The sequence below is a fragment of the Streptomyces coerulescens genome, from assembly GCF_042657965.1.
Lineage (GTDB): Bacteria > Actinomycetota > Actinomycetes > Streptomycetales > Streptomycetaceae > Streptomyces > Streptomyces coerulescens.
Genome location: NZ_JBHSKM010000011.1, coordinates 168,482 through 225,183, shown reverse-complemented (window position 1 = coordinate 225,183; position 56,702 = coordinate 168,482). Strand labels below are relative to the sequence as shown.

The window sequence follows — 56,702 nt, the reverse complement described above, 5'->3', positions numbered from 1 at the left end:
GGGACTCCTGCACCTCGACCCCGTCGTACGCCGCCAGTGCCTCGCGGGCCGCCCGCCGGGCGCTGTCGGCCAGCTCCGGCGGCGACACGATGCGGCCGTCGCGGCCCAGCCGGAGTGCCAGGCGCCGCAGCGACGCCGGGTCGGGGGTGCGCAAAGTGATACGCAGTCCGCCGTCCGCAAGCTCATCGGCGCTGTCGTGCGGGTAGTACTCGGCGACCCAGCGCCCGCCGGGGCCGACCTCGACGACGACCTCCGGGTCCTCCGCCGCGGGCTGCACCAGCCCCTCGGACAGGTCCCGCAGCTCCACCTCGGGCGGCGCGGACGGCTCGTCGAGGATCTTGATCTCGGCGACCCGGTCGAGGCGGAAGGTACGGCGGGCCTCGGAGCGCCGGCACCAGGCCTCGACATAGGTGTGGCCGACGCTGACCAGGCGGATGGGGTCGATCTCGCGCTCGGTGACCTCGTCGCGGGCCGGTGAGTAGTAGCGGATCCACAGCCTGCGCCGCTCGGAGATCGCCCGGTCGACGTCCGCGAAGACACCGCCCTCGGACTCGAAGGTCACCGACAGCCGGGCACTGGCGCCGGCCGCCTCACCCGAGGCGGTCTCCACCTTGGCGGTCGCCCGCAGCAGCGCCTGCCGGTCGCTCTCCCGCAGACCGGGCAGCGTGGCCACGGCGCGGGCGGCCACCAGCAGCGCGGTCGCCTCGTCGGCTGCGATCCGCAGCGGCTCGGCCACGTCGTCGGGGTTGTGCCACCAGATGCGCTCGCCGTCGGTGTCGATGTCGAGCAGATCGCCGCCCCGGAAGCTGGTGCCACACATGGGCAGCACGTCCAGGTCGGAGACCAGCTCGTCCTCGGAGATCCCGAAGGCGCGCGCGACGTCCTCGACCCGGGCGCCGGGACGCTCCTTCAGATACGTCACCAGCGAGAGCATCCGCCGGGTCTGGTCGATGGCGCTCGCGGGCCTGACCGGTTTGCCTGCCACTGCTCGCTCCGCTCCCCCTCAGCCCTTGGCCACGGCACGCAGCCTGTCCACCACGTCGGCCCGCAGCTCCGCGGGCTCCAGGACCACCACATCCGGCCCGAACTCCACCAGCCAGGCATCCAGCCCGTGGCCGTACGGAATCTCCAACTCGTCCCAGCCTTCGCCGAGTTCCCGCACCGCCGTGGCCTTCGCCCGAAGGGGGTACCCGGCGTCCGTGCGCAGCCGGATCAGCGCGGAGCGGTCGGCGATCTCCCCCGCCCAGCCCGCGACGGTCTCCCGGACGGTGACGACATCGGGGATCTCCGCGGTGAAGCGGCCGCTGCGGCTGCGCACCTTGCCGGTGATCCTCGACAGCCGGAACACCCGCTCCGCACCACGGTCCCGGTCCCAGCCCGCCAGATACCAGTGGCCGCGCCAGCACTCCAGCGCCCACGGCTCGACATGGCGCTGCTCGGGGCGGGCGGCGGTGGCCTTGCGGTAGTCGAAGACGACCGGTCGGCGGTCCCGGCAGGCCAGCATCAGCGGCTCGAACGCCGCCTCGTGCACGGGGATTCGGGGCTCCAGCGCGCCGTGCGCCTCGTACGGGTCGACGTCCTCCGGCAGCCCCGCCGCGCGCAGCTTCTGCAGTGCGCCGCTGGCCGCGCCCGCGAGCCGGGCCTGCTGCCACACCTTGGCAGCCAGGCCCAGCGCGGCGGCCTCCTCGGCGTCCAGGGTGATCGGCGGGAGGCGGTTGCTGTCGCGGCGGGCCAGATAGCCGACCTCGCCGTCGAGGTTCTCCACGGTCTCGATGACCAGACCGAGTTCGCGCAGATCGTCCTTGTCGCGCTCGAACATCCGGTTGAAGGAGTCGTCGCTGCCCGCTTCGAGATAGGCCTCGAGGGACTCACGAAGCTCGCGCTTGCTCAGTGGCCGCCGCGTCCCGAGCAGACACAGCGCCAGATTCATGAGCCGCTCGGCCTTGGCAATGGCCATCGACGCCCTTCGCCTTCCCTATGGTGCTTACGAGCGATGACCGTACCGCTCCGCAGTGGCGTGGCAAAAGCCGAGGCCCATGCCCGCACAGGCATGGGCCCCAGGTAGTCGGCTCCGGTCGCCCGCCGATCACAGGCGGCGATCGGATGCGACGATCAGACTCCGAGCAGGTCGACCACGAAGATCAGCGTCTCACCGGGCTTGATCGCCGGGGTGGGGCTCTGGTTGCCGTAGGCGAGGTGCGCCGGGATGGTCAGCTGACGACGGCCGCCGACCTTCATGCCCTGCACGCCCTGGTCCCAGCCCTTGATGACGCGGCCGCCGCCGAGCGGGAAACGGAACGGCGTCCCGCGGTTCCAGCTCGCGTCGAACTCCTCACCGGTGCTGAAGGACACGCCCACGTAGTGGACGGTGACGGTCTGGCCGGCCTGCGCGACCGGGCCGTCACCCTCCCAGATGTCCTTGATCTCGAGGTCCGCCGGGGGCTCGCCGCCCGGGAAGTCGATCTCGGGCTTGTCGATGCTCACTTCATCACTCCTTGTTGCGTGACCTGAGTCGCGGAACGCTCTCAGAGACACCTCGGTCAGACGACTCCGAGGATATCCACCACGAAGACCAGTGTGTTCTTGGCCAGCTCACTGCTGGGGTTCGCGCCGTAGCCGAGCGAGGGCGGGATCACCAGCAGCACGCGGTCGCCCACGTTCTTGCCGACGAGGCCCTTGTCCCAGCCCTGCACCACGGAACCCGTGCCGATCTGGAAGGCGGTCGCGCCACCGTGGTCCCAGGAGGAGTCGAACTTCTTGCCGTCCTCCCACTTCACGCCGGTGTACTGGGCCACCAGGCCCTGGCCGGCCTCGACCTTCTTGCCGTCACCCTTGATCAGCACCTGCTGCTTCAGGTCCTTGGGCGCCTTGGTGTTCGCGGGAATGGTGATGGTCGCCGCCTTCTGCGACGGAGCCTTCACCTCCGGCATACCCGCCTCGGGGGCCGCCTGCTCGCCCTTGACCTCGGCCTTCGCGTCGACGGTGGCGGCACCGTCCACATCCAGCACCCAGATCAGCACGTCCTTCTCGGTGAGACCCGAGGACGGGTTCAGCCCCTCGCCGATCAGGTCACCCGCGGTGCCCTGCACAAGGATCCGGCTCCCCGGCTTCTTGCCCTTGACGGCGTCGAGAACCTTCGCCGGCAACTGCTGACTCTGCTTGCCGATCTGCTCCACGGACTGCGGCCGGGGCGTGCCGGAACCGGTCGCCGTGGCCTGCCAGGTACCACCCAGCTCCTTGTCCTCGCCCCACTTCTGGACCGTCCAGTCCAGCCGGACGAAGTCGGAGCCCTTGATCGCGGTTCCGTCGCCCTCCGAGACCGTCTCGACGACGGTCTTCGTCGACGGCTCGCCGTCCTTGGGGGTGGAGATCTCGGGCTTCGCCCCGGCCTTTCCGTCGACCTCGGCGACCGCTCCCGCCTGCGCCCCGTCGCTGTCACCGTCCGATCCGCACGCGGCGGCGAACAACAGGGCGGGCACGGCCAGCAGCGCCGCGACACGGCGTTTGGTGTTGTAGTTCATCAGTCCCACTGGGATAGGGGGTGGCGGGCAATGGCCGCCACTTTACGACGTACGCACTTCCGAAACCGGCCGCCGCACGACACGCCGCCACCCGGAACCGTGACGTCCCTCACGGCAGAACCACAGAAAACGCCCGGTGTCCGGAGGTGACCACACCTCCGGACACCGGACGTCCTGAACGGCACTACGCCGAGGCGACCACGGACCCGGTCACATTCCGGCGATCAACTTCTCCACCCGGTCGTCCACCGAACGGAACGGGTCCTTGCACAACACCGTGCGCTGCGCCTGGTCGTTGAGCTTGAGATGGACCCAGTCGACCGTGAAATCGCGGCGCTGCTCCTGGGCCCTGCGGATGAAATCGCCGCGCAGCCGGGCCCGAGTGGTCTGCGGCGGAACGGACTTGCCTTCGAAGATCTTCAAGTCGTTGCAGATACGCGCCGCTTGACCCTTCTTCTCCAGCAGGTAGTACAGGCCACGACGCCGGTGGATGTCGTGGTACGCGAGGTCTATCTGCGCGACCCGCGGATGCGACATGGTCATGTTGTGCTTGGCCCGGTACCGCTCGATGAGCTTGTACTTCATCACCCAGTCGATCTCGGTACCGATGCGGTCGAGGTCCTCGGACTCGATCGAGTCCAGCGTGCGGCCCCACAGCTCCAGAACCTGCTCGACCGTGCCCGTGCGGATGCCGCGGCGCTCGCAGAAGTCCACGGCCTTCTCGTAGTACTCGCGCTGCACCTCCAGGGCGGAGGCCTCCCGGCCACTGGCCAGGCGCACCTTGCGCCGGCCCGTGATGTCGTGGCTGACCTCGCGGATCGCCCGAATGGGGTTCTCCAGGGTCAGGTCGCGCATCACGGTACCCGCCTCGATCATGCGCAGCACCAGGTCGGTGGCACCGACCTTGAGCAGCATGGTCGTCTCGGACATGTTCGAGTCGCCCACGATGACATGCAGACGCCGGTAACGCTCCGCGTCCGCATGCGGCTCGTCGCGCGTGTTGATGATCGGCCGGGAACGGGTCGTCGCCGAGGAGACACCCTCCCAGATGTGCTCGGCCCGCTGACTGACGCAGTACACCGCGCCCCGCGGGGTCTGCAGCACCTTGCCGGCGCCACACAGAAGCTGCCTGGTCACCAGGAACGGAATGAGGATGTCCGCGAGCCGGGAGAACTCCCCGTGCCGTGCCACGAGATAGTTCTCGTGGCAACCGTAGGAGTTGCCCGCCGAGTCGGTGTTGTTCTTGAAGAGGTAGACGTCGCCCGCGATTCCCTCCTCGTGCAGGCGTCGTTCGGCGTCCACCAGGAGTCCTTCGAGAATGCGCTCGCCCGCTTTGTCGTGGGTGACCAGTTCGGTCACATTGTCACATTCCGGTGTGGCGTATTCCGGATGCGAACCCACGTCGAGATAGAGGCGGGCGCCGTTTCGCAGAAAGACATTGCTGCTGCGGCCCCATGACACGACACGGCGGAAGAGGTACCGCGCCACCTCGTCGGGAGACAGGCGGCGCTGTCCCCTGAACGTACATGTGACGCCGTACTCGTTCTCCAGCCCGAAAATGCGGCGGTCCATGACTGAACATTACGCCCGATCCCCTGAGCTGAAACGGGGTTCGACGGCACGGTTTGGATCATTTTCCGATGAAGCCGCAACCACCGCACCCCGGCCGGGAGCTGCGAGGACCCGCCCGGTGGCCAGCAGGACCAGCAACGACACCGCCCCCGCGCCACCCGGCACGGCGAACCCCCAGAAGGCCCCGCCCGCCTCGACCACCGGCCCCGCGAGGCCCGTTCCGACCGACGCGCCCACGGTGAACGTCGTCACCAGCCAGGAGAACGCCTCGGTGACCGTGCCCCGCGGCGCATGATGGTCGACGAGCACGAAGGCACACGCGATACACGGCGCCAGGAACACCCCGGCGAGCACCGCCAGGAGCGTCATCGCGACCGCGCCCGGCATCAGCATCAGCGGCAGGTAACACACCGCCAGCAGGGCCACCAGCAGCCGCAGTCGCCGCGCCGGATCGCCACCCCACTGCCGCGCCCCGTACACCGTGCCGCCGATCAGGGCACCGAGCCCCAACCCCGCCATCAGCCAGCCGTACACCACATCACCGCCGTGGTCGTCCGCGTACGACACCGCCGCCACCGCGATCGACCCCATCGCCACGCCCACGAACAGGAAGGACGCGAGCAGCGCCAGCAGACCCGCCGAGCGCAGCGCCCCCAGCCAGTGCGCCTCACGCGGCGCCGAACGCCACGCGCGCGAGGGCGGCGACACGACCACCGACAGAGCACCCAGCACCCCGATGACGTTCAGCACCAGCAGCGCCGCCTGCGCCGACCACAGCGACGCACACAGCGTCAGCAGCAACGGCCCCACCGTGAACATGACTTCCTGCGCCACCGCGTCCATGGCATACGCGGTGTGCACCTGACCCTCCTTGTGCAGCACCGACCCCCACAGCGCCCGCAGACCGCCCTCCAGAGGCGGCGTGAACAGCCCGGCGGCGGCCACGGCCGCGTAGGCGAGTGGCAGCGGGCCGAGGCCCACGAAAGCGAACGCGGCCATCGCCAGCGCCGAGACCACCGCGGCCGGCAGCTGCACCCGCGGCTGCCCGTGCAGGTCCACCAGACGCCCCAGCACCGGCTGACCGACCGCGTTCGCGACGCCATACACGGCCGCCAGCGCACCCGCCAGGCTGTACGAGCCGCCCTCCGCGCGCACGAACAGCAGGATCGCGAGCGCCGCGACAGCGTTCGGCAGCCGCCCTATCAGGGTGCCGGCGAGCAGCCGGGCGGCATGCCTCACCCTGAGGATCTCCACGTATGCGCCGGTCATCGGCCGCGCCGCCCTCCGCTGAAGTTTTACGTATAACGCCCTTCGTCATACGTACCATGTGCGCTGTTCACGAGTCCAGATGAAGGAGCAGACGGAAGGTGGCACACGGCAGCACGCGCCCCACCAGCCGGGACGTCGCCCAGGCCGCAGGCGTCTCCCAGGCCGCGGTCTCCCTCGTCCTCGGCGACAAATGGCGCGGCCGCGTCTCCGCGGCCACAGCCGAACGCGTACGGGAAGCAGCCCGCGAACTCGGCTACCGACCCAACCTCGCGGCCCGCAACCTGCGCCTCGGCCACACCCGCACCGTACTCCTCGTGGTCCCCGCCCTCACCACCGAATTCTTCGCCGGCGTCTACACCGGCGCCGCCCGCGTCGCCGCCCGGCACGGCTTCGGCGTCGTCCTCTACCCCTCCCCCGAAGGCATCGGCCCCGCCCGCAACCCCTTCGCCTCCGCCCAGGCCGCCCTCGACGGCGTCATCGCCTCCTCCATGGCCGCCGACGCCCTCACCGCCATCCGCGGCGACCAACTACCCCTCGTCATGCTCGACAGCGACCCCGCGGGCAGCCTCGGCGCCGCGACCGTGAACCTGGACATCGCCGACGGCGTCCGCCAGGTCACCGAACACCTGCTCCACCTCGGCCACCGCCGCTTCCTGCACCTCGCGGCCGACATCGCCTCCTGGACCTTCGAGGTACGCGCGCACGAGCTGGCCACCCGGCTCGCGGGGGTACCCCGCACCTCACTGCGGACCGCGCGCGCCCCCATCTCCATCGACGGCGCCCGCACCGCCGCCGAAACCGCACTCGCCGCCCACGACCCCCGCCCCACCGCGATCATCTGCGACGACGACAAACTCGCCGCCGGCGCCTACAAAGCCGTACGACGCCTCGGCCTGCGCATCCCCGACGACATCTCCGTCACCGGCCTCGACGACCTCGCCCTCGCCACCGCCATCGACCCCGAACTCACCACCGTCCGACTCGACGCGGAACTCTTCGGCGAACGCGGCATGCAAGCCCTCCTGGCCGTCCTGGAAGGCCGCGAGCCGGAAGAGGGCGACATCCCCGTCCAACTCGTCGTACGAGGCTCCACAGCCCCGCCCAGCACCCTCTGACACCCCTCCCGAACGTCCTGTGCCCCGGCCGAGAGTCGGCCGGGGCACAGCACGGGCGGGGTGGAACGGAGGTTGACTACTCCTCGGAAGCGCCGGACTCCTCGGAGGACTCGTCACCGTCGGCGCTCTCGGCCTCGCTGGCCGCGCCACCCGCCTCCAGCAGCCGGGCCAGCTGACGGCCGACGATCCGCTTGAACTTGCGCGACTGCGGACGCGTACGGTCCAGCACCGCGACCTCCAGACGCTCCGCGGGAATCTCCCGCTGAGTGCCGTTCGACTCACGCGACAACGCCTGCACGGCCAGCTTCAGCGCCTCGGCCAGCGTCATGCCGTCCTGATGACGCTGATCCAGATAGTTGCTGATCAGCTCCGCATTGCCACCGACCGCGACCGAACCGTGCTCGTCCACGATCGACCCGTCGTGCGGCAGCCGGTAGATCTGGTCACCCTCCGGCGTCACCCCCACCTCGGCGACGACCAGCTCCACCTCGTACGGCTTCTCGGCCGCGGAGGAGAAGATCGTGCCCAGCGTCTGGGCGTACACGTTCGCCAGACCACGAGCGGTCACGTCATCACGGTCATAGGTGTAACCACGAAGATCGGCATACCGCACACCGCCGATCCGCAGATTCTCGTACTCGTTGTACTTGCCGGCCGCCGCGAAGCCGATCCGGTCATAGATCTCGCTGAACTTGTGCAGCGCACGGGACGGGTTCTCGCCGACGAACACGATGCCGTCGGCGTACTGGAGCACGACCAGGCTGCGCCCACGCGCGATGCCCTTACGGGCGTACTCCGCCCGGTCGGCCATGGCCTGCTGGGGTGAGACATAGAACGGCGTCGACACCGGTTATCCGTCCCTTTCTGTCGAAGTCACAGGATCACCTTGATAAGACGGAACCCGCGCCTACAGCAGCGCGGCCCGCGGACCGTCGGGCTGCTCCAGACGCCGCTCCAGGATCGAACGGGCGATCTCGGAGGACTCGTCATCGCCCAGCCGACGGAAACCGTCCTCGGTGATCACGGTGACGATCGGGTAGATCCGGCGGGCGACATCGGGACCACCGGTCGCCGAGTCGTCGTCGGCCGCGTCATACAGGGCCTGCACCACGAGCGTCGTGGCGTCGGCCTCGCTCAGATCATCACGGAAAAGCTTCTTCATGGCGCCACGCGCGAAGATCGAACCGGAGCCGGTGGCAGCGAAGCCATGCTCCTCCGAACGGCCACCGGTGACGTCGTAGGAGAAGATCCGCCCCCGCTCCCGGTCCACGTCGTACCCGGCGAAGAGCGGCACCACGGCCAGTCCCTGCATGGCCATGCCCAGATTGGACCGGATCATGGTCGACAACCGGTTCGCCTTGCCCTCCAGCGACAGCTGAGCACCCTCGACCTTCTCGAAGTGCTCCAGCTCCAGCTGGAAGAGCTTGACCATCTCGACGGCCAGACCGGCCGTGCCGGCGATACCGACGGCCGAGTACTCGTCGGCGGGGAACACCTTCTCGATGTCACGCTGGGCGATCACATTCCCCATCGTGGCGCGACGGTCACCGGCGAGAACGACGCCACCGGGGAACGTCACCGCCACGATCGTCGTGCCGTGCGGGGCCTCGATCACACCCTGCGTGGGCGGCAGTTGACGCTTGCCGGGCAGCAGCTCCGGCTGGTGGTCGGAGAGAAAGTCCATGAAGGAGGACGACCCAGGCGTCAGGAAGGCAGCTGGTAGACGCCCGGTGCTACGAGTGTTGGCTTCCACGCGATTCCTTCCACGTAAGCAGCAGCCCGCCTTATGACGTCGGGCCGATCCTTGAATTGCCCCAGTGCGGCGTTGCAGCTGAAGCACAGTACGCCACGGACCCTACCCGTCTCGTGGCAGTGATCCACATGCTCTGCCGGAGCGGCAAGGCATATACAGCAGATGCCTCGCTGTGCGGCGAGTATCGCGTCCAACTCGACTTGCGTGAGGCCGTACTTGCGCTTGAAGTAGCTGACTCTGTTCCGCTGAGCCCGACACGCACGGCAATAGCTGGCCCAGCCGTCCGACGAGGACTTGTTGCGCTCCCATTCAGAGTGCGGCTTGACCTCCTCGCACTGCGGACACCGCTTGTGCCCCGGCGGGACCTGAACCTTCGCCCGGACTTTCTTTCCTTTGGCCTCCTGGCGCTGCCGGTAGTACTCGGCGGCGCACTCCCGGCAGTACGCCTGGAGGCCATCGGGCATGGACTTGTTGCTTGCGAACGCCGTCCGCGGCAGGTGCTGCTTGCACCGCGAACAGCGTCGCGATCCCAACTCTTCGTTCACTCCAAGCTTCCCCCGACTTCACCTTCGATTCGAAGGCAAAAGTCACTCTCCACCCTTCTGAACGAAGGACCTCACGAAATCCTCGGCGTTCTCTTCGAGCACATCATCGATTTCGTCGAGGACGGAGTCCACGTCGTCGCTCAGCTTCTCCTGCCGCTCCTTGAGGTCCTCCGAAGCCTGCGTTTCCGCTGCCTGCTCCTCGACCTCCTCGGTGGAGCGTGTGGCCTTCTGCTGTCCGCCGCCGGTGTCCTTGGTTGCCATATCCCTCACCCCGCTCGTCTCGCCCGACATGTTCGACAGGTCGGCTTTCCTGCCGATCGGTGATGATCAGACCCTACAAGCGGGGTCTGACATCGGCCCCGCAGTTTCTCCAACGTACGGGGACCACCTCGATGATTCCCGGACGCCGGGTTTTCCACCCTGCCCGGCCGACGTCCGGCCGACACCCCCCAGAGGCCGATCAGCCGCCTGACAGGACCCTGACCAGGTCTTCCGCGGTCCGACAGCGGTCCAGGAGCTCCTTGACGTGATTTCGCGTTCCGCGAAGCGGTTCGAGGGTTGGAACGCGCTGGAGGGAGTCGCGGCCGGGGAGATCGAAGATGACCGAGTCCCAGGAGGCCGCGGCGACGTCGTCGGCGTATTGCTCCAGGCAGCGGCCCCGGAAGTACGCCCGGGTGTCCTCCGGCGGCTTCACCTGGGCCCGTTCCACGGATGCCTCGTCCAGGAGGCGTTTGATGCGGCCGCGGGCCACCAGACGGTTGTAGAGGCCCTTTTCGGGGCGTACGTCGGCGTACTGGAGGTCGAGGAGGTGGAGCTTGGCGGCGTCCCAGTCGAGGTCGTCGCGGCGGCGGTAGCCCTCCATGAGTTCGCGCTTGGCGACCCAGTCGAGTTCGCCGGAGAGGCTCATCGGGTCGCGTTCGAGCCGGTTCAGGGTGTCTTCCCAGCGGGACAGGACGTCCTTGGTCTGTTCGTCGGCGTCGGCGCCGAAGCGTTCCTCGACGTATTTGCGGGAGAGCTCGTAGTACTCCATCTGGAGTTGTACGGCGGTGAGTGTGCGGCCGCTGCGGAGGGTGACCAGGCGCTTGAGGGACGGGTCGTGCGAGACCTGGTGGAGGGTGCGTACGGGCTGGTCGACGGCCAGGTCCACGGCGATGAAGCCGTCTTCGATCATGGACAGGACCAGGGCGGTGGTGCCCAGCTTGAGGTAGGTCGAGATCTCGGAGAGGTTGGCGTCGCCGATGATCACGTGGAGCCGGCGGTACTTCTCGGCGTCGGCGTGGGGTTCGTCGCGGGTGTTGATGATGGGGCGCTTGAGGGTGGTTTCGAGGCCGACCTCGACCTCGAAGTAGTCCGCGCGCTGGCTGAGCTGGAAGCCGTGTTCGTGGCCGTCCTGGCCGATGCCGACGCGGCCTGCTCCGGCGAAGACCTGGCGGGAGACGAAGAAGGGCGTGAGGTGGCGCACGATGTCGGAGAAGGCGGTTTCCCGCTTCATCAGGTAGTTCTCGTGTGTGCCGTAGGAGGCGCCCTTGTTGTCGGTGTTGTTCTTGTAGAGGTGGATGGGCTGGGCGCCGGGGAGCTGGGCGGCTCGTTCGGCGGCTTCGGCCATGATGCGTTCGCCGGCCTTGTCCCACAGGACGGCGTCGCGGGGGTTGGTGACCTCGGGCGCGCTGTATTCGGGGTGTGCGTGGTCGACGTAGAGCCGTGCTCCGTTGGTGAGGATGACGTTGGCCAGGCCGATGTCCTCGTCGGTGAGCTGGCTGGCGTCGGCGGCCTCGCGGGCGAGGTCGAAGCCTCGCGCGTCCCGTAGCGGGTTCTCCTCCTCGAAGTCCCAGCGGGCGCGGCGGGCCCGGTGCATCGCGGCCGCGTAGGCGTTGACGATCTGGGATGAGGTGAGCATGGCATTGGCGTTGGGGTGGCCGGGGACGGAGATCCCGTACTCCGTCTCGATGCCCATTACTCGCCGTACGGTCATGCGGCCCTCCTTGCCCGGCGGCACCCTCGGTCGTGGGCGCCGCACAAGTACCGCTGGCGCTCGGTTGCGTGTGCGGTGCCCGTCCCCGCACTGCGCGACTTGGCGGTACGGAAGAGCCTAGAGCGCCTTTGCCCTGGTGGGGAGATCATTTGCGTCATTGCCTTGCACGCCTTGTGGTCCGGTTGTGGCCGGAAAAACAGTGGGCTGCGGGTACCCCGTGAGGGCACCCGCAGCCGCCCTGGGTTTTACAGGTACTGTCCGGTGTTGGCCACCGTGTCGATGGAGCGTCCGGTGTCGGCGCCCTGCTTTCCGGTGATGAGGGTGCGGATGTAGACGATCCGTTCGCCCTTCTTTCCGGAGATTCGGGCCCAGTCGTCCGGGTTGGTGGTGTTGGGCAGGTCCTCGTTCTCCTTGAACTCGTCCACGCATGCCTGGAGCAGGTGGGAGACGCGGAGGCCCTTCTGGTTGTGTTCGAGGAAGTCCTTGATCGCCATCTTCTTGGCGCGGCCCACGATGTTTTCGATCATGGCGCCGGAGTTGAAGTCCTTGAAGTAGAGGACTTCCTTGTCGCCGTTGGCGTAGGTGACTTCCAGGAAGCGGTTCTCCTCGGATTCGGCGTACATCTGCTCGACGGCGGTCTGGATCATGCTCTGGACCGTCATCGACTTGTCGCCGCTGTGTTCGCCGAGGTCCTCCGAGTGGAGCGGGAGGCGTTCGGTGAGGTATTTGCCGAAGATGTCCTTGGCGGCTTCGGCGTCGGGACGCTCGATCTTGATCTTCACGTCCAGGCGGCCGGGGCGCAGGATGGCGGGGTCGATCATGTCCTCGCGGTTGGAGGCGCCGATGACGACCACGTTCTGCAGGCCCTCGACGCCGTCGATCTCGGCGAGGAGCTGGGGGACGATGGTGTTCTCCACGTCGGAGCTGACGCCGGAGCCGCGGGTGCGGAAGAGGGATTCCATCTCGTCGAAGAAGACGATGACGGGTGTGCCTTCGGATGCTTTTTCACGTGCACGCTGGAAGACGAGGCGGATTTGCCGCTCGGTCTCGCCGACGTACTTGTTCAGCAGCTCGGGGCCCTTGATGTTGAGGAAGAAACTCTTGCCGGCGGCCACGCCGGTGACTTCGGCGACCTTCTTGGCCAGTGAGTTGGCGACGGCCTTGGCGATGAGTGTCTTTCCGCATCCGGGGGGTCCGTAGAGGAGGACGCCCTTGGGCGGGCGCAGTTCGTGCTCTTTGAAAAGGTCCGGGTAGAGGTACGGCAGCTCGACGGCGTCGCGGATGGCCTCGATCTGGCCGCCCAGGCCACCGATCTGCTCGTAGCCGATGTCGGGAACTTCTTCGAGGACGAGTTCCTCGACCTCGCTCTTCGGAACGATCTCGTAAACATAACCGGAGCGGGGTTCGAGCAGCAGTGCGTCGCCGGGGCGGATGTTCACGCCGCGCAGCGGCTCGGCGAGCCGTACCACGCGTTCCTCGTCGGTGTGCCCGAGCACCAGGGCGCGTTCGCCGTCCTCGAGGATCTCCTTGAGGGTGACGATGTCCCCGACGCTCTCGAATTCCATGGCCTCGACCACGTTGAGGGCTTCGTTGAGCATCAGTTCCTGGCCGCGCCGGAGCTCGTCGAGTTCGACGCTGGGGCTGACGTTCACGCGGAGTTTGCGTCCTCCGGTGAAGATGTCGGCGGTGCCGTCCTCGTTGGCTTGCAGGAAGACACCGAAGCCGGCCGGTGGCTGTGCGAGCCGGTCGACTTCTTCCTTGAGGGCCACGATCTGGTCGCGGGCCTCACGGAGCGTGTTCGCGAGTCGTTCGTTCTGTGCGGACACGCCGGCCAGGTTCGTCTGCAACTCGACGATCCGCTCTTCGAGAATCCTCGTGTGTCGCGGAGAGTCGGCGAGCTTGCGTCGCAGGACGGCGATCTCCTGCTCAAGGTAGGCGATCTGCCCGGCCGGGTCGTCGGACCCTCGTCCCGGGCGGATGCCGCGGTTCATGTCGTCGTCGTGGGCTGCCACGGTCCTCACCTCCTCCAAGGGGAGCTGGACGCTTCCAGACCCTACCTGGGTGGGTGTCGATTGAAACCCCTAGATCACAAAGACGGTCGGGGTGTGTCCGATCTTCACCCTTGCGCTCTCCCTCACGCCAGGGGAATACCCACCGCACATGATTGGAACCCAGTCGAAGGTAGGGTCGAAGCGTTCAACACCCGTCAGAGCTGGCCGGATTCCCGTTCGGCTCGGCGTAGCTAGCGGTAGGAGAGATGAGCGTGGAGCGGACGGCCGGGGTCGAGGGTGAGGCGCTGGAGGTCTGGATCGATCAGGATCTCTGTACCGGCGATGGGATCTGTGCCCAGTATGCGCCTGAGGTGTTCGAGCTGGACATCGACGGCCTGGCCTATGTGAAGAGTCCCGAGGACGAGCTGTTGCAGGCCAAGGGGGCCACAACGCCCGTGCCGCTGCCGCTTCTCACGGATGTGGTGGACTCGGCGAAGGAGTGTCCGGGCGACTGCATTCATGTACGTCGGGTTTCGGACAGGGTCGAGGTGTTCGGTCCGGACGCCGAGTGACCTTGCGTTCACGGGGTGTTATGACTGTCTGATTTCTCACAACGGTCGGTGGCGGGGGTCAGACGCTGTGGGCACCGGCGGGTGTCGAGCGGGCGAACGAGCCGTTCTGCCACTGCCATTTCGCGCTGTCTTTGACGTCCGGGCAGCAACGCGGCACATCGGTGGAGGAGTAGCCGAGCAGCTGGGCCTCGATGGCTCCGTCACGGACCGCGATGTCACTGACGGTGATGCTGTCCTTGGGGGCGACGAGGGTGGCGACGACGCGGGGAGCGGCTGTCTCCTTGGTGTGTGTGAGGACGTAGACGCCGTCGGGCGGGGTGCCCATCGGGGAGTCGCAGTGCACGACGGCCACGGTTTCGGGGCTGCCGTCGCCGTCGAGGTCGCCGGTGGCCTTCTTCACCACGACCGCTTTCACGGGGCCGCATTCGATCGGGAAGTCGATGCGTGCGGGGTCGGGGGGTGTGGCCGCCGTGGCGGTGTGCTTCGTCTCCGGGCCGGCCGCCTGGGCCGCCGTCGCCGCGCCGGGCTGGAGGACCGAGGAGAACGCCACGACACCGGCGACCGCTGTGGCGGTGGCGAGCCAGTGGATGGGCCGGGTGTGGGTGTGTGCCAGTTCCGGGACGGCGGATTGCTGCACTAGGAGTGTCTCCCGTGAGGGCTGTGCCGGTGGGGGTGGGTGGCCAGCATCGTGCCACACGTCACAGTGTGGTGGAACGGCGGGGGTGTGGAGTTCCGGTGCCGGATGTCGGGCGATCGGGGGTGTGGACGGGGCGCGCGGCGCTCGGGGAGGTTGTCGGTTCCGGGCGTGGCGTCAACGGAAAGGCGCTGTGGTCGAGTTCCCGGGGTGTTGCGGGAACTCGACCACAGCGCCTGTGCGTTGGATACGGTGTGGCGCCGGTTCAGCGGCCGGCGCCGCCGTCGGCGTTGGGGCCTTCGTAGTCCTCGCCGTAGGCGCCCTTGGCGGGGCGTCGGCGGCGCATGGGCGGCTCCACTCCGTCGGCGAGTCGGCGGGCGGTGAGCAGGAAGCCGGTGTGTCCGATCATCCGGTGGTCGGGGCGGACGGCGAGGCCTTCGATGTGCCAGTTGCGGATCATCGTTTCCCAGGCGGTCGGCTCGTTGAAGCAGCCGATCTCGCGGATGGACTCGACGGTCCGGGCGAGCTGGGTGGTGGTGGCGACGTAGCAGCACAGGATGCCGCCGGGGACGAGGGCCTTGGAGACGGCCTCCAGGCATTCCCAGGGGGCGAGCATGTCGAGGATGACGCGGTCGACCTCGGTGTCGGACAGGTTGTCCTGGAGGTCGCCGACGGTGAGCTGCCAGGCCGGGTGGGGGCCGCCGAAGTAGCGCTCGACGTTCTGCCGGGCGATGTCGGCGAAGTCCTCGCGGCGCTCGTAGGAGTGCAGCATGCCCTGGTCGCCGATGGCGCGCAGCAGGAAGCTGCTGAGCGAGCCGGAGCCGACGCCGGCCTCGACGACGCGGGCGCCGGGGAAGATGTCGGCGAAGGCGAGGATCTGTCCCGCGTCCTTGGGGTAGACGACGGCTGCCCCGCGGGGCATGGACAGGACGTAGTCGGGGAGCAGGGGGCGCAGCGCGAGGTAGGCGACGTTCCCGGTGGTGCGGACAACGCTGCCCTCGGGAGCACCGATCAGTTCGTCGTGCGGGAAGGAACCCTTGTGGGTGTGGAAGTTCTTCCCGGCTTCGAGCGTGAACGTGTAGTGGCGGCCCTTGGGGTCGGTCAGCTGTACCTGGTCCCCGACCTTGAAGGGCCCGCGACGGCGGGCGGCACCGGTCGGTTCGGACATGTGAACAGCCTACCGGCGTTTCCGGGGGCCGCCGACCACGGGCGGGCGGCCCCGGGAGGGGCCCGCGTCAGTTCGGGCGGGCCATCGCCTTCACGAAGGCACGCTCGACGTCGGCCGCCGAGAGGACGCCGTAGATCTCGCCGGTCTCTTCGACGACCAGGTATTCGGTGGCGGGGGCGGCGCGCAGGGCGTCGAGGAGTTCCTCGCCGGACAGTTCGGCGGAGACGCGCATGCCGTCGGTCAGGTCCTGGGCGACGCCGCTGACGGGTACCCAGGGGCGGCGGTGTTCGGGTACGCCGACGATGGCGGCCTCGCGGACGAGGGAGAGGGGGTTGCCGTCGGCGTCGACGACGACGAGGGCGCGGGCGCCGGCGGCGTTTGCCCGGCGCAGGGCCTCGGACAGAGGGGTGTCGGTCTCGACGGGGACCGCGCGGCGGGTCAGGTTGCGGGCGCGCAGTTCGGGGAGGTGCTCGCGCAGTCGGGCCATGCGCAGGCTGTTGCCGGCGCCGGTCCAGATGATCGCGGCGAGGATGGCGGCGAGCAGGGCGTCCATGACGGTGTCCATGCCGACGTTGTCGACGGCGTCGGAGCCGAGGGCGCCGGACTGGGTGAGCCAGGGAAGGCCGACGAGGACGGAGACGGCGAGGGCGCGGCCGACCCAGGCGGCGGCGACGGTGCCGCTCATCGGTCTGCCGGTGATCTTCCAGACGACCGCGCGGAGCATGCGGCCGCCGTCGAGGGGCAGGCCGGGCAGCAGGTTGAAGGCCGCGACGATGAGGTTGGAGATCATCAGGCCGGCCAGCAGGACGCCGGGGACGGTGCCGGGTTCGACGAACTGCATGGCGCCGTAGAAGACGCCGGAGAGGGCGAGGGAGAGCAGCGGGCCGACGAAGGCCAGCACGAACTCGCGGCCTGGTGTCTCGGCTTCCTTCTCGATCTCGGAGACGCCGCCGAAGAACTGGAGCTGGATGCGCCGGACCGGGAGTTTGAAGCGCAGGGCGGCGACGGTGTGGGCCAGTTCGTGGACGAGGACGGACGCGTAGAACGCGACGGCGAAGAAGAGGGAGACGAGGTAGCGGGCGGCGCCGAGTTCGGGCAGTACGCGGTCGAGCTGTCCGCCGAACACCCAGGTGATGAGTGCGGCGACGAGGAACCAGCTGGGTGCGACGTAGACCGGGACCCCGAAGGGCCGCCCCATCAGCAGTCCGCCCCGTGGGTCCTTCGGCCGCTGCGGCGGGCTGCCCTTGGTGGTGCCGGAGTGGGCGAGGGTGCGGTCGAGGTGGGGGGTGGCCTGGTGGTCGTGGGGGGTGGGGGTGTCGGAGTGCGGGGTCTCGGGGATGGTGTCCTGTGTGTCCGGGCGGTCGGTGGAGCCGTTCCCGTCCGTGTCCGCTGAGCTCTGCGGGGCTTCGTCCTGCGGGTTGTTCTCAGGGGCGGGCGGGTCCGGAGAGTCGTCGTGCGTGGCGTCGCCGCGGGCCGGGTCGGCTCGACGGGTGTCCACGGTCCGTTCGTCGGGCTGGGCCGCATCGGGGTGTGTGGGGTCGGTGGCCGGGCCCGTAGGGTCTGGTCGGCGCTCGGTCGACTCGTCGGTGCCGGACCGCGGCTGCCCGCTCCCGCCGCTCTCGTCCACGATGTCCCCTCGTTCTCAGCGTCTTCCGCCCAAGCGTCTTCCGCGCCTTGCCGGGCGGAAGGGTCTCGGGTCGATGGTATGCGGCCGTCCTGACGCGTTCCGCCCCGGCACCCCCTGAGTTTCCCCGGACGTACCGGCCGTAACAGCCGGGCTGGGTCACTGTCAGTGGTGGGCCGTAAGGTCTGTGGGCATGGAGACGAGCACGGAGGGTGCCGCGGTGGGCCGCGGCGGTGACGTCGCGCCGGTGACGGCACCGGTCACAGCGCCGGTGGCGGGTGAGGATGCGGCGGGGGTGGACGGTACGGCGGAGGCGGTCGCGGTGGGTGAGGACGCGGCCACGGACAGCCCGGCCGCCGGGGCCACGGGGGCTGTGCAGGCCGCCGTTGTGCGGGTGATACCGCCGACCTCGCTGTCTCCGTCCCGTGCCAGTGACTTCATGCAGTGCCCTCTGCTGTACCGGTTCCGGGTGATCGACCGGCTGCCGGAGAAGCCGAGTGCGGCGGCGACGAAGGGGACGCTGGTGCACGCGGTGCTGGAGCGGCTCTTCGACGCTCCGGCCGCCGAGCGGACCGCTCCGCGTGCCAAGTCCCTGATCCCGGGGCAGTGGGACCGGCTGCGGGAGAGCAGGCCGGAGGTCGTGGAGCTGTTCGCGGACGATCCCGAGGGCGAGCGGCTGGCGACCTGGCTGACGGAGGCGGAGCAGCTCGTCGAGCGCTGGTTCGGGCTGGAGGACCCGACGCGTCTGGAGCCCGCCGAGCGTGAGCTGTTCGTCGAGGCCGAGCTGGACTCCGGGCTGAAGCTGCGTGGGATCATCGACCGTGTCGACGTGGCGCCGACGGGCGAGGTGCGGATCGTCGACTACAAGACGGGCAAGGCGCCGCGGCCGGAGTACGCCGAGGGCGCGCTGTTCCAGATGAAGTTCTACGCGCTGGTGGTCTGGCGGCTGAAGAAGATCGTCCCGCGCCGGCTTCAGCTCGTGTATCTCGGCAGCGGTGACGTGCTGACGTACGACCCGGTCCTCGCCGATCTGGAGCGGGTGGAGCGCAAGCTGCTCGCGCTGTGGGAGGCGATCCGGCAGGCGACGGAGTCGGGCGACTGGCGGCCCCGGCCGACGAAGCTGTGCGGCTGGTGCGATCACCAGGCCCATTGCCCGGAATTCGGCGGCACTCCCCCGCCGTATCCGTTGCCGGTCGGGGCGGGCGAGTCCGGTGGCGGCGCGCAGGGCAGAATGGGGCCGGACTAGCGAAGGAGACTCACGTGGCCATCCGCGTCCTACTGGTCGACGACCAGCCCCTGCTGCGTACCGGCTTCCGGATGATCCTGGAGGCCGAGCAGGACATCGCGGTCGTGGGCGAGGCCGGTGACGGCCTCCAGGCCCTCGACCAGGTGCGGGCCCTGCAGCCCGACGTGGTCCTGATGGACATCCGCATGCCCCGGATGGACGGGGTGGAGGCGACGCGGCAGATCACCGGGCCCGGGCGGGACGGCCCGGCGAAGGTGCTGGTGCTGACGACCTTCGATCTCGACGAGTACGTGGTGGAGGCGCTGAAGGCGGGTGCCAGCGGATTCCTGCTGAAGGACGCTCCGGCCAACGAGCTGGTGCAGGCGATCCGGGTGGTCGCCGCCGGTGAGGCGATGCTCGCGCCGAGCATCACGCGCCGGCTGCTCGACAAGTACGCCACGCATCTGCCCTCGGGCGACGAGCCGGTCCCGGACACCCTGCACACGCTCACGGAGCGTGAGGTGGAGGTGCTGAAGCTGGTGGCGCGGGGGCTGTCGAACGCGGAGATCGCCGCCGACCTGTTCGTCAGCGAGACGACCGTGAAGACCCATGTGGGCCATGTGCTGACGAAGCTGGGTCTGCGGGACCGGGTGCAGGCCGCGGTGTACGCGTACGAGAGCGGTCTGGTGCGTCCCGGCGCGCAGTAAGGCCAGGTCGTACGCCGAGGGCGCCTCTTCCGGAAGGAAGGGGCGCCCTCAGCGTGTGCGGGGTCGTGTCCGGCCGTCCGTCAGCCCTTGCTCAGCTCCCAGAAGCGGAACACGGTGGAGGCGTCGAGGCAGTACTCCAGGCCGTAGACGTCGTCGCGGACGACGGCGTACTGCTTGGCCTGCCAGACCGGCAGGACGGGCAGTTCCTTGGCGACGATGTCCTGGAGCTGGCCGAAGTCGTCCTCGGTCGCGGCGCGGTCGCTCTCGGCGGCGGTGCGCGGGATGAGGGTGCCGGTGATCGCGTTGTTGCTGTAGTTGTTGCTCAGCACGTTGCCCTTGCCGAAGAAGGGCGCGGTGAAGTTGTCGGCGTCCGGGTAGTCCGGGATCCAGCCCTTGACGTACACGCCGTACTTGCCGTCGGCGATGTCCTTCTCGTACTGGTCGAACGCGACGGACTGCACGTCGGCGTCGAACAGGCCGCTGTCGTTGAGCTGCTTGGCGATCGCCTTCAACTCGTCGTCGGTGGCGGGGCCGTAGCGCGACGGGGTGGACCACAGGGTCAGCTTGACCTTGCCGCTGATGCCCTCGTCCTGGAGCGCCGCGGCGGCCTTGGCCCGGGAGGGGCGGGCGCCGTAGGTGTCGAAGAAGGCCGTGTTGTGGCCGCCGATACCGGCCGGGATGAGCGAGTACAGCGGGGTGGCCGTGCCCTGGTAGACGTCCTTGATGAGGGCGTCGCGGTCGAGCAGATAGGCGATGGCCTTGCGCACGCCGAGCTTGCCGGTGACCGGGTCGTCCATGTTGAAGACCAGGTGCTGGACCTCGGCACTGCCGCCCTCGACGACCTCTATGCCCGTGTCGCCGCCGGAGTTCTCGACGTCGGCGATGTCGCCCGCGGTGAGACCGCGGTAGGCGATGTCGACCTCGTTCTCCTTCAGGGCCTTCTTCAGGGCCTCCTGGTCGCCGTGGAAGAACTTCATCGTGACGCCGGAGTTCTGCGCGTCGGCGGTGCCCTTGTAGTTCTCGTTGACCGAGAAGACGGCCTCGTCGTCGTCGAACTTGTCGAGCTTGTACGGGCCGGAGCCGACGGCCTGGCCGTCCTTGCGCAGGCCGTCTGCGTCGTACTGGTCCTCGTCGACGATGGAGCCGGCGCCCGAGGCGATCTTGCTCGGGAAGGTGGCGTCGGAGGAGTTGAGCCGGAAGACGACCGTCTTGTCGTCCGGCGTCTGAACCTTGCTGAGGGTGGGGAACATGACCGCGGGGCCGTCGGGGTCATTGATCTTCAGCAGGCGGTCGAAGGAGAACTTGACGTCCTTCGAGGTGAGCTCGTCGCCGTTGCTGAACTTGAGGCCGTCCTTGAGCGTGCACTCGTAGACCGTGGCCCTTGTGTCGGAGAAGGCGCATTGCTCGGCGGCCTCGGGCTGCGGTTCCGTGGCGCCCTTGGGGAAGCTGAGCAGCGACTGGAAGACGTTGTTGAACAACAGCCAGGATCCGGGGTCGTAGCCGGAGGCGGGGTCGGTGGCCAGGACGTCGTCCGACATCCCCATGACCACCGAGGTGCCGGTCGCGCCGGCGTCTCCCGTCTCCGTGCCGCAGCCGGTCAGCAGGCCGGAGGCCAGCCCTGCCACGACGGGCAGGACCGGCCACTGGTTGCGCATGTTCACGTACGAGTGCCTTGTCGTCGGTTGTGAGGAACCCGTACCCGGGTCCCGGGCCAGGCCCGGCGCCGTGGTGGGGGCGCCGGGCACGGAGAGACGTCAGCCGCTCACGCCACGGCCGAGCTCCCACAGCTGAAGGGTCGAGGAGGAGTTGAGGACGTATGCCGTGCCCGTGACGGCGTCGTTCGCGGCGACGTACTGCTTGCCCTGCCACAGCGGCAGCACCGGCACGTCGTTGGCGACGATGTCCTGAATCTCCGTCAGGCTGCCGGAGGCGGACAGCCGGTCGGCGACGCGGCGGGACTCCGGGATCAGGTCGTTGCGGATCGCGGGGTTGGCGTAGGGCGAGCCGAGGAAGTTGTCCTTGTCGAGGAACGGCGCGAGGTAGTTGTCGGCGTCGGGGAAGTCCGGGAACCAGCCCATGCCGTAGACGTCGTACGCGCCCTTCTGCTCGGCGGGGCGGAACGTCGCCCAGGGGGCGCCCTCGATGTCGACCTCGAACAGGCCGCTGTCGTTGAGCTGCTTCTTCAGCAGCTCGAACTCCTTCTTGGTGGCCGAGCCGTAGTGGTCGGTCGTGTAGTGCAGGGTCAGCTTCACCGGGGTGGTGATGCCGGCCCGCTCCAGCAGCGACTCGGCCTTGGCGGTGTCCGGGTCGCCGTACTTGTTGAAGAACGAGTTGGAGTGGCCGGTGATGCTGGCCGGGACCAGCGAGTACAGCGGCTCGGCCTGGGAGCCGTAGACCTTGGAGACGAGCTCGCCGCGGTCGATGACCTGGGCCATCGCCTGGCGGACGGCCTTGCTCTTCACCGTCGGGGCGTTGGTGTTGAAGGCCAGGTATCGGATCTCCAGGCCGGACATGTCGACGAGGTCGACCTCGTCGTCGGAGTCGGCCGACAGTTTCTGGATCTGCTCCGGTGACATGGTGCGGGTCATCAGGTCGATGTCGCCCTTGTCGAGGGCGGCGCCCATCTCGTCGGCGTCCTGGAAGTTGCGCAGTTCGACCTTCTCATTGTTCACCTTCAGGCTCCCCTGGTAGTTGGGGTTCTTGGTGAACACGGCGGAGACCAGCTTGTCGTCCTCGACCTCGGCCTTGAGCGTGTACGGGCCGGAGCCGTCGAGCTCGAAGCCGTCGCGCAGCTTCTTCTTGTCGTAGATGTCGGGGTCGACGATGCCGGCGACCGGGGTCGACAGCTTGAACGGGAAGGTGGCGTCCGCGGTCTTGAGGTGGAAGATGACTTCGTTGTCGCCCTGGGTCTCGACGGTGTCGATGGTGGACAGCAGGGCGAAGACACCGCTGTCGGCCTTGAGGGCGCGGGCGCGGTCGATGGAGTACTTCACGTCCGAGGCGGTGATCGGATCGCCGTTCGCGAACTTCAGGTCCTTGCGCAGCGTGCAGGCGTAGCGCTCGTTGCCGCTGTCGGTGAAGCCGCAGCTCTGGGCGGCCTCGGGGACCGGCTCGCCCTCACCGCGCGGCTGGATCATCAGGGTCTGCACGGTCTGGCGCAGGATGTTCCAGGTGCCGACGTCGTAGGCGAAGGCCGGGTCGAGGGGTGCGGGAGCGTCCTTCGAGGCAGTGAACGCGTCGGTGGTGCCGACGACGATCGCGTCGCCGTTGTCGCTGCCGCTGTCGGTGCTGCCGCAGGCGGCGAGAACCGGCGCGAGCAGGCCGATGACGGCCGGCAGCACCAAAGTCTTGCGGTTCATGCTCGGGTTTCTCCAGCTGTCTACTCCGTGTACCCGGCATGCAGGGGTGTCGCGGCGGATCACGGGGTTAGTTGCGATGTTCTCGCGATGAGATTAGTCCGCGCGCACAGGACGGTTCGAAGCGACCGGAGTTGAGGATCCATCACGGAGCGGAACCGGGCGCGGACGCAACGAAAACCTGACCGGGGAAGGATTCGTGCACCGTTCCATCAATCGGGACACAAAGGTGCGTCCGACGCCCTCTGCCGGGGGTCGTCGGCACGGTACGGGGCCTCTGTCGACCTCCGCCGAAGTGGTGAACATCACAAACTGAACACGCTTCGGGGCGTCGGAATTCAGCCGTCCGACAGGCTTGAATTTCCCCCGGAATTCTCGCGTTATCGATGTTGCACGCTGGGTGAACGTCCGGCGCATTTGTGTTGTCAGGCGGCCATCAGCCCACGCAGAAATGCCAGATCGACCTGTTCGAGGGAGGTCACGACGGTACGGCGGGCGGCCGGTGCGATGGGGGCGATCGACGGTACGGCCACCACATGGCAGCCGGCGGCCTCCGCCGCGGCGACACCGGTCGCGGTGTCCTCGACGACCGCGCATCTGGCGGGGTCGGCGCCGAGCCCGGCCGCGGCGAGCAGGTACGGGTCCGGGTGCGGCTTGGTGCGCTCCACCTCGTCGCCGGCCACGGTCAGCGCGAAGTGCTGCGGGCCGAGCGAGGTGAGGACGCGGTCGATGATGCGCCGGTGCGAGGCGGAGACCAGGGCGGTGGGGATCTCGTACGCGGCCAGCTCGGCCAGCAGCCGGGCCGCTCCCGGCATCAGCGGCAGGGCGCGGTCGATCCGGTCCTCGAAGCCCTCGTTGAGCAGGACCGTGAGTTCGGCGAGCGTGATGTCGGCGCCGGTGGCCTCGATCAGGAAGCCGGCGCTGCGGGTCATCGGGCCGCCGACCACGACATGACGCCAGGAGTCGTCGAGGGCGTGACCGAGGCCGGCGAAGATCTCGACCTCGACGTCCCACCAGAAGCCCTCGGTGTCCACCAGAGTGCCGTCCATGTCGAGGAGAACAGCCTGAAGGGCCGACCCGTCGGCCGTACGGGTTACTGGCGCGGGGACCGTACTGGTCATCCTGGCGCACCTCCTTGAGGGGCGGACAGGCCGGCTCCCACTAAGGGAACCGGCCTGCGGTGGACCGTCCAGTGTACGGCGTGCGCCGCCGAAGCGCCTGGTTTATCCGGTGTGCCGCGGGGCACACAGGAAGGACGCCGGGGAACGCGTTGACCTGCGTCGAAGCGGGCCCTGCAGCGGCGGCGCCCAGCGCCTCATCGTGCGTTGAAGTACTTCGCCTCCAGGTGATGGATCACGATCGCGTCCGTGGACTGCTCGGGGTGCAGCTGGAACTCCTCGGACAGGTGGACGCCGATGCGCTCGGGCTGGAGCAGGTCGGCGATCTTGGACCGGTCCTCCAGGTTCGGGCAGGCGCCGTAGCCGAGCGAGAAGCGGGCGCCCCGGTACTTCAGCGCGAACATGTCCTCCATGGCGGAGGGGTCCTCGCCGGCGAAGCCGAGTTCCGAACGCACGCGCGCGTGCCAGTACTCGGCGAGCGCCTCCGCCAACTGCACGGACAGGCCGTGCAGTTCGAGGTAGTCGCGGTAGGAGTTCGACTCGAAGAGCCGGGCGGTCTCCTCGCCGATGCGGGAGCCCACGGTGACGACCTGGAGGCCGACGACGTCGGTCTCGCCGGACTCCTGCGGACGGAAGAAGTCCGCGAGGCACAGCCGTCGGCCGCGGCGCTGGCGCGGGAAGGTGAAGCGGGTGCGTTCGTTGCCGTGCTCGTCGAGCAGGATCAGGTCGTCGTCCTTGGAGACGCACGGGAAGTATCCGTAGACGACGGCCGCTTCGAGGAGGTTCTCCGTCTGGAGCTTGTCGAGCAGGCCGCGCAGCCGTGGACGGCCCTCCGTCTCGACGAGTTCCTGGTACGACGGTCCCTCGCCGCTGCGGACCTCCTTCAGACCCCACTGGCCCTTGAACAGGGCGCCCTCATCGAGCCAGGAGGCATACTCCTTGAGCTGGATGCCCTTGATGACGCGGGTGCCCCGGAACGGCGGCTCGGGGACCGGGTTGTCGGTGGCGACGTCGGAGCGGACGTGGCCTTCCTCAGGACGCTCTTCGAGTACGGCCGTGGTGGCGGCGCTCCTGACGCGGCGCTGCTTGAGCTCGGGCAGCTTCGCGCCGGGCACCCCGCGCTTGACGCCGATGAGGGCGTCCATCAGGCGCAGGCCCTCGAACGCGTCGCGGGCGTAGCGGACTTCGCCCTCGTAGATCTCGTGCAGGTCCTGCTCGACGTACGCGCGCGTGAGGGCGGCTCCGCCGAGGATGACGGGGTAATCCGCCGCAAGGCCGCGCTGGTTGAGCTCCTCCAGGTTCTCCTTCATGATCACCGTGGACTTCACCAGCAGCCCTGACATGCCGATGACGTCGGCCCGGTGTTCCTCGGCGGCCTCCAGGATCGCGGAGACGGGCTGCTTGATGCCCAGGTTCACCACGTTGTAGCCGTTGTTGGACAGGATGATGTCCACGAGGTTCTTGCCGATGTCGTGCACGTCGCCGCGCACGGTGGCCAGCACGATGGTGCCCTTGCCGTCGGTGTCGGACTTCTCCATGTGCGGTTCGAGGTGGGCGACGGCCGCCTTCATCACCTCGGCGGACTGCAGGACGAACGGCAGCTGCATCTGGCCGGAGCCGAACAGCTCACCGACGACCTTCATGCCGTCCAGGAGGGTGTTGTTGACGATGTCCAGGGCGGGCGTGTCCTGGAGTGCCTCGTCCAGGTCGGCCTCCAGGCCGTTGCGCTCGCCGTCGATGATGCGGCGCTTGAGGCGCTCCTCCAGCGGGAGGGCGGCCAGTTCCTCGGCCTTGCCCGCCTTGAGGGACTTGGCGGTGGCGCCCTCGAAGAGCTGCATCAGCTTCTGGAGGGGGTCGTAGCCGTCGGCGCGGCGGTCGTGGATGAGGTCGAGGGCCGTCTGGACCTCTTCCTCGCTGAAGCGGGCGATCGGCAGGATCTTGCTCGCGTGCACGATCGCCGAGTCCAGGCCGGCCTTGACGCACTCGTCGAGGAAGACGGAGTTCAGCAGGATGCGGGCGGCCGGGTTGAGGCCGAAGGAGATGTTGGACAGGCCGAGGGTGGTCTGGACGTCCGGGTGGCGGCGCTTGAGCTCGCGGATCGCCTCGATGGTGGCGATGCCGTCCCCCCGGGACTCCTCCTGACCGGTGCAGATGGTGAAGGTCAGGGTGTCGATGAGGATGTCCGACTCGTGGATGCCCCAGTTGCCGGTCAGGTCGTCGATCAGCCGTTCGGCGATCTCGACCTTCTTCTCCGGGGTGCGGGCCTGGCCCTCCTCGTCGATGGTCAGCGCGATCAGGGCGGCGCCGTGCTCCTGCGCCAGCTTGGTGACCTTCGCGAAGCGGGACTCGGGGCCGTCGCCGTCCTCGTAGTTGACGGAGTTGATGACCGCGCGCCCGCCGAGCTTCTCCAGGCCCGCCTGGATGACGTCGACCTCGGTGGAGTCCAGCACGATCGGCAGGGTGGAGGCGGTGGCGAAGCGGCCGGCGAGCTCCTCCATGTCGGCGACGCCGTCGCGGCCGACGTAGTCCACGCACAGGTCGAGCATGTGCGCGCCCTCGCGGATCTGCTCACGCGCCATCTCCACACAGTCGTCCCAGCGGGCCTGAAGCATGGCCTCGCGGAACTTCTTGGAGCCGTTGGCGTTGGTGCGCTCGCCGATGGCCAGGTAGGAGGTGTCCTGGCGGAACGGGACGGTCTGGTAGAGGGAGGCGGCGCCGGGCTCGGGGCGGGGGTCGCGTTCGGTGGGGGTGACGTCCCGGACCCGCTCGACCAACTGGCGCAGGTGCTCCGGTGTGGTGCCGCAGCAGCCGCCGACGAGGGAGAGGCCGTAGTCGCGTACGAAGGTCTCGTGGGCGTCGGCCAGCTCGGGCGCGGTGAGCGGGTAGGTGGCGCCGTTCTTGCCGAGGACGGGGAGGCCTGCGTTCGGCATGCAGGACAGCGGGATGCGGGAGTGCCGGGAGAGGTAGCGCAGGTGCTCGCTCATCTCGGCGGGGCCGGTGGCGCAGTTCATGCCGATCATGTCGATGCCGAGCGGCTCCAGCGCGGTGAGCGCGGCGCCGATCTCGGAGCCCAGCAGCATGGTGCCGGTCGTCTCGACGGTGACGGAGACGATGATCGGCAGGTCCAGGCCGGAGATCTCGCGGGCGCGCTGGGCGCCGAGCACGGCGGCCTTGGTCTGCAGCAGGTCCTGGGTGGTCTCCACGATCAGCGCGTCGGCGCCGCCCGCGATCAGGCCCTCGGCGTTCTGCTGGAAGGCGTCGCGGATCGTGGTGTATCCGATGTGACCGAGCGTGGGCAGCTTGGTGCCGGGGCCGATGGAGCCCAGCACCCAGCGCCGGCGGCCGTCGCGGGCGACGTAGGCGTCGGCGGTCTCGCGGGCGATGCGGGCGCCCGCCTCGGACAGCTCGTGGACCCGCTCGGGGATGTCGTACTCGGCCATCGCCGCGTAGTTGGCGCCGAAGGTGTTCGTCTCGACGCAGTCCACGCCGGCGTCGAAATACTCCTCGTGGACCGAACGGACGATGTCGGGACGCGTCACGTTGAGGATCTCGTTGCAGCCCTCGAGATTCTGGAAGTCCTCGAGGGTGGGCTCCTGGGCCTGCAACATGGTGCCCATCGCTCCGTCGGCCACCACCACTCGGGTGGCGAGCGCCTCACGGAGTGCGGACACACGGGTCCGGCTGTCGGCGGAAGGGGTCGGTGGCAACGAGGCCATGAAGGGGCTCCCTGGAGTGCGACGGCTGTCGGCTTTGCACCCGGCGCGGAACGGTCCGCTGTGGGCGCACGCCGCCAGGGTAGCCGGGTCCGCACAGAAGTGGTCGGGCAGTCCACGACGCGGGACGCGGATGACGGTCGGGTCGATCTTCGGCTACGGCTGTGGCAACGGAAGGCGACCGATACCGACGGACCATTAGCGGGAGGTCGGCATCGACCGGTAGTGTTCGACATTGCCGAACGGCGGCAGCGACGTCGCAGGGTCGACGGTCGAAGGGGACGGAGGCAGCACGGCGATGGCACGGAACATCCAGTCGCTCGAACGGGCGGCCGCGATGCTGCGGCTCCTCGCGGGCGGCGAGCGACGCCTCGGCCTGTCGGACATCGCCTCCTCACTGGGCCTCGCCAAAGGCACCGCCCACGGGATCCTGCGCACCCTTCAGCAGGAGGGCTTCGTCGAGCAGGACGAGGCCTCGGGCCGCTATCAGCTGGGCGCCGAGCTGCTGCGCCTGGGCACCACGTATCTGGATGTGCACGAGCTGCGGGCGCGCGCCCTGGTCTGGACGGACGACCTGGCCCGCTCCAGCGGGGAGAGCGTCTATCTGGGCGTCCTGCACCAGCAGGGCGTCCTGATCGTCCACCACGTCTTCCGCCCGGACGACAGCCGGCAAGTGCTGGAGATCGGCGCCATGCAGCCGCTGCACTCCACGGCGCTGGGCAAGGTCCTGTCGGCGTACGACCCGGTCGCGCACAGCGAGGCGATCGAGGCCGACCGCAAGGCGTTCACCGACCGCACCATGTGCGAACTGGACGGCTTCGAGCACATCCTCGACGTGACACGCGCGCGTGGGTACGCCGCCGACGTCGAGGAGACCTGGGAAGGCGTCGCCGGTGTGGCCGCGCCCATCCACGACCGGCGCCGTATGCCCGTCGGTGCCGTCGGCATCACCGGTGCCGTGGAGCGGCTGTGCCGGGACGGCGAGCTGCGTCCCGAGCTGATCGCGGCGGTGCGGGACTGCGCCCGCGCGGTGTCGCGGGATCTGGGCGCCGGGCGGTTCTGAGCGCCGTACGGACAACTAGTTACCGACCGGGATGTCATAGGACGTTCCGGTCTTCGGCATAACCACACACAGTCGGGTGAATCACCCCGAGGGAACTCACCGTGTTCCCTACGCGGCAGTACGCATCCGATCGACCAGTGTCGACAAATCAACACATCCGATAACGATCGAGCATTCGATAACAGGACCCTTGACGCACGCCTTACACGGGGGCAAGCTCCCGTCCATCGGTCGGCATTGTCGAACACCTACCGGCAATACGCGCTAGAGTGTGACAGTGCCAAGGGCCGGCATCGCCCTCACCCCCGAGGGCAACGCGAACCACCGGTGGGACCCGGGGTTCGGCTTCCCCTGGACGAAGGACAAAGGAGTCGCGGGTGTCCAGCTCCGACATCTTCATCGGCGAGACCATCGGTACCGCCATACTCATCCTGCTCGGCGGTGGCGTCTGCGCCGCCGTCACGCTGAAGGCCTCCAAGGCCCGCAACGCCGGCTGGCTCGCCATCACCTTCGGGTGGGGCTTCGCAGTGCTCACGGCGGTCTACACCTCGGCGCCGCTGTCCGGCGCCCACCTGAACCCGGCCGTGACGGTCGCGCTCGCGATCAAGGACAACGCCTGGAGCGACGTTCCGACGTACCTCGCCGGACAGTTCCTCGGCGCCGCGATCGGTGCGGCTCTGGTCTGGGTCGCCTACTACGGCCAGTTCCACGCCCACCTCACCGACAAGGAGATCGTCGGCGGCCCGGGTGCGCAGGCCACGGCGGCCAAGGCCGTCGAGGCCCAGGAGAAGGGCGCAGGACCGGTCCTGGGCATCTTCTCCACCGGTCCCGAGATCCGGAACGTGGTGCAGAACCTCCTCACGGAGATCATCGGCACGATCGTCCTGGTGCTCGCCATCCTCACGCAGGGCCTGAACAACAACGGCGACGGCCTCGGCCCGATCGGCGCGCTGATCGTCGCGCTCGTCGTCGTCTCGATCGGTCTGTCCCTCGGCGGCCCGACCGGTTACGCGATCAACCCGGCCCGTGACCTCGGTCCGCGCATCGTGCACGCCCTGCTGCCCCTGCCCAACAAGGGCGGCTCCGACTGGGGCTACGCCTGGATCCCGGTGGTCGGTCCGCTCATCGGCGGCGCCATCGCGGCAGGCATCTACAACGTCGCATTCGCTTAGGAACAGTGAGTTCACCCATCCGGGTGAGATGCACCGAAACTCTCAGCGCGCGCCGTACGTAAAGCCCCATAACCACGGAACTTCCAGGAGCACACAGTGACCGACGCCCACACCGCCGGCCCCTTCATCGCCGCGATCGACCAAGGCACCACCTCGTCCCGCTGCATCGTCTTCGACCGCGACGGCCGCATCGTCTCCGTCGACCAGAAGGAGCACGAGCAGATCTTCCCGAAGCCGGGCTGGGTCGAGCACAACGCCAACGAGATCTGGACCAACGTCCAGGAGGTCGTCGCCGGAGCCATCCAGAAGGCCGGCATCACCCGTGACGACATCAAGGCCATCGGTATCACCAACCAGCGCGAGACGACCGTGCTGTGGGACAAGAACACCGGTGAGCCCGTCCACAACGCCATCGTCTGGCAGGACACCCGCACCGACGGGCTCTGCAAGGAGCTCGGCCGCAACGTCGGCCAGGACCGCTTCCGCCGCGAGACCGGTCTGCCCCTCGCCTCCTACTTCGCCGGTCCCAAGGCCCGCTGGCTGCTGGACAACGTCGAGGGTCTGCAGGAGCGCGCGGCGGCCGGGGACATCCTCTTCGGCACCATGGACACCTGGGTCATCTGGAACCTGACCGGCGGTGTCAACGGCGGCAAGCACGTCACCGACGTCACGAACGCGTCCCGCACCATGCTGATGAACCTGCACACCATGGAGTGGGACGACAAGATCGCCGAGTCCATCGGCGTACCGCTGCAGATCCTTCCCGAGATCCGCTCCTCCGCGGAGGTCTACGGCGAGATCAGCGGCGGCAAGCTGGGCGACCTGCTCGGCGGCATCCCGGTCGCCTCCGCGCTCGGTGACCAGCAGGCGGCGCTGTTCGGGCAGACCTGTTTCGCCGAGGGCGAGACCAAGTCGACGTACGGCACCGGCACCTTCATGGTGATGAACACCGGCGACAAGATCATCAACTCCTACGCCGGTCTGCTGACCACCGTCGGCTACAAGATCGGTGACCAGGACACGGTGTACGCCCTGGAGGGCTCGATCGCCGTCACCGGCTCGCTGGTGCAGTGGATGCGCGACCAGATGGGCCTGATCTCCACCGCCGCCGAGATCGAGACGCTCGCGCTCTCGGTCGAGGACAACGGCGGCGCCTACTTCGTGCCGGCCTTCTCCGGCCTGTTCGCCCCGCACTGGCGCTCCGACGCCCGCGGTGTGATCGCCGGTCTGACCCGGTACGTCACCAAGGCGCACCTCGCGCGTGCCGTCCTGGAGGCCACGGCCTGGCAGACGCGGGAGATCGCCGACGCCATGACGAAGGACTCCGGCGTCGAGCTGTCCACCCTCAAGGTGGACGGCGGCATGACCGCGAACAACCTGCTGATGCAGCAGCTCTCGGACGTCCTGGACGCGCCGGTGGTGCGCCCGATGGTCGCCGAGACGACCTGCCTCGGCGCCGCCTACGCCGCCGGTCTCGCCGTCGGCTTCTGGTCCAGCACCGACGACCTGCGTGCCAACTGGCGCCGGGCCGCCGAGTGGACCCCCCGCATGGACGCGGAGACCCGCGACCGTGAGTACAAGAGCTGGCTCAAGGCCGTTGACCGGACCATGGGCTGGATCGAGGACGACGAGAGCTGACGACCGCCGCCAACTCTCGAACTCTGATGAGGAGTAAGAACCCGAAATGACCAGTCAGACCACCCTGCAGTCCGTGCCTGCCCTGGGCACGCGCCCGGCCTCCGGCTCCAACCCGAGCCGCGCCGAGACCCGGGAGCAGCTCGCCAAGGCGTCGTACGACCTTCTCGTGATCGGCGGCGGCATCCTGGGCATCTCCACCGCCTGGCACGCCGCGCAGTCCGGCCTCAGGGTGGCTCTGGTCGACGCCGGCGACTTCGCCGGCGCCACCTCCTCCGCCTCCTCCAAGCTGCTCCACGGCGGTCTGCGCTACCTGCAGACCGGCGCGGTGAAGCTGGTGGCGGAGAACCACTTCGAGCGCCGTGCGGTCTCCCGTCAGGTGGCTCCCCACCTGGCGAACCCGCTCACGTTCTACCTCCCCGTGTACAAGGGCGGGCCGCACGGCGCCGCGAAGCTCGGAGCGGGTGTCTTCGCCTACTCCGCGCTCTCCGCTTTCGGTGACGGCGTCGGTCACCTCCTGTCCCCCGCGAAGGCGGCGCAGGACGTGCCGGAGCTGCGCACCGACAACCTCAAGGCCGTGGCCGTGTACGGCGACGACCAGATGAACGACGCGCGCATGGCGCTGATGACGGTCCGTGGGGCCGTCGAGGCGGGCGCGGTCGTGCTCAACCACGCCGAGGTCACCGGCCTGCGCTTCACCAAGGGCCGGGTGACCGGCGCGGATCTGAAGGACCGGCTGTCCGGTGACGAGTTCGGCGTCAACGCCCGTCTCGTGCTCAACGCGACCGGCCCCTGGGTCGACCACCTGCGCAGGATGGAGGACCCGAACGCCGCGCCGTCGATCCGCCTGTCGAAGGGCGCGCACCTGGTCCTGAAGCGGACGGCGCCCTGGAAGGCGGCGCTGGCGACCCCGATCGACAAGTACCGCATCACGTTCGCCCTGCCCTGGGAGGACATGCTGCTGCTCGGCACCACGGACGAGGAGTTCGAGGGCGACCCGGCGGATGTCGCGGTCACCGAGAAGGACACGGCCCAGATACTCGACGAGGCCGCGTTCTCCATCCGCGACCAGCAGCTCGACCGGGACCTGATCACGTACGCCTTCGCGGGTCTGCGGGTGCTGCCGGGCGGTCCCGGCGACACGGCGAAGGCCAAGCGCGAGACGGTCGTGACCGAGGGCACCGGCGGCATGCTGTCCGTCGCGGGCGGCAAGTGGACGACCTTCCGCCACATCGGCCGCACCATCATGAAGAAGCTGGAGGCGCTGCCGGGCCACCCGCTCGGCGACGACTTCGAGCCCATCTCCTCCCTGCCGAAGAAGCTGCCGCTGCCCGGTATCGCCAACCCGCGCGCGGTCGCCCACCGGCTGCTCACCGACCGCCCGGCGCCGGGTCCGCGCATGGCGGCCGACACGGCGAAGCACCTGGCGACGCACTACGGCTCGCTGGCCTTCGACATCGCCCGTATCGCCAACGAGAACCCGGAGCTGGGCGAGCGCGTCCACCCGGACGCCCCGGAGATCTGGGCGCAGGTCGTCTACGCCCGGGACAACGAGTGGGCCGAGACGCAGGACGACGTGCTGCGCCGCCGGACGACGCTGACGATCCGGGGCCTGGCGACGGACGACGTCCGGGCGAAGGTGCAGGACCTGCTCGACAAGAAGTGACCTCGCAGGCGCCGGATGAGGTTTCTGCCGGATGAGCCTCTTCCGACGCCGGGTCCGGCCACTCCCCTGACCAGGCCGGACCGCACGAGGGCGGCCCCTCCGCACCGGGGCCGGCCACGACGAAAGGGGCGGCTCCCCGCCGATGGGGCCGCCCCTTTCGCGTGCCGTGGAGCCGTGGTGCGCCGTGCTCAGGGAAGCAGCGCCTCCGCAAGCCGCCGCCACTGCGGCAGTGAGGTCGTGCCCGGCTCGGTGCCGATGACCTGGACGGCGACATGGTCGGCGCCTGCTGCGACATGGGCTCGGAGCTTGTCCGCGATCGTGTCGGTGTGGCCCCAGAACACCAGGTCGTCCACCAGGCGGTCGCTGCCACCGTCCCCGATCTCCTCGTCCGGGTAGCCCAGCCTGCGGAACTTGGCGACGTTGTAGGGGGAGTTGAGGTACGGCGTCAGATGTTCGCGTGCCGTCGCGCGGGCCTTGGCGGGGTCCGGCTCGAAGAGGACCGCGTGTTCGACGCCGAGGAAGGCGTCCGGCCCGAGGATCTCCCTGGCGCCCGCGGTGTGGGCCGTGTTGACGTGGTACGTGTGGGCGCCCAGCGAGCGGTCCCGGGCCAGGGCGAGCATCTTGGGGCCGTACGCGGCCAGGACGCGGCGGACCGGGTTCCCCGGCGCGGGGTCGGGTGACTTGTCGGCGAGGGCGTCCAGTTCGTCGAGGTATTCGGCCATCGCCGCCAGGGGTTTGACGCCCGGCCTGCGCAGGCCGCCGAAGCCGAGGCCGAGCACATGCCGGCCCGGGTGGGCGTCGGCCAGCAAAACGCTCGCGCCGTGGGTCGCGAGGGCCCCGCGCGCCCAGATCTGGGCGATGCCGTTGACGACGTGCAGCCGCTCGGTGGCGGCGAGGAGGAACGCGGCCAGGGTGAGGGCCTCGCGTCCGCCCACTTCGGGGAACCACACCGCGCGCCAGCCCATTTCCTCCAGTTCCTGGACCGAGTCGCGGACCTGCGCGGCCGGCTGGTGCTCGAAGTCGAAGGTGTAGATGCCGAACGTTCCCAACGTTTCCAGGTTCGTCATGAATCGAAATATCGCAGATTCTCGATATGAAGCGCAACGGACACGCCGGGACCCGAGCGGGTGCGCGAACTCCTAGAGGGTCCGGCCGAGTTGGGAGAGCAGCCCGGCGATGCGCTCCTCATCGCGCCTGTAGTGCGTCCACTTGCCCACGCGCGTCGCCCGCACCAGCCCGGCCCGCTGCAGTTCCGCCAGATACGCCGACACCGTCGACTGGGCCAGTCCCGCCTTCGCCTGGATATGGCTCACGCACACCCCGACCTCCGCCGGATCCGCGATGGCCTGGTCCATGGGGAAGTGCCGCTCGGGCTCACGCAGCCACAGCAGCAACTGCAGCCGTACCGGATTCGACAGCGCCCGCAGGGCGCTGACCAGGTCGGGGTCCGGTGAGGTCGCTGCGTCGGCCATGGATCCGGAGTATAGGTCGACCGTTTCGGCGACCCCCCATAATGGCCTGAGAGATCGGATGTCTTGCACGACATTCTGAACGACAGGGAGGCCGGCCATGGCAGTCACCGACGAGGCGATCGAGAAGATCAAGGGCATGATCGTCTCCGGCGCCCTGCGTCCCGGCGACCGGCTCCCCAAGGAGAGCGAGCTGGCCGCCGAACTCGGCCTGTCCCGCAACTCCCTGCGGGAGGCCGTGCGCGCCCTGTCGCTGATCCGGATCCTGGACGTACGGCAGGGCGACGGCACCTATGTCACGAGCCTCGATCCGCAGCTGCTGCTGGAGGCGCTGAGCTTCGTCGTCGACTTCCACCGCGACGACACGGTGCTGGAGTTCCTCGCCGTGCGCCGCATCCTGGAGCCCGCGGCCACGGCGATGGCCGCGTCCCGGATCAGCGAGCAGCAACTGAGCGCGCTGTCGGCACAGTTGGAGAAGCTGGGTGACGCCCCGTCGGTGGAGGAACTCGTCGCCTGCGACCTGGAGTTCCACCGGGGCATCGTGCAGAGCTCCGGCAACTCCGTGCTGTGCTCGCTCCTGGACGGCCTGTCCGGACCGACGACCCGGGCGCGCATCTGGCGGGGGCTGACCCAGGAGGACGCGGTCAGCCGGACCCTGCACGAACACCGGGCGATCCTGGCAGCCCTGCGGGACCGGGACGCGGAGGCGGCGCGGTCGTGGGCCACGGTGCACATCGCGAGTGTGGAGCAGTGGCTGCGGTCCACGCTGTGAGTTGGGCCGGGGGCGCCGTAGGGGTGCGTGCCGTCCAGTGGGTGCGGGTTCATCGTGGCTGGTCGCGCAGTTCCCCGCGCCCCTTGGTCGGCGCACTCGCCCGGGTGAGAGGCCCCGGGGTGTTCCGGGGGGAGGAATGGGGCAGTGATCCGTTCACTCCCCCGCACAAGGGGGCTGCGGGCGCCCCCGCCGCACGCCGTAAGGTTGGTTCGTCAGGCGAGGGCACGTCGGAAGGAGGCACTGGGTGATCGAGCTCGAGGGGGTTCCCGAGCTGGTCGACCCGGTCATGGTGGCCGCGTTCGAGGGCTGGAACGATGCCGGCGACGCCGCCTCCACCGCGGTCGCGCATCTGGACAGGGAATGGAAGGGCGAGGTCTTCGCGGCGCTGGACGCCGAGGACTACTACGACTTCCAGGTGAACCGCCCCACCGTGTGGATGGACGCGGGAGTGCGCAAGATCACGTGGCCGACGACAAGGTTGTCCGTCGTCCGCGTCGGCGGCGAGAAGCCGCGCGATCTCGTACTCGTCCGAGGTATCGAGCCGTCCATGCGCTGGCGCTCGTTCTGCAACGAGCTCCTCGGCTTCGCGCACGAGCTGGGCGTGGAGCTGGTGGTCATCCTGGGCGCCCTGCTCGGCGACACCCCGCACACCCGTCCGGTACCGATCAGCGGCACCACGTCCGACCCGGACCTGGCCCGCCGCATGGATCTGGAGGAGACCAAGTACGAGGGCCCGACGGGCATCGTCGGCGTCCTGCAGGAGGCGTGCACGCACGCGGGCGTACCGGCCGTCAGCCTGTGGGCCGCCGTACCGCACTACGTCTCGCAGCCGCCGAACCCGAAGGCGACGCTGGCGCTGCTCAACCGGCTGGAAGATCTGATCGACGTCCGTATCCCGCTGGGCGAGCTGCCCGAGGACGCGCGCGCCTGGCAGGTCGGCGTGGACCAGCTGGCCGCCGAGGACAGCGAGGTCGCGGAGTACGTGCAGACGCTGGAGGAGGCCCGCGACACCGCGGAGCTGCCGGAAGCCTCGGGCGAGGCCATCGCGCGGGAGTTCGAGCGGTATCTGCGGCGCCGGGACGGCGGCCCGTCGCCCGGCGACCGTACGCGTCCGCCGATGCCTCCGAAGCCGGGCAACAAGGACGACGACGAGGACTCGTCGGACGACTGAGGCTCACGGAGCCGAAAGGGAGGGCGGTGCGCGGGACTGCGCACCGCCCTCCTACGTCACCGGCCTCACACGGGCTACGTCACCGACCTCACACGGGCACGGAGATCACGTCGTACGTCGTCTCCGGCGTCGGCGTCGTGGTGAAGCGCGCGTTGGGCAGGTAGAGACGGCCCTGGTGCGCGGCCACCGTGGTCGGCACGTCGAACAGCGGATCGGTGATGCGGCGCCGGAAGACACCGCTGCGTCCGTCGGCGGCGAGCTTGAAGACGTCGATGGCGTTCTGCCGGTTCTGGACGACGTACAGCGTCCGCCCGATCAGGAGCAGACCGTCGCCGTTGGTGAGCGGTGCCGCGGCGCCGAGGTCGACGAGCTCGGTGACGCCGGTGCGCGGGTTCACCCGGTGCAGCCCGCCGACCCCGGACTGCACGACCAGCAGCGCGGAGCCGTCGGGAGTGGCGGTGATGCCGTTGGCGTTGACGACCTCGCCGGCGACCTGGCTCCAGTCGCCGCTCAGGGTGAGCGTCACCACCTGGTCCGCGTCCGGCAGTTGCCCGTGCCGGCCGAGCGGGAGGGCGTACAGCGCGGGCTGGAAGGAGTCGGTGAACCAGGCCGTGTGCGAAGTGAGGAACACGTCGTTGGCGAAGCTCGGGGTCGCCGAGGTCAGGGCGTAGGAGGCGAGGATCTTCCCGCTGCGGGCGTCCACGACGCGGGCGCCCTCGCCGCGTCCGGCGACGAACAGGCGTCCCAGGTGGTCGAGTTTGAGGCCCACCGAGGGCGTGCCCGGTCCGGGCGAGATGATCGAGCCCTCGCCGGTGCGCAGGTCGGCGCGGTAGATCGAGCCGTCGCCGAGGGAGCCGAGGTAGGCGTACGGTCCGCCGCCGATGGTGATGCCCTCCGGGCGGAAGCCGTTCGGGAGGTGGATCACGGCGGGGCGGCGCTTTCCGGCCGCGGCGGCGGGGGTGCCGGCGGTTCCCACGAGTGCGGCGCCGGCGGTCGCGGCGCCCGTGGTGAGAAGTCTCCGGCGGGTGAGGTGAGGTGCGAAGGAGCGGTGTTCGGGGGCCACGGTGCGTCCTTCCGCTGACAGGACCGGCCGACAGCTGGTCCAACGGTCAACTGACTCCCCCACCCCACCACACGCCGGGCGCCTCCGCAGCCGAGGTCCGCGTCTCGACAGGGACTGGACAGCATCCGGCCGGATTATGGCGTGACATCGCTTTCCGGACGGATTGCACACGTTGCCCAATTCAACTTGTTCTCAAACCAAGTTGACGAAAATGCTCTGGACGGACCGGCGCCCGCGTGCTTGGTTGTCCACCGAAGGCGCGCCGCACCACCCGCACTTGGCACCCCCCCCAGGACCGAAGGGAGCGGCAGACCATGACCGACCAGGGACAGCCGGCGCAGGGCCCGGGAGCGGACGGGCCGGGGCCCGACGGAGCGGGATTCACCTATCGAGGAGCCGAGCCGGAACTGATCGTCGTCGCCCGTCCCGAGGCCCGGCTGCGGGCCCAGGCCGAGGGCGTACGGTCGGTCGCGGGCGCCGACGTGAGGGCTCTCAACATGTTCCTCAGCGATGAACAGCTCGCGCTGGAGCCGCTGTTCGGCAGCGAGGAACGGCTTCAGCAGGCCACGGGCGCACAGGACACGCCCGACCTGGCCCTGTTCTACCGGGTACGTGGCGGGGAGAGCCGCGCCCAGGAGCTGCGGGCCCGTATCGCCGCGTTGCCGGGGATCGACACGGCGTATGTGAAACCGGGCGCCGTGCCGGCCTCCCTCGGGCAGGTCGGGGAGGGCAGCGGGCGTCTGAAGGAGGGCGCTCCGGTCACGCCCGACTACAGCGGCCGGCAGGGCTATCTGCGCCCCGCGCCCGAGGGCGTGGACGCGCACTGGGCCTGGCAGCGGCCGGGCGGCGCCGGACAGGGCGTGACCGTGATCGACGTCGAGGGCTCCTGGCAGCTGGGCCACGAGGACCTGGCCGGCAAGCTGGCCGGCGTGGTCGTCGGCACCCCGCTCACCGACCTGGCCTGGCGCAACCACGGCACCGCCGTGATCGGTGTGATGGGCGGCGACCGCAACGACCACGGCGTCACCGGCATCGTGCCGGAGACGGTGACCGCGGCCGCGTCCTTCCAGGGCATGGGTACGGCGGCCGCCATCCACGCGGCGGCCGACCGGCTCGGCCCCGGCGACATCGTGCTGGTCGAACTGCACCGCCCGGGACCCCGGTTCGAGTTCGCCGACCGCGACGACCAGCGCGGCTACGTCGCGCTCGAATGGTGGCCGGACGACTGTGCCGCGATCCGCCACGCCACCGCCAGGGGCGTCCTGGTCGTGGCCGCCGCGGGCAACGGCGGCGAGTCCCTCGACGACGCGGTCTACGAGCGCCGCCCCGACGAATTCCCGGAGTCCTGGCGCAACCCGTTCAACCCGTCCAACCCGTCCTCGGGGGCGGTCCTGGTCGGCGCGGGCGCCCCGCCCCCCGGCACACACGGCCGCGATCACGGCCCGGACCGCTCCCGGCTCGCCTTCTCCAACTACGGCGCCCGGGTGGACGCGCAGGGCTGGGGCCGCGAGGTGACGACGACCGGCGGCTTCTGGGACCGGCCCGGCGACCTCCAGGGCGGGCCCGAGGAGATCGCCTGGTACACCGACACGTTCTCGGGTACGTCGTCCGCCTCCCCGGTGGTGGTCGGCGCGCTGGCCGCGCTCCAGGGCATGCTGAAGGCCGCCGCGCAGCCGCCGATGTCCCCCGAGCAGGCACGTGCGGTGCTGCGGGCGACGGGTTCCCCGCAGCAGGACGCGCCGGGCCGGCCTGCCTCCCAGCGGATCGGCAACCGGCCGGACATCAGGGCGGCGGTCACCCACCTGATCCCGCAGGCGGTCGGCTCAGGCCTCGCCGAGCGGTACTGGGACGAGTTGCTGCCGTATCCGCGCGAACTTCCGCCCCGGCTCCGGCTGTTCGTGGCCGGCGAGTGGCGGAATCTGAACCATCCGTCCCCCGAGATCCGCCAGGCGGTCCATACCGCCTTCGCGGGGGGACGGCCGGAGGTCCGAGTGTGGTTCTCGGACGACGAGATCGTCGGCCTGGTCGTCACCGGCTGACGCAGCCCATCACATCAAGGGAAGGTGACACCCGTATGAGCACCACCCCGCAGATGAGTCACATGGGACAACAGCAGGGCCAGCAGTTCCCGAGCACATCGCCGTACCAGCAGCCCTTCGGGCAGCAGCAGGGCTACGGCCAGCAGCAGCCGTACGGCATGAGCGGCTCGCTGGAGCAGCTCCAGCAGCTCGGCCGGCAGCAGCCGTTCCAGCAGTTGCTCCAGCAGCTCGGCCAGCCGCAAGGCTACGGGCAGCAGCAGGGCTACGGCCAGGCGCTCCAGGGCGAGCAGCAGCAACAGCAGTCCGAGCAGCAGGTGCTGCACCTGATGCAGCAGGTCACACAGGCCGCCGTACAGCAGGCTCCGCAGGCCGGGATCGCGGACGGCTACATCGACGTCGTCCAGCCGCAGCCGGGGCAGCCGTCGCAGATCTTCCTGCGCATCGACAACGTGTTCCGGGTCTTCAACAACCCGAGCCCGCTCACCCATGAGCAGGTTCAGCAGGCCTTCACCTTCGGCCACCAGGTCGTCGGCGTATGGGACAGCAGCCAGCCGCTGGTCCTGCGGAGCATCCAGATCCGCAGGATCTGACGGCCGTAGCCGCACCGGCCGGCACCAAAAGGGGCGCTTCCACCCGCGGGGAGGAAGCGCCCCTCTCTCGTGTCTCTCGTACCCGGATCCGTTATAGGGCCACGCCCAACAGGGCGTCCACGGCCCGCGACACGACACCGGGGGCGCCGATGTCCGTGCCGCCCTCGGCGTCCTGCCGGGCCACCCAGCGGTCGACCGCGGCAAGCGCGGCCGGGGCGTCGAGGTCGTTCGCGAGGGCGTCACGGATCTCGTCGACCAGCGCCTCCGCGGCCGGTCCGTCGGGCCGGGACACCGCGGCACGCCAGCGGCCGAGGCGGTCGACCGCGTCCTGGAGCACCTGGTCGGTCCACTCCCAGTCGGCCCGGTAGTGGTGGGCGAGCAGGGCGAGCCGGATGGCGGCCGGGTCGACGCCGTCGCGGCGCAGCTGGGAGACGAAGACGAGATTGCCCTTGGACTTGGACATCTTCTCGCCGTGCAGGCCGACCATGCCCGCGTGGACGTACGCCTTGGCCATCGGGAACTCGCCGGTCAGCACCTGGGCGTGGGAGGCGCCCATCTCGTGGTGCGGGAAGGCGAGGTCGGAGCCGCCGCCCTGGACGTCGAAGCCCATGCCGAGGTGGTCCAGGGCGATGGCGACGCACTCGATATGCCAGCCGGGCCGGCCGCGCCCGAGCGAATCGCCGTCCCAGCTGGGCTCGCCCTCACGGGCGGCCATCCACAGCATCGGGTCGAGCGGGTTCTTCTTGCCGGGCCGCTCGGGGTCGCCGCCGCGCTCGGCGGACAGCAGGCGCATCGCGGCGGCGTCGAGGTTCGACACCCTGCCGAAGTCGGGGTCGGACTCGACGGAGAAGTAGATGTCGCCGTCGAGTTCGTAGGCGGCGCCCGCGTCCCGCAGCCGCTCGACGAGCGGGACGATCCCGGGTATCGCCTCCACGGCGCCGATGTAGTGCTGCGGCGGCAGCATGCGCAGCGCGGTCATGTCCTCGCGGAAGAGGGCGGTCTCCTTCTCGGCGAGGGCGACCCAGTCGATGTCGTCGCGCTGGGCCCGCTCCAGGAGCGGATCGTCGACGTCGGTGACGTTCTGGACGTAGTGAACCTGCCGCTTGGTGTCGAGCCACACGCGCTGCACGAGGTCGAACGCGTTGTAGGTCGCCGCGTGACCCATGTGGGTCGCGTCGTACGGGGTGATGCCGCAGACGTAGATGCGGGCGACGGGACCGGGGTCCAGGGTGACGAGACCCTCGGTCGCTGTGTCGTGGATCCTCAGGTCGCGGCCCTGACCGGGCAGGGCGGGGACCTCAGAAGCGGGCCAGGCATACATGTCATGAGCCTAACCGGACGGATGTTCCGTACACGAACCGGACCGGGCCGGATGGCCGGGGAGGCGTTCTTGCGCGACACCGGCCATTGTGCTGCGGCTTCGGTACGGCCGCTAGACGGGCGGCCACGGAATGGCCGGCCACTCCCCGCTCGGCTCCGGATGCCTGCCGGAGGCCAGCAGAGCGTCCACACGCGCGCGGGTGGCGTCCACCTCGGCGGCGGTGATCAGCTCGGCCAGCCGCACGGCCAGCGCGCCGCCCTCTTTCAGGCCCTCGCTCAGAGCCCCGAGCACCTCGACTGCCTCCGGCGTGAGCGGCTCCCCCGCCCAGCCCCACAGCAGCGTCCGCAGCTTGTTCTCGGCGTTGAAGGTGACGCCGTGGTCGATGCCGAAGAGCCGGCCGTCCTCGGTGGGCAGCAGATGGCCGCCCTTGCGGTCGGCGTTGTTGATCACGGCGTCCAGCACGGCGAGGCGCCGCAGCCGCTCGTCGTCGGCGTGCACCAGCAGCGCGGTCCTCCCCTCGCCGACCTCGGCGAGGCCGATCGCCCGCCAGCCCGGTTCGGGCTCCTCGCCGTCCACCAGCGCGAGCAGTTCGGCCTCGGGGGTCACGTCGATCCACAGCTGGCACATGCCCTCGCCGTACGGCCCGTCGCGCAGCACCGTGGGCGGTACGAGTCCCCAGCCGGTCGCCTCGGACACCTCGTACGCGGCGACCTCGCGCCCGGCGAGGGTGCCGTCGGGAAAGTCCCACAGCGGCCGCTCACCGGCGACCGGCTTGTACACGCAGGTCGCCTCCCGGCCCTCGTGCGCGACGGTGCAGTACAGGGCGGCGTTGGACGCCTCGCGGATGCGTCCGCGCACGGTCAGCTCACCCTCGGTGAGCAGCTCCACCGGGGTCACGCTCCGCGGCGGTATCCGTTCTGGCGCGGACATACGTGTCCTTCCGGGTCGAGCGGGAGACTGCACAGCGGACACGGCGGCCGACCGGCGTTGACGACGTCCAGGGCGCGCTTGGCGAAAGCCCTCGCCTGCGCGCCGGTGAGCCGGACCCGCAGCATCGGGGGCCCGTTCTCCTCGTCCTGGAGCAGCCGCTCCTCGGCCTCGGCGAGGTCCTCCTCGGAGTCGGCGTCGAGCTCCACGAGGGCCTGCGCCTCGACGATCATGCGCTGTTCCTCGCCGTCCCAGGCGAGCGCCATGGTGCCGACGCGGAACTCCTCCTCGATGGGGGTGTCCAGCGGGCCGGTGTCGCCGACCTCGCTGGGCGCCATGGCGGGGACGGCGGCGCTGCCGCCGCTGCGCCGTACGACCTCGTCGAGCAGTTCGTCCATGCGCTCGGCGAGTGCGGCGACCTGGGTCTTCTCCAGGGCCACGCTGGTCACCCGGGAGCCGGCGGTGGCCTGGAGGAAGAACGTACGGCGTCCGGGCAGTCCTACCGTGCCGGCCACGAAGCGGTCCGGGGGGTCGTAGAGGAACACCTGACGGGACACGTCCTGTCTCCATTGGAATCGTGGGTACGGCGCTGCTTGGATCGCTTCACCCTACTGCGCCCGACGATCACGGTGCGCCCGCGCCGCCCCCGACCGTCGCGTCGCCGGCCGGCGGTTCCTCGCGCGGGGCGAGGGACGCGAAGTCGCCGGTGTCTCCGAGGCGTACGAGGAAGGGCCTCAGACGTGTGTAACGGATCGCGGTGATGGAACACGGTTCAACGGAAATCCTCTGGAAGAGGTCGAGATGAAGACCGAGTGCGTCCGCCACGAGGGACTTGATGATGTCGCCGTGGGAGCACATCACGTACACGGCGTCGGCGCCGTGATCGCGCTCCACGCGCGCGTTCCACTCGCGTACGGCTTCGGCGGCGCGGGTCTGCATGGCCCGCATCGACTCGCCGCCGGGGAACGCCGCCGCCGACGGATGGGCCTGTACGACCTCCATCAGCGGCTCGTCCTTGAGGTCGGCGAGCTTGCGGCCGGACCAGTCGCCGTAGTGGCACTCCCCGATCCGCTCCTCGGTGTGCGCGGTGAGTGCGGGCCGGGCGTCCAGGAGCGGCCGGATCGTCTCCCGGCAGCGCTGGAGCGGGCTGGTGACGACCTCGGAGATCGGCAGCGCGGCGAGCCGTGCGGGCAGCGCGGCGGCCTGCTGGGCCCCGCGCTCGTCGAGGGCGACGCCGGGCGTCCAGCCCGCGAGCACTCCCTCGGTGTTGGCGGTGGAACGTCCGTGCCGGACCAGGATCAGCGTGGGCATGCCGCCCAGGGTAGGCGTACGACGGGGTGCGTTCGGGGGCTGAGGGCGGGAGAATACGCTCCGTGATCGTCGACTGCGCCATCTATCGGGACGGGCGCCGGACGGAGGGGCCCGCGGACTTCTCCGACGCCCTGGATCTGTGCCGTCTGCAGGACGACGCGTTCGTCTGGATCGGTCTGTACGAGCCGACGGAGAAGGAGTTCGACAAGGTCACCGAGGAGTTCGGGCTGCATCCGCTGGCCGTGGAGGACGCGCTGAAAGCGCACCAGCGGCCCAAGCTGGAGGTGTACGACGACTCGCTGTTCATGGTCCTCAAGCCGGTCGGCTACGAGCCGAAGAGCGACATCGTCTCCTCCGGTGAGGTCATGGTCTTCATCGGCGACTCCTTCGTCGTGACCGTCCGGCACGGCGAGGAGGCGCCGCTGGGGGTCGTCCGGGCCCGACTGGAGCACGAGCCGGAGATGCTGCGGCACGGCCCGACGGCGGTTTTGTACACGATCGCGGACGCGGTGGTCGACCACTACGTCGACGTGGCGGGCGAGTTGGGCACGGATCTGGCGGAGCTGGAGGCGGAGGTGTTCTCGCCGACCGGCGGCGGCTCGCGGCACACGGCCTCGCGCATCTACGCCTTCAAACGGCAGATCATGGAGTTCCGCCGGGCCACCGGCCCGCTCGCGCAGCCCGTGTCGCGGCTCGCGGGCACGGGTCTGATCGGCGCGCGCGTGCCGTTCGTGCACGACAAGGCGCAGCCCTTCTTCCGCGACGTGAGCGACCACCTCACGCGCGTGAACGAGGCCGTGGAGGGCCTGGACCGCCTGGTGTCGGACGTCCTGTCGGCGCATCTGGCGCAGATGAGCGTTCGGCAGAACGACGACATGCGGAAGATCTCCGCGTGGGCGGCCATGGCCGCGGTCCCCACGATGATCGCGGGGATCTACGGCATGAACTTCGAGCACATGCCCGAGCTGCGCTGGACCGGTTCGTATCCGGTGCTGATCCTGGCCATGGCCGCGGTCGAGGTGTTGCTGTACCGGCTGTTCAAACGCCGGGGTTGGTTGTAGCGGTCAGGCGAACTCGGGTGCCGAGGTGGCGGGGCCGCCGAGGGCGTCGCGGCGTTCCGGCATGGTCAGGGACACCATGCGCCGCCAGCCCGCGAACCGCTCCCAGGCGTAGACGGCGTGGATGCCCGCGGCGAGCGCCGCGGCCTTGGGCCGGGGCCAGCCCAGGATGCGGCCCATGTGGTCCATGACCGCGAGGCTGACGTCCCGGTAGACGCGGATCTCGGCCAGGGCGCACTCGCGCAGGGTGGCCTGGATGAGCCGGCCGTGCCCGGCGGCCGCGAAGCGCAGGAGTTCCTCGTGGGTGTAGGCGAGGTGGTTGTCCTCGTCGTTGGAGATCATCCGTACGGCCTTGCCGATCACGGGGTCGTCGGCGAAGTACTTGCGGAGCATGATCATCTGTTCCGAGGCGCGCTGTTCGGTGACCCGGCTGTGCGCGAGGTAGGTGATGATGTCGTCGACCGTGAGCGGCTTGTCGGCCTTGAGTTTGTCGTGGGCGAGTCCGATGCCGTGTTTCTCCAGCAGCATCGTGTAGTCGGTCTCGGGCGGCACGGGGACGGGGTCGAGGCCGCGCTTCTTCAGCAGGGCGTTGAAGATCCGCCCGTGCTTGTCCTCGTCCGCGCCGTGCCGGGTGATCTTGGGGGCCATGGCGCGCTCGCTGTCGGGCACGAGCGCGGCGATGCGCGCGTTCTCCCAGCCGCCCTGGGACTCGCCGCTGGCGGCGATGGAGCAGAACAGCCGGAAGGACTCGTCGTTGTCGAGGATCTCCTGGAACAGACTCTTGGCCGAAAGCATCGTGGGGCACCTCTCTCAGGACGCCGCAGGATTCCGCAAAGAACGAGTCAAATGCGGTGAGAGAGCCGCTGCAACAGCTGAGTCGGACAACTCCGCCAAAAGAATGACCATCGGGGTCACGACGGGGGCGTAACCGGGTGGGCACGCGCGCGTTGTTCTGCGTGACGGCCGTGGCGGGGAAGACCCCCGAGCCCCCACCACGGCCGCAGAACTTCCCCGGCCCGTACGGCCCTCGCGTCACGCCAGTCCGGCGCGCTCCAGGGCCTCGCTGCCGGCGCGCAGGGAGGCGAGCCGCTCGTCGAGCGTGAAGCCGGCGGGCGCGAGGGACAGGGTGGTGACCCCGGCGGCGGCGTAGGCCTTCATCCGGTCCGCGATGCGGTCGACGGAGCCGAGCAGCGTGGTCTGGTCGATCAGGTCGTGCGGTACGGCGGCCGCGGCGCCCTGCTTGTCGCCGGAGAGGTACTTGGTCTGGATCTCGGCGGCTTCCTTCTCGTACCCCATGCGCTGGGCGAGCTGGTTGTAGAAGTTCTGCTTGGGGCTGCCCATGCCGCCGACGTACAGCGCGGTGTAGGGGCGGAAGGTGTCGGCGAGCGTGGCCACGTCCTTGTCGTCGCCGACGGCGAGCGGCAGGGTCGGGCAGACGTCGAACCCGTCGAGCGTCTTGCCGGCCTTCTCGCGTCCCGCACGCAGGTGCTTGACGGTGGTCTCCTCCAGGTGGTCGGCGGAGGGGAAGATCACCAGTGCGCCGTCGGCGATCTCGCCGGTCTGCTCCAGGTTCTTCGGGCCGATGGCGGCGATGTACAGCGGGATGTGCTCACGCTGCGGGTGCACGGTCAGCTTGATGGGCTTGCCGGGGCCGTCGGGCAGCGGCAGCGTCCAGTGCTGACCCTCGTAGGTCAGGCGCTCGCGGGTCATGGCCTTGCGGACGATCTCGACGTACTCACGCGTGCGTGCCAGCGGCTTGTCGAACCTGACGCCGTACCAGCCCTCGGAGACCTGCGGTCCGGAGACGCCGAGGCCGAGGCGGAAGCGGCCGCCGGACAGGGAGTCGAGGGTCGCGGCCGTCATCGCGGTCATCGCCGGCTGGCGGGCCGGGATCTGGAAGATGGCGGAGCCGACGTCGATGCGCTCGGTCTGGGCGGCGACCCAGCTCAGCACGGTGGCCGCGTCCGAGCCGTACGCCTCGGCGGCCCAGCACACGGCGTACCCCAGCCGGTCGGCCTCCTGCGCGACGGCGAGATTGTCCGCGTCCATTCCGGCACCCCAGTAGCCGAGGTTGATCCCGAGCTGCATGGCCGATCCCCTTACCGATCAGTAACGTCCTTGTCGGGCCCGACCTTAGCGCGGGGGGCCTCCGGCGGGGAGGCCGATGTGGCGGGCGTCGCCCTTCTGGCCCGTGTGTCCCCGGTGACCGTCCGGAAAACTGGTTATCCACAGGCCCCCACATGCCAGGTTCTGGCCAGTAATCTCGGCGTTCATGGAGCAGAGGCATCTCGGCCGCACCGGCCTGCGCGTGTCCCGGATCGGGCTCGGCACCCTCACCTGGGGCAGGGACACCGACGAGCACGACGCCGCGGACCTCTTGAAGACGTTCTGGGAGGCGGGCGGCACTCTCGTCGACACGGCCGACGTGTACGGCGACGGGGAGGCCGAGTATCTGCTCGGGCGGCTGATGGAGGGGCTGGTCCCGCGGCGCGACCTGGTCGTCTCGACGAAGGCGGGCAGCGTGCCCGACCCGGACCGCCGCTTCGACGGCTCGCGCGGCCATCTGCTCTCCGCCCTGGACGCCTCGCTGACCCGGCTCGGCACGGACTACGTCGACGTCTGGCACATCCACGCCTTCGACCCGTACACCCCGCTGGAGGAGACCCTCCAGGCGCTCGACCTCGCGGTCAGCAGCGGTCGTGCGCGCTATGCCGGTGTCTCCAACTTCTGTGGTTGGCAGCTCGCCAAGGCGGCGACCTGGCAGCTCGCGGCGCCCGGCATACGCACCCGGCTGGCGAGCACACAGCTGGAGTACTCACTGCTGCAGCGCGGTGTGGAACGCGAGGTGCTGCCGGCCGCTCTCGATCTCGGCATCGGCATGCTGCCCTCCTCGCCGCTCGGCCGGGGCGTGCTGACGGGCAAGTACCGCAATGCGACGCCGGCCGACTCGCGCGGCGCCTCGGAGCATCTGGCGCCGTTCGTCGCGCCGTACCTCGACGACACCGCGAGCCGGATCGTGGACGCCGTGCAGACGGCGGCCGACGGGCTGGCCGTCTCCCCGCTCCAGGTCGCGCTCGCCTGGGTCCGCGACCGGCCCGGTGTGACCGCGCCCGTCATCGGCGCGCGCAACGCACAGCAGCTCACGGCGGCGTTGTCAGTGGAGGCCCTTAGTCTTCCTGACGAGATCTGCCGGGCGCTCGACGACGTGTCGGCGCCCGTGCACCGCTATCCCGATCACGACTGGAGCACGCTGTGAGCACGGAGCCACCCGAGACCACGGAGGACACCGAGCCGGGGACGCCGGGGGTCGCGGCCCAGGACGGAGCAGCTGCTTCTGGTTCGGGAGGCGGGGGCACGAACGGCACGTCGGAGGACGGCGAGCAGGTCACCGGGTCCGAGCAGGACGGCGTCGACGGTGAGGCCTCGCAGGGCGGCGCGGCGCAGCAGTCGGAGGCCGAGGCCGAGCTCGCCGCCCAGCGGGTCGAGCGGGAGCGGATCGAGCGGCGCAAGGCCGAGAAGAAGGCGCCCGTCGACAGCGGGGCCAAGCTCAGCGGCCAGGCCGCCGATCTCCTCGCCGCCGTACGGGCCGTGGAGAGCGGTGCGAAGCCCCCGGCGACGGTCTTCAGCGAGCCGGAACCACCCCGTCGCCCGGCTCCGGAGCCGACCCGTCGGCCGCAGTCCGCGCCGGTGTCCGCCGTCCCCGCGGCTCCCGCGTCGGAGACCGTGGAGTCCGTGCGGGCCGTGCTGACCGAGGGCGGCGCCCCGGAGGCGCTCGCCGGGCAGGCCGCGGCCGCTCTCGGCGAGGGCGCCGCCGACCGGCTGCGGGCGGATCCCTGGCAGTTGCTGCACATCGGCGGGGTACGGCCCGAGCAGGCCGACGGGTTCGCGCGGGCGCTGCTCGGCGCGGAAGCCGGACCGGACGACGAGCGGCGCGGGCGCGCGGTCACCGTCTGGCTCCTGGAACAGGCCGCCGTGGCCGGGCACACGGCCCTGGAACTGCCGGCGCTCACCGCCGCGCTGGGCCGGCAGGGCGTTCCGGATGCCGATACGGCTGTGCAGAACACCCTCGCCGAGGGTGAGGCGTTGGCCTTCCAGGACGCCCTGGACGAGCCCAGCGCCCCGGCCCGGCGCAGCGAGGAGGCGGAGGAGGACCAGGAGCGTTCGGTCCGTGTCCTGGTCGGCCTGGAGCGGTACGCCCTCGCGGAGGAGAGCCTCGCCGACGGGCTGGGCCGCCTGATCAACTCGGCGCCCAAGCAGGACGGTTCGGCGGAGGACTGGGAGCGGGCAGCGGGCGGCGCGGGTTCCGCCGCCGAGCTGATCCGCGCGGTCGCGGCCCATGGCCTGGTCCTGCACACGGGCGGGGAGGCCTCCCGCGCCGAACCGGCGGCGCTGCTGCGGGCCGCTCAGGATCTCGGGCTGCGGACCTGGGCCGCCGTGCCCGGCCCGCTGGGCAAGGAGCGCTTCACGACACTGCTGAGCGAGACCGGCCCCGAGACGGCGGGCACCGTGCCCGGCGTCGCCACCGTGGCCGGGCTGCTGTCCGGCGCCGAAGGGCCCGGAAGGGACGCGGACGGGGCGTTCGACCTCGATCTGCTCGTCGTGCTCGACGCACCCCAGCTGGACGTCGAGACGGCCGCGCTGCTCACGGAGTCGCTGCCGGACGGGGCCCGGCTGGTGCTCGCCGGGGATCCCGGGGTGCTGTGGTCGGCGGGGCCCGGGCGGGTGTTCGCCGATCTGCTGGCGGCGCGGGTCTGCCCGCAGATCGCCTCACGCCGGCCGGACCCCGGCCCGCTGGGCGAGCTGGTGTCGGGCGTCGGCATCGGCGAGCTGAACCAGGTCGAGGCGCCCGGCAAGGAGGTAGTGATCGTGCCGGTGCGGGACGCGGGCGAGGCCGTGCACCGCACCGTGCAGTTGGTCGCGGACTCGGTGCCGCGGGCGATCGGCGTCCCCGCGGAGCAGACCCAGGTGATCACGCCGGGCCACGGCGGCGCGGCCGGCACGCGCGCGCTGAACGCCGCGCTCAAGGAGCGGCTCAACCCCGGCCCCGGCCGCTTCGGCGGCTTCGACCCCGGTGACCGCGTCGCGTACTCCCCCGCGCCGGGCCGTACGGTGCCCGGCCGGGTGGTGAAGGCCGACGCCGAGGGGTTGCACCTGTCCTGCGCGGGCGAGGCCGTGGTCGTACCGAAGGAACGGGTGGAGCAGTCCGTGCGGCACGGCTGGGCGCTGACCGCCCACCAGGCGGCGGGCGCCCGCTGGCCCGCGGTCGTCGTGGTCGTCCCCGGCTACACGGCCCAGGCCCTGAGCCGCCCCTGGGTCTACACGGCCTTCAGCCGCGCCGACCGCCATCTCTCCGTGGTCCACGGCGCCGAACAGGCCCTCGCCCGCGCGGTCACCGAGATCCCGGCCAAGCCGCGCACGACCCGTCTGCCGGCGCTGCTGGCACCGCGGCCGACGGCGGCCGGCTGACACCGGCGCCCTCGACGCGCGACGGCGGCGGTCGTCGTCGTCCTCGCCCCGGCCGGCCCGAGCGACGTCAGGTCCTGATCCGGCTGACCAGCATCTCCGGCGAGATCGCCATCCGTCTGCCGGCCCCGGCGGACGCCGACGTCGACGACCGGCGCCCTTGACGCGCGACGGCGGCGGTCACGTAGGCCTCAGCCCCGTGACCGCCGCCGTCCCGGCAGCCTTGCGCCGTGGTTCAGCGATCCGCGTCCAGTGGTTCGAGGTCGTCCTCGTCGAGGCCGGTGTCGAGCTCTTCCTCGAGGTCGTCCTCGGCGTTCGCCGCGAGCCGTCTGGCGGGTTCGTCGTCCGTGTCCTCGTCGTCGAGGTCGTCGTCGAACACCGTGCTGACGTCGAAGCGGCAGATCACCCGCTGCGGGTCGACCCCCTCGAAGGGCGCCTCCAGCCATTCCCCGGGGTCGGTGTGGTCGTCCGCGGCGGTCACCCAGAGCGTCGAGTCGCCCTCCTCCAGACCGAACTCCTTGTGCCGGGAGGCGATCTCGTCCGGCTCGAACTCGCCGAACAGGATGCCCAGCGCCCCGTGCACCGTGCCGGAGGCCTCGCCGTCCGCACCGTCGTCGTAGTCCGCGGCCTCGACCCGCTGGGCCTGGGCCAGCAGCCGCTGCGGCTCCGCCACGGCGTAGTCGCGGCGGATCAGCACGCTCAGCGCGTTCGGTTCCTCGGGGCCCGTGTACGGCGGCAGCGCGTCCTCCGTACCGGGGATCTCGAAGGGTGTGACCTCGTCGTAGCGGTCGTAGAGCAGCTCGTCGTAGGCCTCGGCGGCCGTGGCCAGCTCGTTGAACGCCTCGTAGACGGCCGGGTCGTCCTCCCCCGACCGGCGTTCGACCGCGGCCAGATGGCGGTCGAGCGCGGTCTTGACCGCCTCGGCGGCGGCGCGTACCTCGGCAGCGGTGGGCTGCACAGCATCAGACATAGTGCAGACGCTATCCGTACCGGGCCCCAGCCCGCACAATAGATGCGATGCCGGAATACGAATTTGTCGACGTGTACGTACCTCGCGGGGTCTCCCGCAAGGACGCCACACGCCTGCTGACGGACCATGCCGAGTACGGACACTGGGAGTTGGACCGCCTGAGCCTGCTGCGGGACGGAAGCCGCAGGGTGCGGTTGCGCCGCCGGATCATCCGGCAGGTGCGGGCCACGTGGTGAGCTGAGGCGCCGGACAGGAGACACATGGAGCGGGCCCCGCCGAGGCGGGGCCCGCTCCGTTCGTACCGGAGGTCAGGGCCTCACGGTGGGCCGCCCTACTGCGACGGCCGTGCCTTGCGGTACAGCACCGCTCCCGCCAGCAGCGCTCCCGCGCCGACCGGAAGGACCAGACCCAGCGGCAGGTCGCCGCCGGTCCGGGCGAGCTCCGCGTCGCCCCGGGGCTGGGTGACGAAGTGGGCGCCCGGCTGGTTCGGGTGGGAGCCACCGCCCGGAGTCTCGCCGCCCGTGCCGGGCGGCGTGCTCGGAGTACCGGGCTGGTTCGGCTCCCCAGGGTTTCCGGGGTTTCCCGGGTTGCCGGGGTTTCCTGGGTTCCCAGGATTGCCGGGCTCCCCAGGATTGCCCGGGTTACCGGGGTTACCGGGGTTACCGGGCTCCCCCGGGTTTCCCGGGTTGCCGGGGTTCCCCGGATTTCCGGGATTGCCCGGCTCCCCCGGCGCATGGTGACCGCCGCCGTTGCCGCAGTCGTTGCCCGTGCTGGGGTTGCCGATGCCGATGACATCGACGCTGTTGCCGCACACATTGACCGGCACATGGACCGGCGCCTCGACGTGGTTGCCGGAGCCGACACCGGGCGAGTCACTGGCGTGGCCGTCGGAGGACGAGCCCCCACCGCCGTGACCACCGCCGTTGGAGCCGCCGTGGCCGCTCCCGTTGGCGCACTTGTTGCCGACCGCCGGGTTGAGCACGCCGACGACGTTCACGGTGTTGCCGCAGACGTTGACCGGCACGTCCACCGGTACCTGCACCGTGTTGCCCGACAGCACGCCGGGCGAGTTCACGCTGGAGCCGTGCGCCCCCGCGCCGGTCGCGTGGGCCGTGCCGCCCGCGGCGGCGATGACGCCGGTCGCGGCCGCCACGGTCATCAGGCCCTTGCGGGTGACCTGTCGCATTTGCTGATTACCTGCCTTCGACCTTGTTCCGAAAGGACGACGTCGGAAATTCGACCGACGTTCCGAAAAGGCCGGTCGGCCCCGGAGCGCATGGCACGCGCTCCGGGGCCGACGGGCTCAGCCCCGATTCACGGGGCGAGGCACAACGTCACTTGTTGATGCAGGTGTTGCCGAAGGCGGGGTTCAGCAGCCCGATCACCGAGATCGTGTTGCCGCAGACGTTCACGGGGACGTGAATCGGCGCCTGGACGACGTTGCCGGACAGGACGCCCGGGGAGTGCACCGCGGCACCCTGGGCACCGGAGTCGGCAACGGCCAGGCCCGCGCCCGCGAGAACCAGCCCACCAGTGGCAGCCGCAGCGGCGACGACCTTCTTGATCATTATTCCTCCTTGTTGGCAATGCGATCACAAGTAGCTGATCGCATCACCTGTAACGAGGAGGAACTAATAGGGCTACGACCCTATGAGCGCATTCACTCTCCCCAGTCACGGCCAGTACGTCTGGACGATTTCGAGAGGGTTGTATCGGGACGTCATTCAGGAGGCGTCGATGAACCTGTCGAGTACACGGACCCCGAACTTCAGCCCATCCACCGGAACCCGCTCGTCGACGCCGTGGAACATGCCCGCGAAGTCCAGCTCCGGCGGCAGCTTCAGCGGGGCGAAGCCGAAGCCCCGAATCCCGAGGTCGTCGAAGGACTTGGCGTCCGTGCCGCCGGAGAGCATGTACGGAATCGCCTTCGCCGCCGGGTCCTCGGCGACCAGCGCGGACTGCATGGCGTCCACGAGGGCCCCGTCGAAGCTGGTCTCGACGGCCTTGTCGGCGTGCACGTCCTCCCGCCTGACCTTGGGGCCGAGGATCTTGTCGAGGTCGGCGAGGAACTCCTCCTCGAAGCCGGGCAGGAAGCGGCCGTCGACATGGGCGGTGGCCTCGCCGGGGATGACGTTGACCTTGTAGCCGGCGCCGAGCTGGGTGGGGTTCGCCGTGTTGCTGAGGGTCGCGCCGATGAGCTTGGCGATTCCGCCGAGCCTGGCGAGGGTGCCCTCCATGTTCTCCGGGTCCAGCTCGGTGCCGAGGGCGTCACCGAGCTCGTCCAGGAAGGCCCGGGTGGTCTTGGTGACCCGCACCGGGAACTTGTGCCGGCCGAGGCGTGCGACCGCCTCCGACAGTTCCGTGATCGCGTTGTCCCGGTGGATCATCGAGCCGTGCCCGGCGGTGCCGGCCACGGTCAGCTTCATCCAGTGCATGCCCTTCTCGGCCGTCTGGATCAGATAGAGCCGCCGCTGCTCGCTCACCGTGAACGAGAAGCCGCCCACCTCGCTGATCGCCTCGGTGACGCCCTCGAAGAGATCCGGGTGCTTGTCGACGAGGAAGCGGGCGCCGTACTTGCCGCCGGCCTCCTCGTCGGCGAGGAACGCCAGGACGATGTCCCGCGGGGGCCTGCGACCGCTGCGCAGCCGGTCACGGACGACCGCGAGGGTCATCGCGTCCATGTCCTTCATGTCGACGGCGCCCCGCCCCCACACGCATCCGTCGGCGACCTCGCCGGAGAAGGGATGGTGGGTCCAGTCGTCGGCGTTGGCCGGTACGACGTCGGTGTGGCCGTGGATGAGCAGCGCGGGCCTGGAGGGGTCCTCGCCCTGGATGCGGGCCACGGTGGAGGCGCGCCCGGGGTGCGACTCGAAGATCTGCGGTTCGAGGCCCACCTCGGCGAGCTTCTCGGCGACGTACTCGGCCGCCGCCCGCTCACCGGGTCCCGAGTGGTCGCCGTAGTTGCTGGTGTCGATCTGGATCAGCTCTCGGCAGAGGTCCACGACCTCGTCCTCGCCGGTGACGCCCCTGGCCGTGTCCGTCTCGCTCACGCTGCTTCCTTCCGCGCGGTCGCTGCTGGTGGTCCCCTCATCCTCCCCCCGACCACGGCCCTGCCCAAGACCGGCCGCGACCCGTCACACGCCGTTCACGCCGCGACGGGGGGTGATCGGGCACCCCTCGAAGCCTGGTAATGTTTCCTCTGTCGCCGCGGGGGAAACCCCGCACGACAGACACCTTGTCCGGGTGGCGGAATGGCAGACGCGCTAGCTTGAGGTGCTAGTGCCCTTTATCGGGCGTGGGGGTTCAAGTCCCCCCTCGGACACCAAGCAGAGACCCCAGTTGATCTGGGGTCTATCTGCATTTCTGGTCGCCGATGTTCTCGCCGCGGAGGTCGACTGTCAGTGGCGGCTCCTACTGTGCGTACATGAACGAGAACCCGCAGGAGCCACCGAAGGGCATCGCGCTGTATCACGACATGCGGGTCGAAGAGGACTTCACCAAGTGCGCCAACCGCCTCTTCTCGATCCTCACGCATGCCGCGGCGACGAGTCCCGGCGCCCCGCGCCACCTGTACCTCGACATCCAGGGGCATCGCAACGCCGCCGGCGGCTACGACGCCGATGCCCTGGAGATCATCAAAGAGTTCCTGCTGGGATTCCTCAGCCCGTATCTCACGGAGATCAGCACGCCGCTGTACCAAGCCAGGAACCCCAAGCCGCAACGTGAGGACATCCCTGATGTCCTGAACATACGAGACCCCGACCGTGGGCACGTCTACGACCACCGCGAACTGCCCGTACGCAACCGGGACAGCCATCCCGACCAGCGCCGGTCCAGACCTCCGGTCCGGGCCATCGCCGACTACCTCGGTCTCGACGAACCGATCTGTCTGATCTGCTGGCAGGCGCCGGTGGAGCGGGCCCATGTGGTCCCGGAATCGCTCGGCGGTTCCAACGATGTGCGCAACTTCGCCCTCCTGTGTCCGCGTCATCATCGTGAGGCACCCGATGTCGCGGACGCCGAGGCGTTCTGGTCCTGGGTCGACTACGCCTGTGAACGCGACGGCCATATGAAGTGGGAGGGCGTGGAGCCGGAGATGCGGGCGAAGGCCGAAAGCATCGGCCTCCACATCGAGACGTCCGGACCGGTGCGCAGGAGCCTGCACCATTTCGGACGGGTTCGTGATGAACTCGTGCGTCACTACGGCTGGTGCCCGGAGGATTTCGCCGGTGGCAGCCACTGGGGATCGCTGATGGAAGAGTTCCACACGGTGATGGACGCGGCGACCAGCACCCACTTCAACGTCGCCAAGAAGGCATCCACGGAGGCCTGGGCCTTCGAAGTGGCTCGCAGACGCCTTCGGGACGACACCTCGCAGCAGGAGTGCGCAGAAGACGGGCCGACGCGGCCCAGCGGTCCGTTGGTCGAACTGGCGGAGCGCACGGTGCGCAAGTCGCCTCGCAGTGGTGAAGCTCAGCGTCTGGCCGATGCCGCACGCAGGGCCGACATCGCGATCGAGGCAGTGGCACTGGTGCGCGGCATCATCGATTCCGCGAGGGTTTCCAGTGCCGAAGAGGTGCTGCGGGGTGTCCAGGAGGAAGCCGCGGACCGCACCGCGCAATTCGAGCGGCTGTCTGATGAGTTGATGGAGCACGCGGTCTGCCGGCACTGCGGCCACGCCATCGCCCGGATCGGGGAGGCTCCCTGGCGCCACAGCGCTTCGGCACCCATGTCCCGTGGCTGCCGGGCCGCCAGTTTCGACCGGGACGGGGATTGGGACGACTCCCTGGACCGGGCGTGGCAGGCGAGCCCGCCGAAGACATATCAGTGAGTGGGGGTTTCTTGCTGTTCTGCGGTCGTCGGGGGCGTTCTGCGGCCGTCCGCCGCGAGCAGGGCGATCACCACGAGCGCTGCGAGCAGGATGATCACCAGGACCACGACGGTCAGGACCGTGGGGTTGTTCCACAGCGCGTACACCAGCGTGATCAGCAGCAGGACGCCGATGGTGAGCCACTTGCGGTTGGCCTCGGTCCAGGTTCCGACCCGGCCCGTGGTGATGCCGTGCGAGCCCGTCCAGCGGGCCGTGCTGTCGGCGCCCTGCTCGGCCCAGCCCCGTACCGCGCGCGGCAGCCGCCCGGGGCCTGCGAAGTAGGCGCC

General features: G+C 69.7%; 50 protein-coding genes and 1 tRNA gene (2 of these 51 running past the window's edge). 18 read left to right on the top strand and 33 right to left on the bottom strand.

From position 1 onward, the window contains the following. From ACFPQ9_RS19135 to ACFPQ9_RS19110, 6 genes are all read right to left on the bottom strand, one after another. On the bottom strand, window positions 1-985 hold the 5' portion of the coding sequence (locus tag ACFPQ9_RS19135) for a helix-turn-helix transcriptional regulator (protein WP_380854334.1). The gene continues 56 nt to the left of window position 1, outside the view; only the first 985 of its 1,041 coding nucleotides appear in the window; its start codon is at window positions 983-985; the stop codon falls past the left edge of the window. An 18-nt stretch (window positions 986-1,003) separates the two neighbouring features. Beyond that, complete coding sequence (locus ACFPQ9_RS19130) at window positions 1,004-1,957, bottom strand: helix-turn-helix transcriptional regulator (RefSeq protein WP_380854332.1); 954 nt, start codon at window positions 1,955-1,957, stop codon at window positions 1,004-1,006. 155 nt (window positions 1,958-2,112) lie between these two features. Then, the gene (locus ACFPQ9_RS19125; protein ID WP_030243994.1) at window positions 2,113-2,484 is read right to left on the bottom strand and encodes an FKBP-type peptidyl-prolyl cis-trans isomerase; all 372 of its coding nucleotides are present in this window, start codon (window positions 2,482-2,484) and stop codon (window positions 2,113-2,115) included. A gap of 56 nt (window positions 2,485-2,540) precedes the next feature. Beyond that, on the bottom strand, window positions 2,541-3,521 hold the full coding sequence (locus ACFPQ9_RS19120; protein ID WP_380854330.1) for an FKBP-type peptidyl-prolyl cis-trans isomerase: 981 nt from the start codon (window positions 3,519-3,521) through the stop codon (window positions 2,541-2,543). A 210-nt stretch (window positions 3,522-3,731) separates the two neighbouring features. Continuing rightward, window positions 3,732-5,093: a Pup--protein ligase gene (gene pafA / locus ACFPQ9_RS19115; protein ID WP_030955459.1), complete on the bottom strand. Its 1,362-nt coding sequence runs from the start codon at window positions 5,091-5,093 to the stop codon at window positions 3,732-3,734. A gap of 9 nt (window positions 5,094-5,102) precedes the next feature. Then, on the bottom strand, window positions 5,103-6,362 hold the full coding sequence (locus tag ACFPQ9_RS19110; protein ID WP_380854327.1) for an MFS transporter: 1,260 nt from the start codon (window positions 6,360-6,362) through the stop codon (window positions 5,103-5,105). Between the two features lie 98 nt (window positions 6,363-6,460). Between ACFPQ9_RS19110 and ACFPQ9_RS19105 the strand changes: the two genes are divergently transcribed. Beyond that, the gene (locus ACFPQ9_RS19105; RefSeq protein ID WP_380854325.1) at window positions 6,461-7,477 is read left to right on the top strand and encodes a LacI family DNA-binding transcriptional regulator; all 1,017 of its coding nucleotides are present in this window, start codon (window positions 6,461-6,463) and stop codon (window positions 7,475-7,477) included. A 76-nt stretch (window positions 7,478-7,553) separates the two neighbouring features. On the opposite strand, the gene prcA is transcribed toward ACFPQ9_RS19105, so the two are convergent. The 6 genes from prcA to arc form a co-directional block, all read right to left on the bottom strand. Next, window positions 7,554-8,324, bottom strand: a complete 771-nt coding sequence (gene prcA, locus ACFPQ9_RS19100; protein ID WP_380854323.1) for a proteasome subunit alpha — start codon at window positions 8,322-8,324, stop codon at window positions 7,554-7,556. Between the two features lie 60 nt (window positions 8,325-8,384). Further along, entirely contained in the window at window positions 8,385-9,230 is an 846-nt protein-coding gene (gene prcB, locus ACFPQ9_RS19095) for a proteasome subunit beta (protein WP_037867770.1), read from the bottom strand. Then, the gene (locus ACFPQ9_RS19090; RefSeq protein ID WP_380854483.1) at window positions 9,182-9,694 is read right to left on the bottom strand and encodes an endonuclease VII domain-containing protein; all 513 of its coding nucleotides are present in this window, start codon (window positions 9,692-9,694) and stop codon (window positions 9,182-9,184) included. Before ACFPQ9_RS19090 ends, prcB begins: the two co-directional genes overlap by 49 nt. A 123-nt stretch (window positions 9,695-9,817) precedes the next feature. Then, entirely contained in the window at window positions 9,818-10,036 is a 219-nt protein-coding gene (locus tag ACFPQ9_RS19085; protein ID WP_030955201.1) for a ubiquitin-like protein Pup, read from the bottom strand. A gap of 199 nt (window positions 10,037-10,235) precedes the next feature. Beyond that, window positions 10,236-11,747, bottom strand: coding sequence for a depupylase/deamidase Dop (dop, locus tag ACFPQ9_RS19080; protein ID WP_380854320.1), 1,512 nt, complete (start codon window positions 11,745-11,747; stop codon window positions 10,236-10,238). 245 nt (window positions 11,748-11,992) lie between these two features. Next, window positions 11,993-13,759: a proteasome ATPase gene (gene arc, locus ACFPQ9_RS19075; protein ID WP_380854318.1), complete on the bottom strand. Its 1,767-nt coding sequence runs from the start codon at window positions 13,757-13,759 to the stop codon at window positions 11,993-11,995. A 245-nt stretch (window positions 13,760-14,004) separates the two neighbouring features. Between arc and ACFPQ9_RS19070 the strand changes: the two genes are divergently transcribed. Continuing rightward, window positions 14,005-14,310: a ferredoxin gene (locus ACFPQ9_RS19070; protein WP_214335061.1), complete on the top strand. Its 306-nt coding sequence runs from the start codon at window positions 14,005-14,007 to the stop codon at window positions 14,308-14,310. A gap of 58 nt (window positions 14,311-14,368) precedes the next feature. Here the strand turns inward: ACFPQ9_RS19070 and ACFPQ9_RS19065 are convergent, their stop codons facing one another. From ACFPQ9_RS19065 to ACFPQ9_RS19055, 3 genes are all read right to left on the bottom strand, one after another. Further along, complete coding sequence (locus tag ACFPQ9_RS19065; RefSeq protein WP_380854316.1) at window positions 14,369-14,947, bottom strand: hypothetical protein; 579 nt, start codon at window positions 14,945-14,947, stop codon at window positions 14,369-14,371. A gap of 262 nt (window positions 14,948-15,209) precedes the next feature. Continuing rightward, window positions 15,210-16,112 carry a tRNA (adenine-N1)-methyltransferase gene (locus ACFPQ9_RS19060; RefSeq protein ID WP_380854314.1) on the bottom strand — a complete coding sequence of 301 codons (903 nt, stop codon included), beginning with the start codon at window positions 16,110-16,112 and terminating at the stop codon, window positions 15,210-15,212. Window positions 16,113-16,179: 67 nt separating this feature from the next. Then, on the bottom strand, window positions 16,180-17,739 hold the full coding sequence (locus ACFPQ9_RS19055) for a site-2 protease family protein (protein WP_380854312.1): 1,560 nt from the start codon (window positions 17,737-17,739) through the stop codon (window positions 16,180-16,182). 190 nt (window positions 17,740-17,929) lie between these two features. Between ACFPQ9_RS19055 and ACFPQ9_RS19050 the strand changes: the two genes are divergently transcribed. Together ACFPQ9_RS19050 and ACFPQ9_RS19045 are read left to right on the top strand one after the other, a co-directional pair. Further along, window positions 17,930-18,982, top strand: a complete 1,053-nt coding sequence (locus ACFPQ9_RS19050; protein WP_380854310.1) for a RecB family exonuclease — start codon at window positions 17,930-17,932, stop codon at window positions 18,980-18,982. A gap of 14 nt (window positions 18,983-18,996) precedes the next feature. After that, window positions 18,997-19,668 carry a response regulator gene (locus ACFPQ9_RS19045; RefSeq protein ID WP_030946450.1) on the top strand — a complete coding sequence of 224 codons (672 nt, stop codon included), beginning with the start codon at window positions 18,997-18,999 and terminating at the stop codon, window positions 19,666-19,668. Between the two features lie 80 nt (window positions 19,669-19,748). Here the strand turns inward: ACFPQ9_RS19045 and ACFPQ9_RS19040 are convergent, their stop codons facing one another. The 4 genes from ACFPQ9_RS19040 to metH all read right to left on the bottom strand — a co-directional run bounded on the left by ACFPQ9_RS19040 (window position 19,749) and on the right by metH (window position 27,858). Beyond that, window positions 19,749-21,329: an ABC transporter substrate-binding protein gene (locus ACFPQ9_RS19040; protein ID WP_380854307.1), complete on the bottom strand. Its 1,581-nt coding sequence runs from the start codon at window positions 21,327-21,329 to the stop codon at window positions 19,749-19,751. A gap of 93 nt (window positions 21,330-21,422) precedes the next feature. After that, a complete protein-coding gene (locus ACFPQ9_RS19035; RefSeq protein WP_380854305.1) occupies window positions 21,423-23,027 on the bottom strand; it encodes an ABC transporter substrate-binding protein in 1,605 nt (534 codons plus the stop codon). 422 nt (window positions 23,028-23,449) lie between these two features. After that, the gene (locus ACFPQ9_RS19030; RefSeq protein WP_380854303.1) at window positions 23,450-24,145 is read right to left on the bottom strand and encodes an HAD family hydrolase; all 696 of its coding nucleotides are present in this window, start codon (window positions 24,143-24,145) and stop codon (window positions 23,450-23,452) included. A 194-nt stretch (window positions 24,146-24,339) separates the two neighbouring features. Then, window positions 24,340-27,858, bottom strand: coding sequence for a methionine synthase (gene metH / locus ACFPQ9_RS19025; protein ID WP_380854301.1), 3,519 nt, complete (start codon window positions 27,856-27,858; stop codon window positions 24,340-24,342). A gap of 295 nt (window positions 27,859-28,153) precedes the next feature. Between metH and ACFPQ9_RS19020 the strand changes: the two genes are divergently transcribed. The 4 genes from ACFPQ9_RS19020 (at window position 28,154) to ACFPQ9_RS19005 (ending at window position 33,391) form a co-directional block, all read left to right on the top strand. Beyond that, window positions 28,154-28,918 carry an IclR family transcriptional regulator gene (locus ACFPQ9_RS19020; protein WP_380854299.1) on the top strand — a complete coding sequence of 255 codons (765 nt, stop codon included), beginning with the start codon at window positions 28,154-28,156 and terminating at the stop codon, window positions 28,916-28,918. Between the two features lie 377 nt (window positions 28,919-29,295). Beyond that, window positions 29,296-30,090: an MIP/aquaporin family protein gene (locus ACFPQ9_RS19015; RefSeq protein ID WP_380854297.1), complete on the top strand. Its 795-nt coding sequence runs from the start codon at window positions 29,296-29,298 to the stop codon at window positions 30,088-30,090. A 96-nt stretch (window positions 30,091-30,186) separates the two neighbouring features. Then, window positions 30,187-31,728 (top strand): glycerol kinase GlpK, encoded by a 1,542-nt coding sequence (glpK, locus tag ACFPQ9_RS19010; protein ID WP_380854295.1) that lies wholly within the window; start codon window positions 30,187-30,189, stop codon window positions 31,726-31,728. A gap of 46 nt (window positions 31,729-31,774) precedes the next feature. Then, the gene (locus ACFPQ9_RS19005) at window positions 31,775-33,391 is read left to right on the top strand and encodes a glycerol-3-phosphate dehydrogenase/oxidase (protein ID WP_380854293.1); all 1,617 of its coding nucleotides are present in this window, start codon (window positions 31,775-31,777) and stop codon (window positions 33,389-33,391) included. Window positions 33,392-33,579: 188 nt separating this feature from the next. On the opposite strand, the gene ACFPQ9_RS19000 is transcribed toward ACFPQ9_RS19005, so the two are convergent. Both ACFPQ9_RS19000 and ACFPQ9_RS18995 read right to left on the bottom strand, forming a co-directional pair. Continuing rightward, window positions 33,580-34,458, bottom strand: a complete 879-nt coding sequence (locus ACFPQ9_RS19000; RefSeq protein WP_380854291.1) for a TIGR03620 family F420-dependent LLM class oxidoreductase — start codon at window positions 34,456-34,458, stop codon at window positions 33,580-33,582. Between the two features lie 72 nt (window positions 34,459-34,530). Beyond that, window positions 34,531-34,863, bottom strand: a complete 333-nt coding sequence (locus ACFPQ9_RS18995) for an ArsR/SmtB family transcription factor (protein WP_380854289.1) — start codon at window positions 34,861-34,863, stop codon at window positions 34,531-34,533. 97 nt (window positions 34,864-34,960) lie between these two features. Between ACFPQ9_RS18995 and ACFPQ9_RS18990 the strand changes: the two genes are divergently transcribed. Next, window positions 34,961-35,632 (top strand): FadR/GntR family transcriptional regulator, encoded by a 672-nt coding sequence (locus ACFPQ9_RS18990; protein ID WP_380854287.1) that lies wholly within the window; start codon window positions 34,961-34,963, stop codon window positions 35,630-35,632. 244 nt (window positions 35,633-35,876) lie between these two features. Beyond that, complete coding sequence (locus tag ACFPQ9_RS18985; protein WP_380854285.1) at window positions 35,877-36,803, top strand: PAC2 family protein; 927 nt, start codon at window positions 35,877-35,879, stop codon at window positions 36,801-36,803. 88 nt (window positions 36,804-36,891) lie between these two features. Here the strand turns inward: ACFPQ9_RS18985 and ACFPQ9_RS18980 are convergent, their stop codons facing one another. Next, complete coding sequence (locus ACFPQ9_RS18980) at window positions 36,892-37,866, bottom strand: SMP-30/gluconolactonase/LRE family protein (protein WP_380854283.1); 975 nt, start codon at window positions 37,864-37,866, stop codon at window positions 36,892-36,894. Between the two features lie 314 nt (window positions 37,867-38,180). Between ACFPQ9_RS18980 and ACFPQ9_RS18975 the strand changes: the two genes are divergently transcribed. Further along, entirely contained in the window at window positions 38,181-39,905 is a 1,725-nt protein-coding gene (locus tag ACFPQ9_RS18975) for a S8 family peptidase (protein ID WP_380854281.1), read from the top strand. Between the two features lie 35 nt (window positions 39,906-39,940). Further along, window positions 39,941-40,495: a hypothetical protein gene (locus tag ACFPQ9_RS18970; protein WP_380854279.1), complete on the top strand. Its 555-nt coding sequence runs from the start codon at window positions 39,941-39,943 to the stop codon at window positions 40,493-40,495. A gap of 91 nt (window positions 40,496-40,586) precedes the next feature. Here ACFPQ9_RS18970 and mshC read toward each other — a convergent pair whose 3' ends face one another. The 4 genes from mshC to ACFPQ9_RS18950 form a co-directional block, all read right to left on the bottom strand. Beyond that, window positions 40,587-41,816 carry a cysteine--1-D-myo-inosityl 2-amino-2-deoxy-alpha-D-glucopyranoside ligase gene (gene mshC, locus ACFPQ9_RS18965; protein ID WP_380854277.1) on the bottom strand — a complete coding sequence of 410 codons (1,230 nt, stop codon included), beginning with the start codon at window positions 41,814-41,816 and terminating at the stop codon, window positions 40,587-40,589. A 111-nt stretch (window positions 41,817-41,927) separates the two neighbouring features. Beyond that, the gene (locus ACFPQ9_RS18960; protein WP_380854275.1) at window positions 41,928-42,746 is read right to left on the bottom strand and encodes an SCO1664 family protein; all 819 of its coding nucleotides are present in this window, start codon (window positions 42,744-42,746) and stop codon (window positions 41,928-41,930) included. Then, a complete protein-coding gene (locus ACFPQ9_RS18955; protein ID WP_380854273.1) occupies window positions 42,710-43,300 on the bottom strand; it encodes a DUF3090 domain-containing protein in 591 nt (196 codons plus the stop codon). The genes ACFPQ9_RS18960 and ACFPQ9_RS18955 overlap by 37 nt, the downstream gene beginning before the upstream one ends. A 67-nt stretch (window positions 43,301-43,367) precedes the next feature. Further along, complete coding sequence (locus tag ACFPQ9_RS18950; RefSeq protein ID WP_380854271.1) at window positions 43,368-44,054, bottom strand: histidine phosphatase family protein; 687 nt, start codon at window positions 44,052-44,054, stop codon at window positions 43,368-43,370. 62 nt (window positions 44,055-44,116) lie between these two features. Here ACFPQ9_RS18950 and ACFPQ9_RS18945 point away from each other — a divergent pair, with 62 nt between their 5' ends. Beyond that, complete coding sequence (locus tag ACFPQ9_RS18945) at window positions 44,117-45,115, top strand: magnesium and cobalt transport protein CorA (RefSeq protein WP_380854269.1); 999 nt, start codon at window positions 44,117-44,119, stop codon at window positions 45,113-45,115. Between the two features lie 3 nt (window positions 45,116-45,118). Here the strand turns inward: ACFPQ9_RS18945 and ACFPQ9_RS18940 are convergent, their stop codons facing one another. Both ACFPQ9_RS18940 and ACFPQ9_RS18935 read right to left on the bottom strand, forming a co-directional pair. After that, window positions 45,119-45,907 (bottom strand): ferritin-like domain-containing protein, encoded by a 789-nt coding sequence (locus ACFPQ9_RS18940; RefSeq protein ID WP_380854267.1) that lies wholly within the window; start codon window positions 45,905-45,907, stop codon window positions 45,119-45,121. A 237-nt stretch (window positions 45,908-46,144) separates the two neighbouring features. Further along, on the bottom strand, window positions 46,145-47,200 hold the full coding sequence (locus ACFPQ9_RS18935) for an LLM class F420-dependent oxidoreductase (protein WP_380854265.1): 1,056 nt from the start codon (window positions 47,198-47,200) through the stop codon (window positions 46,145-46,147). A 184-nt stretch (window positions 47,201-47,384) separates the two neighbouring features. Between ACFPQ9_RS18935 and ACFPQ9_RS18930 the strand changes: the two genes are divergently transcribed. Both ACFPQ9_RS18930 and ACFPQ9_RS18925 read left to right on the top strand, forming a co-directional pair. Further along, the gene (locus tag ACFPQ9_RS18930) at window positions 47,385-48,368 is read left to right on the top strand and encodes an aldo/keto reductase (protein ID WP_380854263.1); all 984 of its coding nucleotides are present in this window, start codon (window positions 47,385-47,387) and stop codon (window positions 48,366-48,368) included. Further along, window positions 48,365-50,578 (top strand): helix-hairpin-helix domain-containing protein, encoded by a 2,214-nt coding sequence (locus tag ACFPQ9_RS18925; RefSeq protein WP_380854261.1) that lies wholly within the window; start codon window positions 48,365-48,367, stop codon window positions 50,576-50,578. Before ACFPQ9_RS18930 ends, ACFPQ9_RS18925 begins: the two co-directional genes overlap by 4 nt. A 232-nt stretch (window positions 50,579-50,810) precedes the next feature. Here the strand turns inward: ACFPQ9_RS18925 and ACFPQ9_RS18920 are convergent, their stop codons facing one another. After that, window positions 50,811-51,545, bottom strand: a complete 735-nt coding sequence (locus tag ACFPQ9_RS18920) for a hypothetical protein (RefSeq protein WP_380854259.1) — start codon at window positions 51,543-51,545, stop codon at window positions 50,811-50,813. A 47-nt stretch (window positions 51,546-51,592) separates the two neighbouring features. On the opposite strand from ACFPQ9_RS18920, the gene ACFPQ9_RS18915 reads away from it, so the two are divergent. After that, the gene (locus tag ACFPQ9_RS18915) at window positions 51,593-51,781 is read left to right on the top strand and encodes a DUF5703 family protein (protein ID WP_005485166.1); all 189 of its coding nucleotides are present in this window, start codon (window positions 51,593-51,595) and stop codon (window positions 51,779-51,781) included. A gap of 95 nt (window positions 51,782-51,876) precedes the next feature. Here the strand turns inward: ACFPQ9_RS18915 and ACFPQ9_RS18910 are convergent, their stop codons facing one another. From ACFPQ9_RS18910 to ACFPQ9_RS18900, 3 genes are all read right to left on the bottom strand, one after another. Beyond that, window positions 51,877-52,731, bottom strand: a complete 855-nt coding sequence (locus tag ACFPQ9_RS18910; RefSeq protein WP_380854256.1) for a chaplin — start codon at window positions 52,729-52,731, stop codon at window positions 51,877-51,879. A 148-nt stretch (window positions 52,732-52,879) separates the two neighbouring features. Then, window positions 52,880-53,113, bottom strand: a complete 234-nt coding sequence (gene chpH / locus ACFPQ9_RS18905) for a chaplin ChpH (protein WP_048584573.1) — start codon at window positions 53,111-53,113, stop codon at window positions 52,880-52,882. 156 nt (window positions 53,114-53,269) lie between these two features. Beyond that, complete coding sequence (locus tag ACFPQ9_RS18900) at window positions 53,270-54,595, bottom strand: M20/M25/M40 family metallo-hydrolase (RefSeq protein ID WP_380854253.1); 1,326 nt, start codon at window positions 54,593-54,595, stop codon at window positions 53,270-53,272. 187 nt (window positions 54,596-54,782) lie between these two features. On the opposite strand from ACFPQ9_RS18900, the gene ACFPQ9_RS18895 reads away from it, so the two are divergent. Together ACFPQ9_RS18895 and ACFPQ9_RS18890 are read left to right on the top strand one after the other, a co-directional pair. Further along, window positions 54,783-54,870: transfer RNA gene (locus tag ACFPQ9_RS18895), tRNA-Leu, on the top strand. 99 nt (window positions 54,871-54,969) lie between these two features. Further along, entirely contained in the window at window positions 54,970-56,376 is a 1,407-nt protein-coding gene (locus tag ACFPQ9_RS18890; RefSeq protein ID WP_380854251.1) for an HNH endonuclease, read from the top strand. Here ACFPQ9_RS18890 and ACFPQ9_RS18885 read toward each other — a convergent pair. Continuing rightward, window positions 56,370-56,702 carry the end of a hypothetical protein gene (locus ACFPQ9_RS18885; RefSeq protein ID WP_380854249.1) on the bottom strand. 936 nt of this gene lie beyond the right edge of the window, so the window shows 333 of its 1,269 coding nt (coding positions 937-1,269); its start codon lies off the right edge, out of view; its stop codon occupies window positions 56,370-56,372. The two genes, ACFPQ9_RS18890 and ACFPQ9_RS18885, sit on opposite strands and share 7 nt — an antisense overlap.

Excerpts from the sequence above, each read along its gene's own strand:
- ACFPQ9_RS19130 (WP_380854332.1), bottom strand. The coding sequence starts at position 1,957 with ATGGCCATTGCCAAGGCCGAGCGGCTCATGAATCTGGCGCTGTGTCTG.
- ACFPQ9_RS19120 (WP_380854330.1), bottom strand. The coding sequence starts at position 3,521 with ATGAACTACAACACCAAACGCCGTGTCGCGGCGCTGCTGGCCGTGCCC.
- pafA (WP_030955459.1), bottom strand. The coding sequence starts at position 5,093 with ATGGACCGCCGCATTTTCGGGCTGGAGAACGAGTACGGCGTCACATGT.
- ACFPQ9_RS19110 (WP_380854327.1), bottom strand. The coding sequence starts at position 6,362 with ATGACCGGCGCATACGTGGAGATCCTCAGGGTGAGGCATGCCGCCCGG.
- ACFPQ9_RS19090 (WP_380854483.1), bottom strand. The coding sequence starts at position 9,694 with ATGCCCGATGGCCTCCAGGCGTACTGCCGGGAGTGCGCCGCCGAGTAC.
- ACFPQ9_RS19085 (WP_030955201.1), bottom strand. The coding sequence starts at position 10,036 with ATGGCAACCAAGGACACCGGCGGCGGACAGCAGAAGGCCACACGCTCC.
- dop (WP_380854320.1), bottom strand. The coding sequence starts at position 11,747 with ATGACCGTACGGCGAGTAATGGGCATCGAGACGGAGTACGGGATCTCC.
- ACFPQ9_RS19070 (WP_214335061.1), top strand. The coding sequence starts at position 14,005 with ATGAGCGTGGAGCGGACGGCCGGGGTCGAGGGTGAGGCGCTGGAGGTC.
- ACFPQ9_RS19060 (WP_380854314.1), bottom strand. The coding sequence starts at position 16,112 with ATGTCCGAACCGACCGGTGCCGCCCGCCGTCGCGGGCCCTTCAAGGTC.
- ACFPQ9_RS19050 (WP_380854310.1), top strand. The coding sequence starts at position 17,930 with ATGGAGACGAGCACGGAGGGTGCCGCGGTGGGCCGCGGCGGTGACGTC.
- ACFPQ9_RS19035 (WP_380854305.1), bottom strand. The coding sequence starts at position 23,027 with ATGAACCGCAAGACTTTGGTGCTGCCGGCCGTCATCGGCCTGCTCGCG.
- ACFPQ9_RS19030 (WP_380854303.1), bottom strand. The coding sequence starts at position 24,145 with ATGACCAGTACGGTCCCCGCGCCAGTAACCCGTACGGCCGACGGGTCG.
- metH (WP_380854301.1), bottom strand. The coding sequence starts at position 27,858 with ATGGCCTCGTTGCCACCGACCCCTTCCGCCGACAGCCGGACCCGTGTG.
- ACFPQ9_RS19020 (WP_380854299.1), top strand. The coding sequence starts at position 28,154 with ATGGCACGGAACATCCAGTCGCTCGAACGGGCGGCCGCGATGCTGCGG.
- ACFPQ9_RS19005 (WP_380854293.1), top strand. The coding sequence starts at position 31,775 with ATGACCAGTCAGACCACCCTGCAGTCCGTGCCTGCCCTGGGCACGCGC.
- ACFPQ9_RS19000 (WP_380854291.1), bottom strand. The coding sequence starts at position 34,458 with ATGACGAACCTGGAAACGTTGGGAACGTTCGGCATCTACACCTTCGAC.
- ACFPQ9_RS18995 (WP_380854289.1), bottom strand. The coding sequence starts at position 34,863 with ATGGCCGACGCAGCGACCTCACCGGACCCCGACCTGGTCAGCGCCCTG.
- ACFPQ9_RS18990 (WP_380854287.1), top strand. The coding sequence starts at position 34,961 with ATGGCAGTCACCGACGAGGCGATCGAGAAGATCAAGGGCATGATCGTC.
- ACFPQ9_RS18975 (WP_380854281.1), top strand. The coding sequence starts at position 38,181 with ATGACCGACCAGGGACAGCCGGCGCAGGGCCCGGGAGCGGACGGGCCG.
- ACFPQ9_RS18970 (WP_380854279.1), top strand. The coding sequence starts at position 39,941 with ATGAGCACCACCCCGCAGATGAGTCACATGGGACAACAGCAGGGCCAG.
- mshC (WP_380854277.1), bottom strand. The coding sequence starts at position 41,816 with ATGTATGCCTGGCCCGCTTCTGAGGTCCCCGCCCTGCCCGGTCAGGGC.
- ACFPQ9_RS18960 (WP_380854275.1), bottom strand. The coding sequence starts at position 42,746 with ATGTCCGCGCCAGAACGGATACCGCCGCGGAGCGTGACCCCGGTGGAG.
- ACFPQ9_RS18950 (WP_380854271.1), bottom strand. The coding sequence starts at position 44,054 with ATGCCCACGCTGATCCTGGTCCGGCACGGACGTTCCACCGCCAACACC.
- ACFPQ9_RS18940 (WP_380854267.1), bottom strand. The coding sequence starts at position 45,907 with ATGCTTTCGGCCAAGAGTCTGTTCCAGGAGATCCTCGACAACGACGAG.
- ACFPQ9_RS18935 (WP_380854265.1), bottom strand. The coding sequence starts at position 47,200 with ATGCAGCTCGGGATCAACCTCGGCTACTGGGGTGCCGGAATGGACGCG.
- ACFPQ9_RS18930 (WP_380854263.1), top strand. The coding sequence starts at position 47,385 with ATGGAGCAGAGGCATCTCGGCCGCACCGGCCTGCGCGTGTCCCGGATC.
- ACFPQ9_RS18920 (WP_380854259.1), bottom strand. The coding sequence starts at position 51,545 with ATGTCTGATGCTGTGCAGCCCACCGCTGCCGAGGTACGCGCCGCCGCC.
- ACFPQ9_RS18915 (WP_005485166.1), top strand. The coding sequence starts at position 51,593 with ATGCCGGAATACGAATTTGTCGACGTGTACGTACCTCGCGGGGTCTCC.
- ACFPQ9_RS18910 (WP_380854256.1), bottom strand. The coding sequence starts at position 52,731 with ATGCGACAGGTCACCCGCAAGGGCCTGATGACCGTGGCGGCCGCGACC.
- chpH (WP_048584573.1), bottom strand. The coding sequence starts at position 53,113 with ATGATCAAGAAGGTCGTCGCCGCTGCGGCTGCCACTGGTGGGCTGGTT.
- ACFPQ9_RS18890 (WP_380854251.1), top strand. The coding sequence starts at position 54,970 with ATGAACGAGAACCCGCAGGAGCCACCGAAGGGCATCGCGCTGTATCAC.